Origin of the sequence: Sphingorhabdus sp. (assembly GCF_046292425.1) — a bacterium.
Lineage (GTDB): Bacteria > Pseudomonadota > Alphaproteobacteria > Sphingomonadales > Sphingomonadaceae > Sphingorhabdus_B.
Genome location: NZ_JBKBQV010000019.1, coordinates 1 through 41,457, shown reverse-complemented (window position 1 = coordinate 41,457; position 41,457 = coordinate 1). Strand labels below are relative to the sequence as shown.

The window sequence follows — 41,457 nt, the reverse complement described above, 5'->3', positions numbered from 1 at the left end:
ATGCCGGTGTCAATTGAAGGTTCGGGCAGAGGCACGTCGGTACCATCGTCCTGCCGCTCAAACTGCATGAACACGAGGTTCCAGATTTCGACAAACCGGTCGCCGTCTTCATCGGGGCTTCCAGGAGGGCCACCGAAAATATGGTCGCCATGATCGTAGAAAATCTCGCTACATGGTCCGCACGGACCCGTATCACCCATAGACCAGAAATTGTCGGCGGTTGCGATGCGTATGATGCGTTCATCGGGAAGCCCGGCAATCTTGCGCCAAAGATCAAACGCCTCGTCATCGGTGTGGTAGACCGTGGTGGTCAGGCGCGACGGGTCAAGCCCCCACTCCTTCGTCAGCAAAGTCCATGCGTGCGTGATCGCCTGCTCTTTGAAATAATCGCCAAAGGAGAAATTGCCGAGCATTTCGAAAAACGTGTGGTGACGCGCAGTGTAGCCGACATTGTCGAGATCGTTGTGCTTGCCGCCTGCGCGCACGCATTTCTGGCTCGAGGCTGCACGCGGGTTTTCGCGGCTTTCAAGTCCAGTGAATATATTTTTAAACGGAACCATCCCGGCATTGACGAACATCAATGTCGGGTCGTTATATGGCACCAGCGGTGCAGACTGCACGACGTCATGGTTTGCACCCCCAAAATAATCGAGGAAGCCGCGGCGGATATCATTGGTCGATGTCATAATGACAGCGACTTAGGGAACGACTCGCCGCGCTGCAAGCTGGATATGCAGTGCAGCGCCTTCGTCATGCATAGGCATAAGGTCCGCCCTTTTCGAGCGCTGTCTGAAAGGCCGGGCGGGCGTGGATTTTTTCGACAAAGGCTGTAAGGTTCGGCAGGTTCGCCGCGCGGCCCATTTTCACTGCAGCTTCTGCGGGAAAACTCATCATGATATCCGCTCCGGTGAGGTCATCACCAACAAACCAGCCCGTTGCATCCAAACTGGTTTCCATGAAAGCAAAATGGCTTTCCAGCTGCTGGTTGATCCGTGGGTGCAGCGGGGCAGCAGCTTCGCCCAAACGCGCCGTATAAAGATTGAGCAAGATCGGCGTCATGGCCGAGCCTTCTGCAAAATGCAGGAACTCGAGGTAGCGGATATGCTGGTCAGTGCCGCGCGCGGGAAGCAAATGGCTGCCACCGTGGCGTTCGCACACATATTCAACGATGGCGCCGGATTCGAAAATCACGTTTCCATTATCTTCAATCAATGGCGATTTGCCCAAGGGATGGATGTTCGTGAGCGATTCGGGCGCGAGATTGGTGACCGCATCACGGGCATAATGGCGTATTTCATAGGACACCTTAAGCTCTTCAAGCAGCCACAATATGCGCTGCGAACGCGAATGGTTGAGGTGATGCACGATGATGGTCATGGGCGTTCCTTACGCTGGTGGTTGTTATTGCGATGGATGCAGGCAGAAAGTTCTCGAACGAGCTTTGCGGCAACGATCGCTGTTACGTCGTTCACATCGCGCGCGGGATTCAATTCAACGATGTCCGCGCCGACAATATGTGCGGTTTGGCGAGCAAGAATTGACAGGACTTCTCTGACAGTCAGGCCGCCAGGCTCCGGATGTACCACGCCCGGTGCTTCTGATGGGTCGATACCGTCAAGGTCGATGCTGATATACAAGGGGCCGTGAAGTACGGGCACCCCGGCTACGCGGAAATCAAGCATTGGAAGTATCTCGACATTGTATCGCTCCGCCTGCTCCTGGCAATGCCGGTTCAGCGTGCGGATACCTACCTGAACAATGCGGCTCGCATGCCCAGCTTCCAATATCCGCGCAAAGGGCGAAGCATGGCTGCGCGGGTTGCCTTCGAAATCGGCATAGATATCGGGATGCGCGTCAAAGTGCAGAATGTTGAGTGCCCCGTGACGCGCTGCTAACGCCGCCACAATTGGGTACGTCACCGCGTGATCCCCGCCGAGGAAAAGCGGAATTGCGCCTTCGTCCACGGCTTCGGTAACCGCCTGGATGATGAGCGCATCGTCGGCAGCGCAATCTACGTCCGACAGCGGCAAATCGCCAAGGTCCTTTAGCGTTATGTCCGTGCCAATTTCCTGGCCCGATTGTGCAAACAAATTACCCCTGTCACTCCATAAGGCCGCACGGATGGCGGGCGGTGCAAGTGCGGCCCCACGCTCGAACGAGCTGTTTTGATCAGTCGGCAATCCGATAAGATGAATGACGGGGTTCATGCCTGCAATTGCGCGGCCAATATAACGACTGTCAAGGTCGTAGCCCCCACGCCGAGTACAATTCGCATCGATGGCGAAGGCTTGCGTCCACCATCCAGACACAAATGACCCGCCCCAGGGTGGACCAGGGCGGGTCGAAAGCAGCGGCCTCAGGCAAGGCCACGCTTGTTGGTAAAAAGCTTAAACGTCGTCGTCAGCATCAGGCCCCGTCATCAGGACCTCAGCAACTTCTTCGGTCTTTCCGCGAATTGCCGCTTCCAGTCTTTCGGCAACGTCAGGATTTTCACTGAGGTAATTTTTAGAATTCTCACGGCCCTGGCCAATGCGGATCGAGTCATAACTGAACCAGCTGCCTGATTTCTCGACCAATCCGGCCTTCACACCCAGATCAAGCAACTCACCTGTTTTGGAAATTCCCTGGCCATACATGATATCAAATTCGACCTGCTTGAACGGCGGAGCCACCTTGTTCTTCACAACTTTCACACGGGTCGTGTTGCCCACAATATCTTCGCCTGCCTTAATTTGGCCCGTGCGACGGATATCCAAACGAACCGACGCATAGAATTTCAACGCATTGCCGCCCGTTGTCGTTTCGGGCGAACCATACATCACACCAATTTTCATGCGAATCTGGTTGATGAAGATAACCATACAGTTCGACCGGCTGATCGAACCGGTAATCTTGCGAAGAGCCTGACTCATCAATCGGGCTTGCAGACCAACATGGCTGTCGCCCATTTCGCCTTCAATTTCTGCGCGAGGCACAAGAGCCGCCACCGAGTCGATGACTATGATATCCACTGCGTTCGACCGCACGAGCGTATCAGCAATCTCAAGCGCTTGTTCGCCGGTATCCGGCTGCGACACGATCAAATTGTCGACATCCACGCCAAGCTTCTTGGCATAGCCTGGGTCAAGCGCATGCTCTGCGTCGATGAACGCCGCTGTACCGCCCGCCTTCTGCGCCTCTGCAATCACATGCAGGGTCAATGTCGTCTTACCCGAACTTTCTGGGCCATAAATTTCAATTACGCGTCCCTTTGGCAAACCACCAATACCAAGCGCGATGTCGAGCCCGAGCGATCCAGTCGAAACTGCGTCAATGCTGATCGCCTCACGGCTGCCCAGCTTCATTGCTGAACCCTTGCCGAATGCGCGGTCAATCTGCGCCAAGGCCGCTTCTAGTGCCTTTTCACGTTCCGAATTTTTCATACCGTTTGCCTGATTCCCATCAATAATCTTGAGACTTGCTGCCATTTTTCCACTCCTTAGCGTCATGCCTGTTTCGGATTATGTTCCGGAACACGACGTATGTACACATTATGTTCCATAAGAACAAGAGCAGAACAAATATAAATTTTCATTTATTTTCAATATCTAGACTATTTCCCCTTCGCAAGCGCATCGTGGACCGCTTCGGCGATCTGCTGCACGGAGAATGGCTTGGCGAGGAAGGAGACATTGTCGAGGCTGATAGTCTCGCGCAATTGCTCCTCGGCATAGCCGGACATGAATAATATCCGAATTTCGCCATAGCGTTCCCGCAACTGCCGGGCCATCGACGGGCCGTCCAAATTGGGCATTACAACGTCGGACACGACCAGATCGTAACGCTTTCCATCAGCGAATAGCTCAAGCGCTTGCTCGCCATCACTTGCTGTTTCCACCACATAGCCCTGTCGCACAAGGGCTCGTTCAGCCACGGCACGTACCATGTCTTCGTCCTCGACTATCAGTACCCTACCACTTCCCCACAGGTCCTTGGGCTTATAAAGCTCACGTTTGGAAACCTCGGGGGCCGGCACCTCACCCCGGTGCACAGGAAGGAATATGTCGAAGCGCGTCCCCTGCCCCGGTTTTGAGTCGGCAAAAATAAACCCACCGGATTGCTTGACTATACCATAGACGGTCGAAAGTCCGAGTCCGGTTCCCTTGCCCATTTCTTTGGTTGTAAAAAACGGCTCGAATATTTTCGACAAATTTTCTTTTGGAATGCCGAAACCGCTATCTTCTACGGAAAGCTGGACATAGTCGCCAATCGGCAGGAATTCGCTGCCCATTGCCGAAACTTCGCTCTGGCTGACCGCTGCGGTGCTTATATGCACGACGCCGCCCTTGGGCATGGCGTCGCGCGCATTGACACCCAAATTGATGATGACCTGTTCAAGCTGCCCGGGGTCGGCACGAACGGCGCCCACGCCCCGGCCGTGGTGGACTTCGAGCCGAACGGTTTCGCCAAGCAAACGCTTTAGCAAGCTAGACACGTCTGCGACCACGTTAGCGATCTGCAGAATTTGCGGACGCAGGGTCTGCTGCCGGGAAAACGCCAGTAGCTGCCTTGTCAGACTCGCCGCCCGGTTCGAATTATTCTTGATCTGCTGGATATCGTCATAGTCGCTGTCGCCCGGCTGATGCCGAAGCAACATCAAGTCGCAATAGCCAATAATGGCCGTGAGGATATTGTTGAAATCATGGGCGACCCCGCCTGCGAGTTGCCCGATGGATTCCATCTTCGTCTGCTGCGCGACCTGTCGCTTAAGCGTAATCTCTTCGCTATTATCCTTGAGGCCAAGCAACACCGCAGCCTCACCCAGTCCGCGCACCCCGGCGATAGACAATGCGATCACCTCGTCTGGCCGCTCCTTAAGGCGGATCGCAATATCGCCAGAAGACATGGAGCCGCTGCCATAACGCCTTATGCTGTCAAGCACCGCGCCCTTGTCTTCACTAATTACCAGATCGCCGGGATAAGGCGGCAACTTGGTTGGTTCTACATCAAGCACCCGCGCGAATGCGTCGTTCGCGAACAGAAAACGTCCGTCGCGGTCAACAAGCGCAAGTCCCAACGGCAGCGTCGACAACAATTGTTCAACGTGCGCCAGCGCCAGCCCCCGATCAACCTTCGCACCTTCCTCGTCCACAGCAAGTAACAGCGCGGGCCCCTCAACATTGTTTTCGTTCAAAGGCACGTGAAGCAGCCGGATAGGCAAGCCCCGGCGCCCCTCGCGCTCGAAAAAGACACTCCCTTTTTCGTCCATACGGACAAAATCGGCAAAGAGTTGTCCAGTGATGGGTTCCTGATCAGTGCCAGTCGCCCTCAATGTAAAGGCAGCATTGGCAGCACGCACTCGGCCATCCGAACTTACAGCCACACCCATCACGCCACTGCTCGACATCGCCCGGCCGATGCGGCCCGTAATCAGCTCAATCGCACGGCCCTCAATGGCGAGTTCCTCAACTGCAGCCAGGCGCCAGAGAAGATACTCGTCTGCCCCGCCAGCCCGAGCAACTTTGACGCGATATGTTCGACCCTCTTTGGTAATCGCTCCGATATCGGCGCTACCGTCGCGCCAGGCTGCCCTGCCTGCGGCGACAAGCATCGCGCGATTAGCGTCGTCAACGCCAAGGTCTGGAGGGGCCTTAAGTCCGGGAAACGCGATGGTGAAATGATCATTGGCGCAAACCAGACGGCCGGCCCTGTCGCTAATCGCAATCGCCGCAGTGCTCATCTGGGTTGCAGCATGGGTAATTGACCAGTCAGGTACCGACAATTCGGTTGCGCTTTCGACAGCATTGTCGTTGCGGAAATACTGAATAAGGCCAGCAGCAGCAATGATCGCGCCACCACAAGAACCTACAAGAATGCTATTGCCCGTAGAAAACCAAAGAACCGCAAGCGATGAGATGGTCGCCAGAACTAATACCGCTAGCTGTTGAATGTTCGGCTTAGGAGACGTATCCACATCTCCGCCAAGTATCTGGAACTCGGTTGGCGGGGATATCTTGTTCAAAGCGGCTCCTTACCAAATACGAACGCGGTCCTCCGGCTTGAGGTATAACTTCCTGCCCGCCTTCGGCTGGAACGCATCATACCATTTGTCAAGATTGCGCACCACCCGGCCGGCGCGGCAAATCCACCAAAGTTTTATGCACCAGACGCAAATGACTTCGATCGGCGTCGCCATTTGGCACTGATGCGCCAACGCCAGAACCAAGCAGCGATGAAATATCCAACAACGGCCATCACAATCGAAATAATTGCAAGTCCCGCGATTCCCTGCACCAGTGCAAGCGGCGCTTCATTCCACACATAATCGCCCCAGGCGGACAATGGCGCAGATGTCTCAATCAGTTCGTAAAACCGGGCGGAGCCATTGTTTAAACGCAGCACCGATTCTCCAACATAGACCGATCCGAACAATATGAACGGGGTGGTTGCCGGCATGCTGAGAAAGGTCATGGCTGCTCCGATGGGGATATTGGCCCGAAACGGCAGCGCCAAAAGCGCAACTCCAGCAATTTGCACACCGGGTATCAAAAGAAAAATCCCGACCAGCAAGCCAAGTGCTACCCCGCGTGGCACCGAACGCCGCGTGAAACGCCACAATGCCGGGTGGAAAACACGCTGCGCAAACGGACGCAGGAAACGGCTGCGTTCAAAACTGTCACGCGTCGGCGCTTGCTTATGCAACCAGATGTTAAATTTGCTCATCCACGATCCCGCATTATGCGTCCCTGCTCCCGTTTCCAGTCGCGTTCTTTTTCTGTGGCCCGTTTGTCAGGGGCCTTCTTGCCCCTTGCCAAGGCCAGTTCCACTTTTGCCCTGCCTCGGCCGTTGAAATAAATCGACAGCGGTACAAGTGTCATACCCTGCCGCATCACCGCTCCATGCAGCTTATTTATTTCACGGCCGTTAAGAAGCAACTTGCGTGGACGTTTTGGCTCGTGATTATTTCGGTTTCCGTGGCTGAATTCTGGAATATTGGCATTAATGAGCCAGATCTGGTCATCACGCACCTCGGCGTAGCTTTCAGCAATTGAACCTTCGCCAAACCGCAGCGATTTAACTTCAGTACCCGTGAGGACAATGCCCGCCTCATATTTGTCATCAATATAAAAATCGTAACGCGCCCGCCGGTTTTCCGCGACAGTTTTGACTTTATTGAAAGCTTCGGGCTTCGGACGGGCCATCAGATAAGACCCGCATTTTCCAAGGCGGCATCAACCTGACGGCGACTCGCCTCACTTGGCGGAGTCATTGGCAACCGCAATTCTGTAGGAAACCCGTCAATTACACGCGACAGCGCATATTTGATTGGTCCCGGCGAGGCGTCGGAAAACAGCGCCAAATGAAGCGGGTACAACTTGTCGTTCAACTCACGTGCCAGATTGTAATCACCTGATGCGCATGCCGCCTGGAATTCGGCGCATAGCTTGGGCGCGACATTTGCAGTAACTGAAATGCACCCTTTTCCACCTGCCGCGTTGAAAGCGAGCGACTGTTCGTCAACGCCGGACAACAGACAGAAGTTCGGACCGCAGGCCAAACGGTGGTCTGTGACGCGAGGCATGTCCCCGCTTGCGTCCTTGATGCCGATGACGGTGGGTAGTTTTGCGAGACGGGCGACAGTCTCGGGCTTGATATCCGTCACGGTCCGCGCAGGAACATTGTAAAGCACGATCGGCAAATCGTTCTTTTTGGTCATATGTTCAAAATGGGCGTAAATGCCCTCTTGATTGGGACGATTATAATATGGTGCCACGACAAGTCCCGCGGCAGCACCACTTTTCTTCGAAAAATTAAGGTGCAGAATTGCGTTGTTGGTGTCGTTAGATCCACAACCAGCGATAACCGGAACCCGCCCGGCGGCCTGCTCGATACACACTTCAATGACTCGATGATGCTCTGCGTTGGACAGCGTTGATGCTTCGCCAGTAGTACCCGCAGGCACAAGCGCGCTTGAACCTTGCTCGATTTGCCAGTCGACTAACGCACGAAAGTGCTTTTCGCTAAACGCTCCGTCGCAAAAAGGAGTCACCAGAGCCGGTATTGAACCCGAAAACATAAATTGTAACTTTCATTCTGGCCCATAGGGGCCCCTATGGGCTATATAGTCGTTTGTTCAGCACCTGATAAGGATGGCGCACATAAAATGTCCAGCATGGTAAAGCATCTCATTTCCGCATCTGTACTGATTATTCCTTTTACAGCGTCAGCCTCAGCGCAGCAATCTGACGGGGTCGTTTGGCAGAGCGGGACCGGCAACGGGCAAATTTCACCGCCCGCAGGTCAACCCGTAAGCTCGTCAGTCGTTTACGACCCAAGCGAAGGAAAAGTCCCTGCGGCTATACAACGCTGGAAAATGTTGAGCGCTCCTGGAAATTACAGCTTCAACGACTATGCGTCATTTTTAATGCTCTACCCCGATTGGCCTAACACCGATGACATGCGGAAAAAGGCGGAGCAGGCCATTAACCCCCTGTCCTATTCGCCCAGCCAGGTAGTTGCATATTTTGATCGCCTGCCTCCGGTTACAAACGCTGGACGGGCAAAATTTGCATTGGCGCTCGAGTCTGTCGGAGACAAGGCGCGCGCTGAAGCGCAGGCACGCGAAGCCTGGCGTGGCGGTGCGCTGGATGACCAAGACGAAGCCCGCGTATTCCGAATTGCAGGCAGCAAGCTTACATCGGCAGATCATGATGCCCGCGTCGACCGGCTCTTATGGTCCGGCGCAACACGCGGCGCGGAAAGGTGGATAGCCTATACTTCGCCGCAGCGCCGACCAGCCTTATCCGCTGCCCTTGCGACACGCCTGAAAGCCCCGGATGCGGACCTGAAGGTTCAGGAAGCCGGTGCATCTGCCAATAACGAGGCAAGCCTGATTGCGGCGCGGGTCGACGCCATGCGAACATCGGGTAACACCATCGTAGCACGTCAGTTACTAGCAAATCGTGGCAATCTTGTCGCCCCGGTACCAGTGCTCAAGGATTGGTATCAATTGCTGCTAACCCATGCCCGGGCAGCGGAAAATGACGGTCAGTACGATGTCGCATACCGGATTGCTTCGCGAGTTGATGATGCCATTCCGGCTGGCTTGGTCATGGTTGATCAAGACCTTACTACGCGTGACCGATATACCAGCCTGACATGGTTGGCAGGGTCGATCGCAATGGATCGGCTTAGCCGCCCGCGCGATGCAGTAGCAATGTTCGAACGTTACGCGTCGGCCGCGAAAAGCCCGCAAACCCGCTCCAGGGGCCTCCACTGGGCCGGTAAGGCAGCAGCGAAGGCCGGAGACCAATCGAGCGCAACGCGCTATCATGAGCAGGCCGCTGCTTATTATGAAAGCTTCTTCGGCCAGTTGTCATTGGAACAGCTGCGCCGTCCATTGCCGCAGGTGCCACGCACAACAATAACGACCCCTGTGCTTGTCGAAGGAAGTGTGCCGACTATCCATCTGGCAGCTGCGCTTGCCGCAAAATATGGTAGTTGGCGGGACCAAAGCAATTTTTTCCGGTCCATTGCACGACACGCTAGCAAACGTGACGAATACGCAGCTGCCGTTGGCCTATCGCAAAAATTGGGCCGTCCCGATCTGGCCGTCATGGCCGGGCGCGCCGCTCGGGCGGATGGTATTCCGGAACTGCTCGGCAATAGCTACCCAACGGTCAATATTCCGGCAGCGCACAATCGTACTTGGACACTTGCCCATGCCATTATGCGCCAAGAAAGTCAGTTCGACCGCGCGGCCGTCAGCCATGCAGGCGCCCGCGGGCTAATGCAATTGATGCCCGGAACCGCGCGCGAGACGTCGGGCAAGATTTCGATGGCCTATCGCCCGGATGCGCTGACAGTGGACACTGATTACAACATCGCGCTCGGTGCCACCTATATTGAACGGATGCTCGATTATTACGGCGGCAGCTACCCCCTCGCGATTGCTGCCTATAATGGTGGGCCAGGCAATGTTAACAAATGGCTCAAGGCTTATGGAGACCCGCGCACTGGAAGTATTAATATCATGGACTGGATTGAAAAGATTCCGCTCAGTGAAACGCGGGATTATGTATATCGCGTTCTGGAAAACGCCGTGATGTATGACCATCTTCATCCCGAAAGAGCCCGTGTTCGGTCAGCAACACCACTCAGCACTTATCTGGGGAAATCGACGCCAGGTTAAGGTGAGCTATTCTTATTTCGCACCGTCCAGCCCAGGTGAATCGCGCACTGTTTCACAGTCTCTCGACTGCGATCTACATCAACGGCTAAGGCAAACGGATGGCCGAACGTACAAACCCTATCACAGCTGCCGGTTTTGCAGCCTTGCGCGAACGCTATGAGCAGCTGTTCGTCATTGATCGCCCAGCCGTGGTGGAAATTGTGCATTGGGCTGCGGGTAACGGCGACCGGAGCGAGAATGGGGATTACATCTATGGACGCCAAAAACTGCGTGCAATCGACCGGGAGCTCGGCCAGCTATCTAAAAAAATGAAAGTTGCGCAAATACTCGACCCGGCGAAGCAAGAGGATCGGAGCCGAATATTCTTCGGCGCTTGCGTGACAATCGCCGATGCGCATGACATACAACGAACGATCACCATAGTCGGCGACGATGAAGCTGATGCGAGTAATGGCCGAATTGGCTGGAACGCGCCGCTCGCCCGGGCATTACGCGGTGCGCGCGTAGGAGACGTGAAAACCGTGACTTTGCCCACTGGCCCGAAGGAATGGGAAGTGGTTGAAATCGACTACCCTTTGGGTGAATAGCCTATTGTCTTTTGGGCCAAAGCGAGGATTTGCGGGTCAGCGTCCGGAAACGCCTGCGGCACACTTTTCTCCAACTCGTGAATCACATGCTTAAGCACAGCAATCCGCGCAGACTTCTGGTTGTTGCCGTCGATAACCGTCCATGGTGCCCAATGCGTGTTGGTGCGTTTGAACATGTCCTTTAGCGCTTCAAGATAATCACCACGCTTTTCGCGATTGCGAAAATCCTCTGCGGTGACTTTCCACCGTTTGGCCGGATCGTCCAGACGCTCGGTCAACACTTTGTCCTGCGTATCAGCTGTAACATGCAGAAAGATTTTGATGATCCTCGTGCCGATTTCCCCCTGACGTGACTCAAATTCGTTGATCTCGTCATAGCCGCGGTGCCATTCGGCCTCGTTACAAAAGCCCTCCACGCGCTCAACGAGCACGCGACCATAATGACTACGGTCCCAAATGCTGATTTCCTGCTTACCGGGCAATTTGTTCCAAAAACGCCAGAGGAAATGCTTGTCCTTTTCCTCTGTGGTTGGGGCAGAAATTGGAAAGACCTGATAATAGCGAGGATCGAGCGAAGACGTCAGGCGCTTGATTGCACCCCCCTTGCCCGCCGCGTCCCATCCTTCAAAAACGATTAAAGTCCGCGCGCCATGCAAAATATGCAGCGCTTGCAGTCTCGACATTCGATCCTGAAGGTCCTTCAGATCGCTGTCATATGTTCCGTCATATTTCTTACCGGATTCAAACTGAGAAAGATCAATGTTCATGCGCGCTTTCCAGCATCTATTGCGCACACAAACAAGCGAAAGCGCGCCGCTGTCCCCAAAAGGGACAGGGCGCTACCATGATCTTATTGTCAATGTCAGGCCTTGGACGGCTGCTCCACTACACGAATATTCAATTCCCGCAGTTGCTTAGCCATAGCAGGCGACGGCGCGCCCATCAAAAGGTCTTCGGCCCGTTGATTCATCGGGAACAGCGTGATTTCGCGCAAATTCTGCACGCCGCACAATAGCATCACCATCCGGTCGACGCCTGCGGCCATCCCGCCGTGGGGTGGCGCGCCAAACTGGAATGCGCGGTACATACCGCCAAAGCGCTCCTCAACATCTGCCTGCGTCAACCCTGTCAATTCAAAAGCCTTGACCATCAAATCGGGATGCTGGTTCCGGATCGAGCCCGAGGCAAGCTCATAGCCGTTGCACACCATATCATATTGATAAGCCTTAATGGTGAGCGGGTCCTGCGTTTCGAGCGCCTCCAGCCCGCCCTGGGGCATCGAGAAGGGGTTATGGGCAAAGTCGACCTTTTTGTCTTCCTCGCTCCATTCGTAGAATGGGAAATCGATGATCCAGCAAAAACGGAAAGCGTCTTTTTCAATCAGGTCAAGCTGCTCACCAGTCCGCGTGCGGGCAGCGCCCGCAAGCTTCGCCGACTGCTCTTCTTTTCCAGCGGCAAAGAAACAACCGTCATCTGGACCAAGGCCAATGGCTTCGTATAACTTTAACATGCCCTCTTCGCCATGGTTCTTGGCAATAGGCCCACCGAATTCCCCAGCCTTGCGGGTGACATAGCCAAGACCGGCATGCCCCTCGCTGCGCGCCCATTCATTCATGTCGTCGAAAAATTTGCGGCTCTTGTCAGCTGTCTTGGGGGCGGGAATTGCGCGGACAACCCCGCCGCCATCGACGATGCGTTCAAACAGGCCGAAGCCGGATATTTTGAAATGTTCAGTGACGTCGTGGATGATCAGCGGGTTGCGTAAGTCGGGCTTGTCGGTACCATAATCGAGCATTGCTTTGGAATGCGGGATACGCGGGAACTGGCCAGCAGGAGTAACCTTTTTGCCATCAGCAAATTTTTCGAACACGCCTGCCATGACGGGCTCCATCGTGTCCCACACTTCCTCCTGCGTGACGAAACTCATTTCGAGATCAAGCTGGTAAAATTCGCCAGGCAAACGGTCGGCGCGCGGGTCTTCGTCGCGGAAACACGGAGCGATCTGGAAATAACGATCGAATCCGGCAACCATCAATAGTTGCTTATACTGCTGTGGCGCTTGAGGCAGAGCGAAAAATTTGCCCGGGTGGATGCGGCTCGGCACGAGAAAATCGCGTGCGCCTTCGGGGCTAGAAGCGGTCAGAATTGGCGTTGAATATTCCGTAAAGCCAATATCTTCCATCCGGCGGCGCGTTTCGCGAATTATCTGCGTACGCTTGACGATGTTGGCGTGCAAAGTTTCACGGCGCAAATCGAGGAATCGGTACTTCAGGCGCGTTTCCTCAGGATATTCCTGCTCACCCGCCACAGGCAATGGGAGTTCATCGGACTTGCTCAACACGGTCACGCTGCGGGCGAAAACCTCGATCTGGCCAGTGGGCAGATTGGCATTCACTGTCCCCGCACTGCGTGCTTTTACCTCGCCGTCAATGGTGATGACGCTTTCAAGGCGCAACGCTTCCAGAATTGGCAAGGCTGGGCTATCGGTGTCGGCGACAATCTGCGTCATCCCATAATGGTCCCGCAGATCCACAAACAATACACCGCCATGGTCGCGCTTACGGTGGACCCAGCCCGACAGACGGACGGTTTCCCCCACATGGGAATCGCGAAGTTCGGCGCATTTGTGCGTACGATAGACGTGCATTGTTCACTCAATTCAAAAAAGCTGTGGAAAGCGCGCCTGTCAACAGTGCAGCGGCACTTTGTCAAGTCGCGAATGGGTGCTACGGCAATGCGCAATGCAGATTCACCCACTTATCACCGACAGCAAACGTCTCGCCGAACTGTGCGCACGGCTTGCACAATCGCCATTTGTTGCGGTTGATACCGAATTTATGCGGGAAAACACATATTATCCCGACCTGTGCCTCATTCAACTCGCGGACGTCAACGAAGCTGCGGCGATTGACCCGAAAGCCGAAGGTTTAGACCTGACACCGATGCTTGGATTGCTGTGCGAGAATGAGGACGTCTTGAAGGTTTTCCACGCCGGTGGGCAGGATATCGAGATATTTTTCAACCTGACGGGCAAAACCCCGCACCCCATGTTCGACACGCAAATTGCCGCAATGGCATTGGGTCAGGGCGAACAGATTGGTTATTCAAACCTTGTGGACCTTTGGATGGGAATTCAATTGGACAAGGGCGCGCGCTTTACTGACTGGTCGCGCCGACCATTGGACAAGCGCCAAATCGATTATGCCATCGCCGACGTCACCCATTTGTCAGCTATCTTCCCGATGATGCTGGAAAAGTTAAAGACAACGGGTCGCGGCGCGTGGCTGAATGACGAAATGGAGCGCATTTCGGATGCGGCAAACTATCGCAATGATCCCGAAAATGCTTGGTCGCGGATCAAGGTGCAGTCACGCAAACCTGAAGTGCTTGGCCGACTTCAAGCAATGGCCGCATGGCGTGAGAAAGAGGCGCAGCGCAAAAACATTCCGCGCGGACGGATCATGAAGGATGAAACGCTGGCCGATATTGCCGCACATCCACCCAAAAGTCAGGCCGACCTGCCTAAGGTACGTGGCCTGTCGCCCGCATGGCGCGATAATGAAATCGGCGCGAGATTGATTGCGGTGATTGAGGCCAGCCAGCCCATGGCGCGAGATAACATGCCCGACCGCGGGCGGTCATCACCAGGTGGTGGCAAGGACGGATCGCTGGTGGCAGACCTTTTGAAATTGTTGCTGAAAATCCGCTCGCGTGAGATAAACGTCGCTCCTCGCCTGATTGTGCGAACGGAAGAGTTGGAGCGGCTAGCCGCTGGAGAACGTGAGGACCTTGAAGTGTTGACTGGATGGCGTTTTGAGCAATTCGGACGCGATGCTCTGGACCTTGTTGAAGGGCGACTGGCTTTTGCAGTCGTGAACGGGAAACTAAAAATGACCCTGACGCATGAAGAAGACATGGTGCGCGAAACAGCGTGCTGAATTAACTTTCGAGAACCTTTCTTACCAAAGTCAGGTTAACCGGCGCATTTTCTGCCAAAGCCATAGCGTTTGCGGCGCGTGCAAATTTCTCGATGGCGACATAGGTCCGTTCTATCCGCCGCTTCACATAACTTAGGGCATCGATACTTATCGCGGCACCCCGATCTGCGAGCTGCTTTTGTAGCAATTGTTCAATCATCTCGTCGTCCGGCGGGGCAATCTCCAGCAACAGGGCCGCGCCCAATCTGGACTGTAGATCGGGCAGTGAAATGTTCCACTCTGCAGGCCGCCATCGCGAAATCAGCAGCAGTGGAATTCCGCTTTCCTGAGAGCGGTTCCACGCGTTAAACAAGGTCTCGGCAGGGCTCGCTTCTGCTTCGTCGATGACAGTGCCGTTCTGTCCCGAAAAATATTGTGCCATCAATGATTTCCCGGAACGCCCCGGGCCCGTCAGAATCGCACAGCGGTTGGCCCAACTGGCTGCGCTGGAAAGCCCCGCAAATGCCGAAGCGTTGCACTGAGTGATGATCAGGCTGGACGATGCGCCGCCGCGCAATTCGTCCAGGGGCAAAGCAATTTGTCGCATGAAGCCGCTATATGCGCTTACGGTCTGGGCTGAGGCGCAGATGGCGCAGGGGGGACAGACTCCCGTGGGGCCTGTGCTTCGGGCACGATTGATTTAACGACCTCATCTAGCGAGGGCGCGGCTGTTTCAACCTGCAGGGAGCTACTTTCATCCACTAAAGCGCCGTCATCCATCTGGCTTTCCAGATCCTCATCCTCGACAACTTCAGGCTCGAGCACCAGCGACGCATCTGCACGCAGCCGTCCTGACGCGAAAGCCGACTGGAACAGTTCGTCCATCCGCACCACGGCCTGATCCATCATTGCAGGAATACCCGCGCTGCTGGTGGTACGGAGCGTAAACGAACCCAAAAACTTGTTATCCGGGCCGTAACGCGCGGAAAAGCGGCCAATGACGGGGCCGCCAGGCCACTGCCGCTCAATTCGTGCAATAGGAATGATGACGTCGGCCGCACCAAACTGGTCGAGGATCGTGCGCCACCAAATACGGCTGCGTCGTTCTGGCTGGCCAGCGTTAAGCAAAAGCGATTCGCCGCCCGCACCGCTTGGGCGTACATAATCGATGGTGCTATCTGCCGTGCGATATTTGGCCCAGCTGCGCTGCCATGATGTGCGCTGTTCGAAGACTGTAGGTGCGCCTGCCGAATAGGTAACTGGCAGTAATAACAAAGGAGCTGAGCGCCGAGTCACACCGCTAACCCCAAGCAACTGTCCGGCGCGCGCGCGGTCAAACAGCACACCAAGCTTGGCGACATAACGCCGCGGGCCAATTTGTTCCTGCTCCACGACAATGGCCGCCGTAATGCCATCAAGTGTCGAATCGGAAAGGCCGGCCCCGGCGCTGCCATGAGTTTTACGCCATAATGCCGCCCATGCGATCCGCTGTGCTTCTTCCCAGCCCTTTTGTCGCGCTTCAAAGGCGTTTTTGCCGATTACATTGACCGAAACACCCGTAACTTCAAAATCGCCGGCGCTGGCAATCGGCGCGATACCGCGCTTTGGCCCTTCGATTTGCGCAACGACAATTCCGCCGCCAACCAGCGCCAACGGTAGGCCGATTGCTGCAACACGGTACCAATTTCTACGCGAATTTGTCATCGGGGCACCTTTACGCGACATAGACGTGGAATTCCAAGCCTGTTCTCGCTAACGGCGACAAATGGACGCAAAAGATCAAAACCCAGAATCCTACACATACGCCAAGGCGGGTGTTTCCATTGAAACCGGCAATGCACTGGTGCGCGCAATCGCGCCACTGGCAAAAGCAACGCGCCGTGCAGGGGCGGACGCCGACCTTGGCGGTTTTGGCGGGTTCTTCGATTTGAAAGCAGCAGGGTTTAATGACCCATTGCTCGTTGCCGCTAATGATGGTGTCGGAACCAAGCTTAAACTCGCGATCGAATCCGGGCGGCACGATGGCGTCGGCATCGATCTGGTCGCGATGTGCGCGAATGACTTGATTGTTCAAGGCGCAGAACCACTCTTTTTCCTTGATTACTACGCGACCGGTAAGCTCGACAATGATGTTGCAACATCCGTTGTGGCCAGTATTGCAGAAGGCTGCAAGATGGCCGGATGCGCGCTGATTGGCGGCGAGACAGCCGAGATGCCAGGCATGTATGCCGCAGGCGATTATGACCTAGCCGGTTTCTGTGTTGGTGCAGTTGAACGTGACCAAGTCCTGACCGCCGACAAGGTCGTGGCGGGTGACGCGATTTTGGGGCTCGCTTCATCTGGTGTGCATTCAAACGGCTTTTCACTGGTGCGCAGACTGGCAGCCGACAAAGGCTGGAAGTTGGACCGCCCCGCCTTGTTCGATCAGAATGTTATCCTTATTGATGCCTTGATGGCGCCAACGCGAATCTATGTGAAATCGTTGCTGCCTCTCGTGCGTACAGGAAAAATCCATGCGATGGCGCATATTACCGGCGGTGGTTTGCTGGAAAACCTTCCCCGCATTTTGCCTGATGGCCTGCATGCGCACATCGATGCTGATTCATGGCAACAGCCACGCCTAATGGCGTTTTTGCAAGCGCAGGGACATATTGAACCTGAAGAAATGGCGCGCACATTCAATTGCGGTGTTGGGATGGCCGTCGTGGTTGCGCAATCAGATGTTGCGGATGTTACCGCAGCGCTGGAAGCAGCCGGCGAAACGGTTTACAAAATTGGCCATATCGCTGCTGGCGACAAAGGCTGCACCGTTACTGGCTCAGTCGAAACATGGAGTGCGCAATCCGGTTGGATTGCGACCTATGCTGTCTAAACTGCCCTCTCCGTTCGTGCCGAGTATCGTCGATACATTAGGTGAGCACGCACTATGGATCGGCATCTTTACTGGGGTCGATGCAAACGGGAATTGGGTTTTGGGAAGTGACTAAAACTAAGGTAGCCGTGCTCATCTCTGGTGCAGGCACCAACATGGCCGCGTTGTTGTATGCTGCAAAACTTCCCGATTGCCCTTATAAAATTGTTCTGGTTGCCAGCAATAACCCCGAAGCAGAGGGTCTGAATATCGCGGCAGCCGAAGGCGTTCCCACATACGGAAAATCGCATGTCGGGCTGAATCGCGTTGATCACGATTTGATCATCCATGACCAAATCACCCAAGCTGGGGCGACTTACGTTGCGTTGGCGGGATATATGCGAATATTGTCTCGCGATTTTGTCGAAAAATGGGACGGGCGCATGCTCAACATCCACCCCTCCCTTTTGCCCAAATACAAAGGCCTCAACACTCACCAAAGCGCCATAAACGCCAAGGAGTGCGTTGCAGGTTGCAGCGTGCACCTCGTCACTGCTGAACTGGACGACGGCCCGGTGCTCGGCCAGATCGAAGTCACTGTTTTGCCCGGCGACACCGCAGAGTCTCTCGCCGCCCGAGTCAAAATGGCTGAGCATCAATTATACCCCAAAATACTGGCGGAATATGTCGTTCGTGAAACCAATCCGGAATATTTAATATTGCAGGTCCGCAAGCTGGCGCTGGCCCAGCCGGAAGCACATGAAGTCTTGTCCCACGGCATGCCCTGTTTCGGCATCATTGGCGGTAAAAAGTTCGCTTATGTCTCCGTCGACCATCACGGCGACGGCAAAACTGCGCTACTCGTCAAGATCAGCGGTGCGGAAGAACAGGGCATGTTGATCGACAGCGACGGCGAACGATATTATCGCCCTGCATATTTTGGCGATGGTTGGGTCGGTATCAGGCTGGATTTAGGGGACACGGATTGGAACCATGTCGGTGATTGGATCGCCAAAAGCTGGCGCGCGGTCGCGCCGAAGAAACTGGCCAAGCTAATGGATGTAGCAGCAGATTTCTGAGATTACTGGTGGGCGCTAGCAGCACGAGAATGCGGAATATCCACAAAACTCTCGCCGCTCTGCAACCATATTGGTTTTTCGGCGTTCTGGTTTTGAATGTCGGCCACGCAATCAACACTTACCCTTGATCGTTCTGCGGCCGGAACTTCCGCTGCCGCGCCCGTTTTATCTTCAGCAAGGATACAGCGACTAAACCGCCTGTTGGAACTTGCATGGGAGCGCGGCTGGTCGCAGCGTCCAGACCTTGATCCGGATAAAATACTTCGCGCAGGCGCAATTGGACTTAACATAAAAGGTTTCCCTGATTATAGTGAATGGACCGGACGCCTTTGGTCCCTGACTTCGGCTATTGGGGAGGAGGCCAGACTAAATCCGCTAGGCCAGACCATCGCATATGGCCAACTCGTAAGAATGGTTCGCCAAAGGATGAGACTGGAAATCCTTTGGAAACATCATCCGGAAATATTAGAGTTACCCGTCCCTCCTCCAATCATCGTTCTTGGCCACATGCGCGCCGGCACAACGCGGATGCAACGTATGATGGCGAGCGATGACCGGTTTTCGGCCACACGCTTTTGTGACAGCTGGCACCCTGTGCCACCTCGTTGGCTTGACTGGCGTCCCGCAAAGGCTTGGGCAATTTTGAAAGCTATCAGTTTATTAAACCCCCAGTTTTCCAGCATCCATCCGACATCAGCCACCGCTGTCGACGAGGAAATTGGCTGGCTTGGCCTCGGGTTTTCCAGCACGCCATTTGACGCGCAATGGCACATTCCGTCTTTTGTCGCAGCCAACAACAGAAAAGACGCCGCTCCCACTTACCGGCTATTGAAACAGCTTATTCAAACCCATCAATGGCACGAGAAAGGCCAGCCTCGTCCGCGCGTGTTGAAGGTGCCTCAATTCATGGAAGATATCGACGCACTATTGTCGGTGTTTCCGGAAGCCCGGATAGTGCATGTTACGCGGGACCCGCGCGAAGTTGTTGGGTCAACCTGCTCACTTGTTGCCAATCAGCGGCTAATTCAAAGTGACGATGTCGATATGGCCGAACTAGGCCTTGAGTGGCTAACGCGCACCGCCCTGCGTGAGAGAGTCGCAAAGAAGAGGCTCTCGAAACATAAATATCCTGTGGTCGAAGTTGGCTACGACCAAATGGATCGTGATTGGCGCTCTTCGATGCGAGAGGTTTACCGCAGTCTCGGCCTCGGTGTTACCGAAAAAATACTCAATGGCATGAAACGCCGCCATGGCAACCACAGAGCGGGGAGCGACCCGCATTGTTATCGTCTGGAAGATTTCGGCCTAAATGCTGGTATCGTGAGCAGAGCATTTCAGCACGTGGGAGGAAAGACGGATTTATTGTCCGTTAACAGCAGCCCCTCATCAAAAAAGACTGCACCCCTGCTGAGAGGGTGCAGTCATAACATCATGATCTATATGAATTATCCAACAATTTCGTCAGGCTTGAAGAAATAGGCGATTTCAACCGCTGCGTTTTCGTCGCTGTCTGAACCGTGAACGGTATTGGCTTCAATACTTTCGGCCAACTCTTTGCGGATCGTGCCAGGCTCGGCATTTTCAGGGTTGGTTGCACCCATGATGTCGCGATTGCGCTGCATGGCGTTTTCACCTTCAAGCACTTGAACGACCACGGGGCCGCTGATCATGAATTCAACGAGTTCGCCGAAGAAAGGACGCTCTTTGTGCACAGCGTAAAAGCCCTCGGCCTGCTCACGCGACATGTGAATCCGCTTGGAAGCGACGACGCGCAGGCCAGCTTCTTCAAGCATTTTAGTCACGGCGCCTGTCAGGTTGCGGCGGGTTGCGTCAGGTTTGATGATTGAAAAGGTGCGCGTAATCGCCATAAAAAGCTCCTAACTTTAAGGGGGAATTGGGCGCGCCTCTAACGTTGCTTGCTGTTTAGTGCAAGTGTTATGGCCCTTGCATCCATTTGCCGCCGTCCTGTTTCCAGTAACGCCGATCCACACCGACCCCTAGCGTGCGCCACGCGGCGCGTGCGTTGTCGGTCTTGTTCGGCGGAAAGAGATAGAAGACTCGGTCAAAGTCATGTTCGACCATTCTCCAATTCCCATCTGCAATGGCCAGAAACCGCGCACCGTTTGATGCATCGGTTTTATCCGACAGCAATATGGGCTGCAGGGCATCATCGGCTTGGCCTGATCGGGCATGTGCCAAAAAGCTATCTGCCCTCGATGTCCACAGCGCCAACGATATCGCATCCAACTGTGCGCTGTCATCACTCACAATCAGCAAGCGCCCTTTATCGTCCAGTACGCGCTGGGCAATAAAGGGAAGCACTTTTTCAGCAGGATCGCGGGTTAGCTGGTAAAAGTCGACCTGCATGATGAGGCTAATTCAGCCTTCAAAATTGTCGGCGACAAAGCGGTCAAGCAAACGGACACCAAAGCCGGTCGCCCCTTTGTCCCACACGGCACCAGCCTTATCGGCCCAAACCGTACCTGCGATATCCAAATGCGCCCATTTCACACCGTCCTTGATGAAACGGCCAAGGAATTGGGCGGCAGTGATGGAGCCTGCGCCTTTGCCGCCAATGTTCTTCATGTCGGCAATCGGGCTATCGATCATCTTGTCATAAGCCTTGGACAACGGGAAACGCCAAAGCGGGTCGCCCGAAGATTTGCCAGCGGCTGTCAGCTTATCAGCTAGCTCATCACTATTTGAGAAGAGCCCAGCATATTCACTGCCCAGCGATACGATGATCGCGCCGGTAAGTGTTGCCAAATCGACGATATACTCTGGATTGAACTTCTCCTGTACCCAGTGCAGCGCATCGCAAAGCACCAGACGTCCTTCTGCGTCAGTGTTCAGAACCTCGATGGTTTGCCCCGACATGGACGTTACAACATCGCCTGGTCGCTGCGCATTGCCATCGGGCATGTTCTCCACAAGGCCGCATACGCCAACCACATAAGCCTTTGCTTTGCGTCCCGCCAATGCCTTCATGGCACCAGCAACGGCACCAGCACCTCCCATGTCCCACTTCATATCTTCCATACCAGCAGCGGGCTTGATAGAAATGCCGCCAGTGTCAAAGGTCACACCTTTGCCAACCAACGCAACTGGCCGCTCGTGGGTGCCGCCTGTGCCGTCCCACTTCATCACCAACAGGCGTGCCGGTCGACGCGAACCCTGCGCAACGCCGAGCAATGCGCCCATGCCAAGCGCTGCCATATCCTTGTCGTCAAGCACACTGATTTCTACGCCCAGTTCTTTTAAATGCTGACAGCGCTCAACAAAGCTTTCGGGATAAATGACGTTGGCCGGTTCTGTTACCAGTTCCTTGGTCAGGGCAACGCCGTCTGCAACAGCCTGATAGTTCACCCAATGGCCGCCCGCATCGGCGGGGGCAGCAACTATGGTCAGCGCTTCGACGGTTGGCTTGGAGGTCTCAGGCAATTTGGTCCGGTATTTGTCCATCCGCCAGTTGCGCAAAGTGGCCCCATAAGCGACCTCGGCGGCGTGTTGTGCAGTCAAGTTCGCAGCATGAACGGCAATATGTTTTGCGCCGGACGTCTGGACCTTCGCGATGATGTCACCGCCTGCTTTCTGGTAGTCAGCGGTGTCCCCTTCGGCAACGCCAAGCAGTACAATCCGCACGAGCTTGCCACCCTCTTCGTTAATCAACAGGAAGTTCTGTCCAGCGGAGCCGTCAAAACGCGCAAGCTTGGCGGTCGCGTGTATGATGTCAGCTTTTTCCAAAGGAAAGTGGAAATCAGCAAATGTGCTTTTGGTGACGATAAATGCGAGCACATCGGCATCTTGGGGGCGTGCATCGGTAAAGTTGATCTTCATGGAATTAAACAGCCTTTCCGCTGGGTGTCGTCTTTGACAGTTCTATAGGCCTAATAAAGCTTCTCGTTAAAGCAAAAGATGGCCCAATGTGGCCATCGGTTAACCGCAAATACAGCGATACGCGGCAACATGGGTGGACCCACGGCAATAGCGGCTATAAAGGGCGTATCGGTTTTTATGAATATCCACGGCCCCCGCCCTTTCTTCGTTCGCATTATGCTCATGCCAATATTGCTTGGGTGCGCATCGATGTCGACCATTGCCCTGGCCCAAACCGGGGCTCCGGTTGCGGCTGACGAACAGGCCAGTGACCAGATCGGGTTTTCCGCAGCGGTCGTCGAATATGATTCCAACACAGAAATCGTCACAGCAAAAGGCGACGTCATAGCCAATCGCGAGGGCTATTTCGTGCGTGCCGATACGATTGTGTGGAACCGCAATAGTGGCGAGGTTGTCGCCGAGGGAAACATCCGTGCCATAGGACCAGACGGTGACGTTGCTTATGGTGACAGGATTGAACTGACTGACGCGCTGAAAGACGGCGTCATCAATAATATGTTGGTTGTGCTGGCTGACGAAAGTCGGTTGGCCGCCAATCGCGGGTCACGCAAAGACGGTGTCTACACCCTTGATTATGCAGCCTATACGGCATGCAAGGTAGAAACTGCAGATGGCTGCCCCAAAAAGCCGAGCTGGGAAGTCAAGGCCGTTAAGGTCGTCTATGATCCTGCAAAAAAGCGCGTCGTTTATGAAGGTGCGCGAATTGAGCTTTTCGGTTTGCCAGTTATCCCGTTGCCCTTTTTATCGCATCCCGTGGATGCTGAGGCGGGCAGCGGCTTTCTTGTCCCAAGCATCGGCTTTTCTCGCAACAATGGCGTGGAACTTGAACAGGCTTACTATTGGCGGATGGCGCAGAACCGGGATCTGACCGCCGCCATAACTGCTTTTTCAAACGCAGCCCCTTTGGGACGGGTCAATTTCAGGTCGCTTGAGAAAAAAGGCGCCATCGATATCACTGCCTATGGCACCTACAGTAATCGTATTAGCACGAGTGGCGCTAAAATTCCCGTCGGTGCAAACGTGTTTCGTGGATATCTGGAAGGCGCTGGGAAATTTCAGTTTGATCCTTATTGGTCCGTTTCGGCCTCAGGCCGCTACGCATCAGACCGTACATTCCTGCGCCGGTATGACATTAGTCGCGACGACAGGCTGCGTTCGACCTTTTCTGCTGAGCGTATTGATAATAATAGCTATTTTTCGCTGGCCGGTTGGGCGGTGCAAACGCTACGGACGGGGGATCGGCAGGGTCTGGCACCCATCGCTCTACCGGAAATCGATTATCGCCGTCGCATGGAGGCGCCCGTGATTGGGGGCACAATCCAGCTTCAAGCGAACAGCTTGGCGATTGGCCGTACAGAAGGTCAGGACACCCAGCGCGCGTTTGCCGCCGCCAAATGGGACCTGCGCAAAATTACGGGACTGGGTCAGGAAGTGACCTTCACGATGCTGGCGCGCGGCGACCTGTATCACAGTGACGAAAATGCAAGCACGCTGACTGATATTTACCGGGGTGATTCAGGTTGGCAGCACCGTGCCATTTTCGCCGCGGCGGCCGATGTGAAATGGCCGTTTGTGGGCCAAGCCTTTGGCGGCACGCAGATTTTTACTCCAAGAGTGCAAGTGGTGGCTGCACCCTCAATATCCAATCTTAAAATTCCGAATGAAGATTCACGTGCCGTTGATTTGGAGGACAGCAATCTGTTCGCCCTAAACCGTTTCCCCGGTTACGACAGGTTTGAAGATGACTATCGTATCACTTACGGCTTTGACTGGTCTCTGCGAAAGTCGGATTTCACGGCCGATATAAATTTGGGCCAAAGTTACCGCCTGTCGAACCGCGCGTCGATTTTCCCGGATGGTACAGGGCTTTCCGACAAGGCCTCCGATTTTGTTGGCCGGACCGAATTTCGTTTTAAAAACATTGTAAATCTGACTCACCGGTTCCGATTGGACAAGGATAATCTCGCCATCCGCCGTAACGAAATTGACGCGACTATCGGCTCAAAGGGCACATATTTGCAGGCCGGATATCTCAAGTTAAACCGCAACATTGGCCCCACGGTCGAAGATTTGGCAGACCGTGAGGAAATTCGTCTCGCAGGCCGCGTTCGCGTTGCGCAATACTGGTCAGTATTTGGTTCGACAATTGTTGACCTTACAAACACCAAAGAGGACCCGACGAGCCTGTCGGATGGCTTTGACCCCATTCGTCACAGGCTTGGTGTGTCATATGACGACGACTGTTTATCGTTAAGTCTATCGTGGCGACGGGACTATCAGCCCGTAGGCGATTCGCAACGGGGCAACAGCTTCCTGTTCCGTCTGGCGTTTCGCAATCTGGGTGTGTAAGGCAACAATAATTAATTTCCGGACGGGCAAAATGTCGCTCATCTGCTGTTCAGCAGCGAATGGCTAACTGGCTGCCCAAGCCGATTGTATACTGGATAATCATCGATGAAATTACTCAAGCGTTTGTCCCTTGCTGCCGTGCTTGTTTCCGCCACGGCACTGACACCGCTGATTGCCCAAACTGTCACCGATAACGTGGCACCAGAGGCCAGTCTCGCCATACCGGACGGACAACAGCTGTTCGGCAAAAATGATCCTAATGTGCGGCGCGCAACGGCACAGGTGAACGGCGAGATCATCACCGGAACCGACATTGATCATCGTCTCGCGCTGATCGTCGCGGCCAATGACAACAAATTGCCGCCTGAAGAGTTGGCCCGGTTTCGCGCGCAGATCCTTACCAATTTGATCGACGAAACGTTGCAGATACAAGAAGCAAAGGCCAATGAGATTGAAGTGACCGACGCTGAGGTGAATCAATATTTCGACCGCGTTGCTCAACAGAATTTCAACCGCCCGGCAAGCGAAGTGGAAAAATATCTGGTTTCGATCGGCGCATCGGTTGCAACGTTGAAGCGCCAGATTAAGGGCGAATTATCATGGAGCCGGTTGCTTTCCCGCAATGTGCGTCCATCGGCGAATGTCAGCGACGATGAGGTCAATGCCATTATCGAACGTATCAAGGCAACGAAGGGAACGACCGAATATCGACTTGGCGAAATTTATTTGTCAGCTACGCCTGAAACACTGCCGGCGGTCACGGAGAATGCGAAAAAAATCATCGATCAGCTTCGCCAAGGCGGCAATTTCGTTGCCTATGCTCGGCAATTTTCGGAAGCTTCGACGGCATCGGTTGGTGGCGATCTTGGCTGGCTGACGCTTGGGCAATTACCGCAATCGCTGGCAACTGCAGCAGCCGGTATGAATGCGAACGAGGTTCAGGCAGTTGCATCCCCCGGTGGGATTTCGATCCTCCTCATGATCGACAAGCGCCAAGTTGCGACTTCCGATCCGCGTGACTCGGTGCTGAGCCTGAAGCAAATTGCAATCACTTTTCCCAAGGGGACTACCGAGGCCCAGGTAACGCCCTTGGTAAGGAGATTTAGCGAAGAAACGCAGATGATAACGGGTTGCGGCGCAGCAGATGAAATGGCGCGCAAACTGGGTGCTGATGTCGTCAACCGCGACGGTATCAAAATCCGGGACCTGCCTGCACCGTTACAGCAAGTGATGTTGGACTTGCAGATCGGTCAATCCACACCGCCTTATGGATCCTTGGAGGACGGCGTTCGCGTATTCGTTCTGTGCGGACGTGATGCCCCTCAAGAGGCTGCGTCGGAGAGCTTTGACGAAATCATGTCGCGGTTGGAAGAAGAACGGGTTAACAAACGCGCTCGGATATATCTGCGCGATTTGCGCCGCGACGCTGTCATCGAATATAACTGATGCGGCCCGGCCGACTGGAACTGCCACTGGCCGTTTCGGTCGGTGACCCGGCTGGTATCGGGCCTGAAATCATTGGTAAAGCATGGGAAGCGCGTCGTTCTGCGAGATTGGCGCCCTTCTTTGCTATTGGCGACATCGCAAGCTTTGCGCCGCATTGGAATGGACCGGTTATCCGTATCGACGACCCAGCGGATACATTGGAGCATTTTGACAATGCCTTGCCGGTCATTCATCTGCACAACTGCATTTCGGTTGTTCCTGGAAGGCCCGATCTCGACGGTGCGCATTGCGCTTTTCAGGCACTCGAAATGGCAGTTGGCTTCGCCCGTGCGGGCAGTACTGCAGCGCTTGTCACCGGCCCGGTTTCCAAATCACAGCTGTATGCCGTTGGCTTCACCCATCCGGGCCAAACAGAGTTTATTGCCGAACGCTGCGGTATTGCAAAAAACAACGCGGTCATGATGCTCGCTGGTCCCGATTTGCGCGTGGTACCCATGACAACGCATATCCCGCTAGCCGAGGTAGCGGGGAAGCTTGACGGCAGGCTTATACGTCAGCGCTTGCGCGCAACCGCCAAGGGCCTTCAACGGAATTTCGGCATTATGAATCCTCGGCTCGCTGTTGCCGGCTTCAACCCACATGCTGGCGAAGCTGGCAATATGGGTCGCGAAGAGCTGGACATATTTGAGCCTGCCATTGAGCAGATCAAAGCAGAAGGGTTTAATGTTATTGGCCCCTTGCCCGCCGACACCATGTTCCACGCCGAAGCGCGCGCCCATTATGATGCCGCTTTATGCGCCTATCATGATCAGGCGCTTATTCCGTTGAAGACAATCTATTTTCATGAAGCCGTGAATATTACACTTGGCTTGCCAGTTGTCCGGACGTCTCCTGACCACGGAACGGCGTTTGGAATTGCGGGTGAAAACAAGGCACTGCCATATTCTATGATTGCAGCAATAAAAATGGCGGAATCCGCCGCTCTACATCGGCTCGCTGCGGCTGACTGCGGCTAATGCCGGCATCCTTGCCTCCACTTCGGGAAGTTATTGCCCGCCACGGTCTATCCGCCAGTAAGGCTCTGGGACAAAACTTTCTTTTTGACGAGAAGCTGCTCGACCGCATTGCTGCCATACCGGGCCCTTTAGCCGGTGAGCAGGTGTACGAGGTAGGGCCGGGCCCGGGCGGTCTGACCAGAGCATTATTGCGTGCAGGGGCGAATGTACTCGCCGTGGAGCGTGACCACCGCTGTCTACCAGCCTTGGCGGAACTCGCAGAGGCATTTCCCGGTCAGTTACGCCTTATTGAAGGTGACGCGCTGAAAATCGATCCTTTCGTAGAGATTGGCGCGCCGTTTCACATCGTATCCAATTTACCGTATAATGTCGGCACGGCACTTGCCGTTGGCTGGCTCGGTGGCAATGAATGGCCTCCAGCTTGGAAAAGTCTGACGCTGATGTTCCAGCGCGAGGTTGCCGACAGGATCGTTTCATCGGCGGGCACTGGCGCGTTTGGTCGCCTAGCGATTTTGGCACAATGGAGATCGAACGCATCAATTGCCATGCCGGTTCATCGGTCAGCATTCACGCCGCCGCCCAAGGTTATGTCCGCCGTAGTGCATATCACGCCAAAAGAGGCGGCGCGTGGGGTCAAAATGTCGGTTTTGGAAAATCTGACTGCTGCCGCATTTGGTCAAAGGCGCAAGATGCTCCGGCAAAGCCTGAAGGGAGTTCCTGGTGCTTTGGAAGCGCTACATAAAACTGGCATAGCCGAAGACCGGCGGCCCGAAACCGTTAGTATAACCGAATGGTGCGCGCTCGCCCGGGAAGTCGGATAGCGTACACGCCGGGGGTGGCCCTTTCGATCAACCAAAGCTAAAGCATGCGTCATGCAAATGGTAACAGCCAGCGAACGACAGGTTCTAGATACTATCGAGCATCAAAAGATGCTTGATCAAGTTCAGGCGTGGGCGGCGGTTAATAGCGGATCGGCAAATCTCGACGGCTTGGCGACGACGGCAGCCATGTTGGCCGAGGCCTTCTCGGTTCTGCCGGGCGACATTGCTTTTGCTGATCCCGAAGCAGTGGACCGCGTACTCACAGATGGATCAGTTCAAACGGTAACTCACGGCCGACATTTGTTGATTACAGTCCGTCCGGAATCATCCAGGCAATTGCTGTTTACCGGTCATATGGACACGGTTTTTCCGGTTGATCACGCGTTTCAGCGATTGCAGTGGATGGATGACGGGACACTCAATGGCCCGGGCGTTGCCGACATGAAAGGCGGTATTGCCGTGATGCTAGCGGCGTTGCAAGCTGCCGAACAGGCTGGCAAGCTTGAAGGCACTGGATACCAGATCCTTATCAACAGCGACGAAGAGGTAGGGTCCCCATCGTCGGCAAAATTGATTGCGCAACTTGCCCAGGACAAACTCGCGGCATTGACGTACGAACCGGCCCTTCCCGATGGCACGCTCGCCGGCGAGCGCGGCGGAAGCGGCAACTTTTCGATCATTCTTTCGGGCAAATCAGCCCATGCTGGCCGAAATCCGGACGACGGGCGCAATGCCGTGCTTGCTGCGGCAGACCTCGCACTTAGGCTGAAGCGCCTTTCGCGCGAGGGGCTGTCGGTCAATCCAGCCAGGATTGAAGGTGGCGGTCCCAACAATGTGGTGCCCGATCACGCAATATTGCGGGTGAACTTCCGGCCGCGCACACCCGCCATCGTGACACAGACTGAAAATGACTTGCGCAGGATCGTCGCCGATGTTGAGCGGGAACATGATGTGCGCGCGCATCTCCATGGCAGTTTTGGTCGGCCACCTAAACCTATAGACAGCGAGACTGCAAAGCTTTTTGAGTTGGTCAAACAATGCGGTTCCGATCTTGGCCTATCGATCGCATGGCGCTCCAGTGGTGGCGTGTGTGATGGTAATAACATCGCAGCCTGCGGTGTGCCGGTCGTCGACACCATGGGGGTTCGCGGCGGAAATATTCACAGTTCCGATGAATATCTCATCGTTGAAAGCTTGGTCGAACGCGCGGAGTTGTCAGCGCTGACCATTATGCGTTTATCAGAAAAAGGGGCCTTATGACCTTTGTAATCCGTCCGGCCAATATGGACGATCTGCAACCGATATATGAAATGGCCAAACGGACTGGCGGCGGCTTTACCAACCTTCCGCCCGATAAAAAGGCCCTCTCGGCGAAATTGGAACGATCGGCTGCTGGCTTTGACCGAGCCGGTGACGAAGTTGCTGACGATCTTTATGTTTTCGTTCTGCAGAATAGCCTTACGGGTGAAGTGCGCGGCACCTGCCAGATTTTTGGCAAAGTGGGACAAAGATGGCCGTTCTACAGCTACCGCATTGGCGCGTTGACGCAGCATAGTGTCGAACTGGAACGCACGTTCCGCGCTGACATTCTAAACCTGTCGACGGATTTGGAGGGCACGACCGAAGTCGGTGGCCTTTTCCTGCATCCTGGCGAGCGCGCGGGCGGGCTTGGTATGCTCATTGCGCGAAGCCGTTATTTGTTTATCCGCAACCACCGCCAAAGGTTCGCAGACAGAACCATTGCGGAACTCCGGGGCGTGATTGATGAAGCCGGCGGATCTCCTTTCTGGGACGGCGTTGCCGGTCGCTTTTTCGGAATGAGCTTTCAGGAAGCTGACGAGTTCAACGCAAAATTTGGCAACCAGTTCATCGCCGACCTCATGCCGAAACATCCAGTGTATATCGCCATGCTTCAAGAAAGCGCAAAAACAGTCATCGGCGTGCCCCATCCATCTGGCCGGGCCGCGATGAGGATGCTGGAGAATGAAGGTTTTGCTTGGGAAAACTATATCGATATCTTCGACGGCGGGCCAACCATGACAGCGCGTACCGACCAAATTCGCAGTATCCGCGAAGCAAAGGATGCAATCGTTCAAGAAGTCAGCGAATCTGTTGGTGAGCATAAAGCGGGCGAGAAGAAGCTGATTACACTTGGCCGTCTTCATGCATTTAAAGCTGCTTATGGCTGGATCGAAGAACGGGACGACAATGTAGTTATAGACGCAGAGAGTGCACGGGCACTCGATATTTCGGCAGGCGATCAAATTACCTATGTGGAGCGGTCCTAGCCATGGCGTTGGTCGAAATCAATTTTGACGGCATCATCGGGCCAAGTCATAATTATGCTGGCTTAAGTCTCGGCAATTTGGCGTCATCAGATAACGCAGGCGCACCTTCTTATCCCCGAGCCGCCGCGTTGCAAGGTATCGAAAAGATGCGTGCAAACCTGCGGCTTGGTCTGGTTCAGGGCTTTTTCATGCCGCTCGATCGCCCGAACCAGAGCTGGCTGACCGGGCTTTCTACCGACATGCAGTCGGCCGAGCCGCATATCCGCGCGGCTGCCTTTTCTGCCTCTGCCATGTGGGCCGCTAACGCAGCAACTGTCTCCCCAGCACCGGATACACTAGATGGCAAATGCCACTTGTCAGCCGCCAACCTCATCACGATGGCGCACCGTAGCCATGAATGGCCCGGAACCCTCGCCCAGTTGAGGCTGGCCTTTGCTGACAAACGGCACTTTGAAGTGCACAGTCCTGTGCCTCCGCCTTTTGGCGACGAAGGTGCGGCCAACTTTATGCGATTGTGTCCGTCACATGGGGACGCAGGTATCGAAATATTTGTTTATGGCAAAGCGGGCGGTCCTTTCCCCGCGCGCCAGCATATCGAGGCGTCAAAAGCGGTCGCGCGTGCACATCGGCTTGACCCGGCCAGAACATTATTTGTGCAGCAATCCGAAACTGCCATTGCAGCCGGCGCGTTCCACAACGATGTCGTCGCAGTAGCCAACGAGCGCGTCCTTTTCATCCACGAACAGGCATTCGAGCACCCCGAGCGAACATATGCCGATATCAAGCGGCTCTTGCCAGAGGCGAATATTGTTATAGTCCCTGCCGACAAAGTAAGCCTTGCCGATGCAATTCAAAGCTATCTGTTCAATGCACAGTTGGTCACCCTGCCCGACGGTGGCGGCATGGCCTTGATCTTGCCGAGCGAAGCTCAGGAAAATTTGAGGGTGTGGGATTGGTTGACGAAAATGGTGGCGGGCAACGGCGCGATCCGCAAACTGGTACCGGTGGATGTCCGCCAATCGATGGCAAACGGCGGCGGTCCCGCTTGTCTGCGTCTCCGGGTTGTAGCCAACCCTTTAACAGTCGATCCCCGATTCATTGCCAATGAAGCCAAACTGGATCGGATAGCCAGCGTGGTTTCGGCATGTTGGCCGGAGACCATTTCGCCCGACCAGTTAGGTGACGCCGCTTTAGCTGACCAGGTACAGATGGCGCGGTTGGCGCTGCTGAATGCCTGTGAACTCACGATGCTCGCATGACTGTCGGAATTATTTACAAACCTGGGCTTCGTTAACTACGAAGTACCGCACAAATGCTGACTTGGCACGGGCATTGCTGCGTTTAAAATTAACTATGAAAAAGATCCTGCGCCTATTCACAATCAAGACCAAGTTGGAAGTCTTTATGATAACCTATGCGCTTGGGTTGGGCGCCGTAAAACGCGGGCAGGAATATATGATCCAATATCCAGGCACCATCGGCAAAGTCTTTTTCGTGCTATGTATTGGCGCAGTGTTCATTGCAGCAGCAAAAATGCTTGAAGCTGTCGAACTGGATAAGGCGTTCGGCCAAGACTGAGGTCTTAACCAGAAATTCAACGATCACCAAATGTAGGGAAAGTAGGGAGTTTCTGTTGCCCGGCACTCCCCAAGCCGCTGTAACCTTTCTGTTGCCCGGCCGGTCCGGCCGCGTTCTTTTAGTGTAAATTCAGACCGTGAGGCCCAAAATTACGCTGCGAGAGCAAGTGCTGAGTTATCGTTTGCACCTATTGGTTATGAACCATTTCACGGCTTATTCATGCCGGGCGAAAACAATGCTTTTCAACGCACGTCGATCCTAGTTCAGCCCCTCCAAGACCTCTGGTAAACAGAGATTTTGGTGGAGCTGCCGGGTACCGCCCCCGGGTCCGCTGCATCTATTGCACATCGCAATTTATCACCATAGCCGGGCGAACCCGGCACCGACCTATATAGTCGCTTTTTCGTGAATGGGAAGTGAAGGTGGTTAAAGCCCCTGCATATTTCGGCTTTCCGCCGGAATATGGACGAGCAATCCGTCGAGTTCGGGCGTCAAACTGATTTGGCATGACAAACGGCTCGTGCGCCGTGCGCCGCTGGCGAGGTCAAGCATGTCCTCCTCATCCTCAACCGCGCGGGGGAGTTTCTCAAACCAATCCTTATCAATGATCACATGGCAGGTTGAACACGCCATTTGGCCTTCGCAGGTGCCTTCCAATGGCTGCCCAGCGGCTTGCGCGGTGTCGAGCAGGCTCTGGCCTTCGGTAGCTTCCACCTCCTGCGATTCGCCCTCGGCATTGATGAATGTGACTTTGATCATAACATCGCCTCTGCTGCCCGGTTGATTGCCTCTGCCGCAATATCAATCTCTTCAGCCGTCGTATAGCGCCCAAAGCCCAAACGGATGGATGATTTTGCTTGTGCATCAGTTAGGCCAATGGCGCGTAGCACATGACTTGGCCGCCCAGAACCACTCGCACAGGCACTCCCGGCGGAAAAGGCAATGTTTCGGCATTCGGAGATCAGCCGCGCAGCATCCAGTCCTTCGCGACGGATGTTCAGGTTCCCCTTGTAGCGCGCAGTAGTCGGGCCATTGATGGTCCAATTGGCAAGTGCAGCCGTAGCGCGATCCCAAAGGACGGCAACATTAGCCGCGTCTATTTCCATCCGGTCTGCAGCCAGCTTTGCCGCAGCGCCAAACCCGGCGCATAGAGCGGGAGAAAGCGTTCCAGAGCGCATGCCCTGTTCCTGTCCCCCGCCAAGAATTTGTGGTAAGAGCTGCACGCCATCGCGCACCCACAGGGCCCCGATGCCTTTTGGCCCATGGATTTTATGAGCCGAGATCGCGATCAAGTCGGGGCCATCCGGAATGGGCATGCGCCCATAAGCTTGCACGGCGTCACATAAGAACAACCCGCCTTGCGCGTGAGTCGCGGCGGCGAGTTCAGCAACGGGTTGGATGGTACCGATCTCGTTGTTCACGAGCATGACAGCCAATAATTCCTCCCCAGTATAGCGAGGGACACCAAGCAACCCGTGGTTGAGGGGATTTGCAGCAATAGGCGGCGGTTGGTCTCCTTCACCCTCCGTCACGCGTGTGGCGTGCCACCTTCCCTTTCCGGGGAGGCTTTGGAGAGTGCTTTCGTCGTTTACCGCGAGCAGCTGACCATGCAGTGCATGAACGCAGTCCAAGACCGCTGCATGCTCGGTCGAAGCCGCGATAACCGGCAAGCCACACCCAAAAATCGCCAGATTTATCGCCTCAGTAGCGCCGGAGGTGAAGATAACCCGTCCGCCCGGTGGCAACAACGCTGCAACTTGGTCGCGCGCAAACTCAACCGCCGCAGCCGCCGCCCTGCCCGCGGCATGGGCGCTATGTGGGTTAGCAAAGCCATTCTTCAGCCAGGGTTCCATCGCCGCAAAAGCTTCGGGAGCAAGCGGCGTCGTGGACTGGTAATCGAGGTATATCATGCGGCTTTTGCGCGCGTGGCGATGCTGCGCCAGACTTCAAGAAACCGCATGATGTCACTTTCAACGGTGTCGGGACCAAAGCTCACACGGATTACTTCAGAGGCGGATTTCTTGTCCCACCCCATCGCACTCAGGACATGGCTGGTCTTGAGCGTTCCGGACGAGCAAGCGCTGCCAGCAGATACCGCAATCCCCGCCATGTCGAAATTGATAAGCTGGCTCGATGCCGCAACGCCTGGCATGCGGTAGCTGCCAATGGTTGCCAGTCGGTTGCTTTTCGCCGCTACAACTTCTCCGCCGGAGTCGACCAAAGCGTCTTCCAGCATTTTGCGCAGACGAGCCGCGTTTTCCATCCATGAGAAGCCCGCCTCGAGTGCCGCCGCAAACCCAATCGTCGCGGGCAAATTCTCTGTGCCGCGCCGATAGCCCTGTTCCTGCCCGCCGGTGGGTGACAACAGTCCGAGATTGCGCACGAGCAACGCACCCATGCCCGGTGGCCCGCCCAATTTGTGCGCCGATACTGCGATCATGTCCGCATCGGGTAGCTGCAACTTTCCTGCGCTTTGCGAGCAATCTGCGAACAATATACCACCAACCTCGCGCACGGCCTTGGCGATGTCCTCCATCGTTTGAATGACGCCGGTTTCGTTGTTCACCGATTGAACAGCAAATCTACAATTGCCGGTAATTGTATTTATGTCGACATACCCGTCGCCTGTTACAGGCGCGCGGCTTGGCCCCGCCACAGCAAGTACGGCATCATGCTCAACCGAACTCGCCACCGCCGCCGTGCTCCGAAGCCCAAGTGCTATCGCCTCGCTGGCGCCGCTCGTAAGGATAACCTCTCCATCCCAGTTCAGCGCCAATGCAATGCGACTGCGTGCATCCTCAAGCGCAAAGCGAGCGGCCCTGCCCTCTTGATGCGGCGAGGACGGGTTGGCCCAGCGCAGCATCGCGTCGGCCATCGCTTCACGGGCAGCAGGAATGATCGGCGTCGTGGCAGCGTGATCGAGATATATGCGTTTTTGGTTGGGCATAGGTTCCATGACAGTTGCGAAAATCGTCGTTCCCCCTATATAGCGCTTCCAATTCCTGCAAAGCCTGAACCGTCGGGCAAAGCTCGGCACTATTTCTGAGAATCGAACAATCATATGCCCGCCATTGCCATTCCCGGTCCAGAAGGCCGCCTTGAAGCCCGCTTTTCGCCGCCACCACGTCCACGGGCGCCGATTGCGATGATCCTGCATCCACATCCACAGGCCGGTGGGACAATGAACGATCGGATCACGCAGCAGCTTTACAAAACTTTTGTTGCGCGCGGATTTGGCGTGTTGCGCTTCAACTTTCGCGGCGTCGGCCGAAGCGAAGGTGAATTCGACAATGGCATTGGTGAACTGTCCGATGCAGCGTCAGCCCTCGATTGGGTGCAAAGCTTTCACCCAGAAGCATCAACAACGTGGATCGCTGGTTTCAGCTTTGGTGCGTGGATTGGTATGCAGCTTTTGATGCGTCGCCCTGAAATCCGCGGATTTATCTCTGTTGCCCCGCCTGCGAATATGTATGATTTCAGCTTCCTGGCGCCCTGCCCTTCGTCGGGTATCATCATTCAGGGTGTGAATGACGAAGTCGTGAATCCCAATGCGGTACAGAAGCTTGTCGATAAACTGCGCACACAGCGGCACATCACCATTCACCATGACGAAATCCCCCGCGCCAACCATTTCTTTGAAAATGAGATGGATATGTTGATGGCGTCAGTGAACGGCTATCTCGATTTCCGGTTGGATCCTAATTCACCAATTAAGTGATTTTTTACGCAGAGGCACCTAGTTTGCAAACGCAACTCACTGCGTACCTCTGGGTGAATTATTCAGGGTTGTTCGGCGGCGCCAGTCACCAGTGACTGCCCTTTCTCATCGGGCACCACCCAAATCGCTACATTGGCAAATATCACCAAAGCGGCAGCAACCATCAGCCACATTTGCTGGTTAGCTCCATCCCGCTTCCAGCGCTTCCATGCACCGTACAGCAACAGGAAGGCAGAAAGCATCGCGATAGACAATATGGCGTTGAGCATGCCCACTCCATAAAGACGGTGGATAAGCCACGCAATCACGTAAATTCGGCATGGCCTTTTGCCGCGCGGTCCCATAGGGGAAACGTAGTCCGACTCATGCTGCTACAGGATGTGCCATGCGTATCGCTATCGCTTCAGATCATGCCGCCCTTGCGCTGAAATCAGCGCTGGCCGAATATCTGCATGCTTCCGGGCATGACGTCGCTGACCTTGGCCCGCATGATGAAAGCTCGGTCGACTATCCCGATTATGGATTTAGGCTGGCTGCAGCGATAGCCGACGGGTCCGCTGATCGCGGCATAGCCTTGTGCGGATCAGGCATAGGTATTTCGATCGCCGTGAACCGCAACCCGGCGGCGCGCGCTGCTCTTGTATCTGAACCTCTGTCGGCGCGGCTTGCCCGCGAACATAATGACGCCAATGTCATCGCAATGGGCGCGCGCCTCATTGGGATCGAAATGGCGAAAGCCTGTATTGACGCATTTCTCTCAACCGACTTTGGTGGCGACCGGCACCAGCGCCGCGTTGACAAATTATCCAACCCATTCACGACCAAGGAACCAGCATGAACACGCGCCCAGCACACGATATATCCGATGTTCAGCCCGACGGTTTCTTCACGCGGGGTTTGGCCGAAACCGATGCCGAAGTGTTCGCTGGCCTCGCGCATGAATTGGACCGCGAACAAAACCAGATTGAGCTGATCGCGTCCGAAAACATCGTATCGAAAGCTGTGCTTGAGGCGCAAGGTTCGGTGTTCACCAACAAATATGCAGAAGGGTACCCAGGCAAGCGTTATTATCAGGGCTGCGCCCCGTCCGACGAAGTCGAAACGCTTGCGATCGAACGGGCGAAAAAGCTGTTCAACGCTGGATTTGCTAACGTACAGCCGCATTCGGGTGCCCAAGCCAATGGCGCTGTCATGCTCGCTTTGGTCAAACCGGGCGAGACCATTTTGGGCATGAGCCTGGATGCCGGCGGTCACCTCACGCACGGTGCAAAGGCGGCGATGTCAGGTAAATGGTTCAATGCTGTACAATTCGGTGTACACCCGGAAACGCATCTGATCGATTTTGACGAGGTCGAGCGTTTGGCCCGGGAACATCGGCCAAAGATCATTATTGCTGGCGGTTCTGCCTACCCACGCATCATTGATTTCGCCCGCTTCCGTGCGATTGCCGACGAAGTTGGAGCCATCTTCCATGTCGACATGGCGCACTTCGCTGGCCTCGTGGCTGGCGGTGTTCACCCTAACCCACTTGAGCATGCACATGTTGTTACCAATACCACCCATAAAACGCTCCGCGGGCCACGTGGCGGTATGATTATGACCAACGATGAGGCAATCGCCAAGAAGATCAACTCTGCGGTGTTTCCTGGCCTCCAGGGTGGTCCATTGATGCATGTTATCGCTGCCAAGGCAGTAGCATTTGGCGAAGCGCTTCGACCCGATTTCAAAACCTATGCCGCAGCGACAATCGCAAACGCCAAGGTACTGGCAGCAACGCTTCATGAGCGTGGCGCCAACCTCGTTTCGGGCGGCACTGACACGCACTTGGCGCTGGTTGACCTCACACCACTTGGTATCACCGGACGCGATGCCGACGAAGCCTTGGAGCGGGCGGCAATCACGTGCAATAAAAATGGCATTCCCAATGATCCGCTGCCGCCAGTGAAGACAAGCGGCATTCGCGTTGGTTCGCCTGCCGGAACAACGCGCGGCTTTGGCCCGGCGGAATTCCGCGAGATTGGTCATATGATCTCTGATGTCCTTGAAGGCTTGCGTAGAAAGGGTGAGCAGGGCGATCCAGCGATCGAGGCCGAGGTCCGGTTGCGTGTCCGCGAATTGTGCAGCCGCTTCCCAATCTACCCATCTTGAATTATATAGGTGACTTACCCATCTAATACACAGAAGGGAAATGACCATGGGATTTTGTAACGAGTGTAATGCGGCATATGGAGAGGGCGCCAAGTTCTGCCCCAATTGCGGTGCTAAAACGCCGGAACAGCTTGCGGCTGAAAGCATCCCCAACCAAGCACGGCATTATGTCGGTGAGGCGGCTGATGAGCTTTGGGGCGCGACAAAGGATGCGTTCCATACTGGCAAGCATCTGGCCGATCAGGATACGGTGAAAAAAGTTGCCGGCGGCGCCGCGATTGGCGCAGCTGCCGGTATCATTGCACCGATTGGACTGGCCACTGGTGCCTTGATTGGCGCAGGTATCGTCGCCTACCGGCATGTGAACAAGAAAAAGAACCAGGAAAAATAATTGCGCTGCCCATTTTGCGGACATGACGATAGCCAGGTCAAGGACAGCCGTCCCACCGAAGACAACAGCGCGATCCGCAGGCGGCGGCAGTGCGAGGGTTGCGGCGGGCGCTTCACGACGTTCGAGCGAATTCAATTACGTGAGATCTTGGTCATCAAGACCGAAGGCAAGCGCGAGCCGTTCGACAGGGAGAAGTTGGAACGTTCTCTGTCCGTAGCATGCCGCAAACGACCGGTCGATTATACGCAGATTGAGAAGCTTGCGTCGGCGATTCAGCGGCAACTTGAAACTCTGGGTGAAAGTGAAATCGAGACCAAACGGATTGGTGAATTCGTGATGGATGGGCTCAAGGCGCTGGACAGCGTCGCCTATATTCGATTTGCGTCGGTGTATAAGGATTTTAGCGAAGCCAAGGACTTTGAGGATTTCGCCGGGAGCGTGGTTGAAGCGGCGCAGAAATGAGTTCGTCGCCAATTATCATTCTCGTCCGCCCCCAACTCGGCCAAAACATCGGCAAGGCAGCGCGCGCCATGTTAAATTTTGGATTAACCGAATTGCGACTGGTTGCTCCACGCGATGGCTGGCCTAACCCCGACGCGGGACCTGCTGCTTCTGGTGCGGACATCGTGTTAGCAAATGCTACCGTTTTCCCGACCCTTGCAGAAGCAACCGCTGACATTGCGCATGTCTATGCCACAACTGTGCGCAAGCGTGGCGTCACGAAGCCCGTAATTACGCCCGAAGTGGCGGCGCGTGAGATGCTGGGCAATTCAGGTAGAAGCGCCATATTATTCGGAGCCGAAAGGTCAGGGCTTGAAAGTGACGAGGTCAATGTCGCCCGCGCGATCATTACCGTTCCGATTAATCCCGAATTTGGCTCGCTGAATCTGGCACAAGCGGTCATCTTGTGCGCTTACGAATGGTCGAAAACCCAAAACCTGGCCAGCCCGCCCAAGACAGATTTGGAACCACCGGCATTGCAGTTCGAGCTGGATGGCCTGATTGCGCAATTGGAAACCATGCTTGAGCCGCTAAACTATTTCACCCCGATTGACCGCGCACCAGTGACGCGCCGCACATTGCGCAATTTGCTCACAAAGCCCGCGTGGAATGCGCTTGAGGTCAGGACATTGCGCGGCGTGCTCACGACCCTGAACAAGCGCCGCCCGCCTGACAGTTAAGTCGGCGCGTGAAAACATGGCGTGATTAGGCGCGACTGGCGTCCCATTTATCAAATTCATAAGCGATGGAGGCTTCGACCAAGCGCTCCCAAAGGTCGGCAACTACCTCGACGGGCACCCCCGCCTTGTCTGCCGCCGCCTGGACATTGGCCAATACCTGTTGCTTGCGCGCTTCGTCACGGACAGCGGCGCGTTCAGTTTTAATCCGAGCGGCGGCATCCATATAGCCAAAGCGAACCGCAAGTAGCTCGATTAGTTGCGCATCAACGGCATCGACGCCAGCGCGGACCTCGGTCATGGTTGTACACGTGGCGGGTTGAATTGGGCTGGCGGTGCTGCTCATGGCAGCGCCTTTAAGGTTCAGCGCGTTCAAAGTCGAGCCAGATGTTGACATGAGGCCAATCAGCGGCCATAGGCGCCGCTTCGCAATCGACCCTGCATTTCGGTGAAGCAGGTGTCCGGCACGTCCTAGGCGTGTCGCGCGGGACCGGAAACAACGTTGTTAGCAATTGGAGACTGAATATGTCGATGCGCAAAAGCTCGAAGTATAAACTTGACCGCCGGATGGGTGAAAACATCTGGGGCCGTCCAAAATCACCCGTAAACAAACGCGAATATGGCCCAGGCCAGCATGGTCAGCGCCGTAAGGGTAAGTTGTCTGATTACGGTATTCAACTGCGCGCCAAGCAAAAGCTCAAGGGCTATTATGGCGACGTAACCGAAAAGCAATTCAAACGCGCTTACCAGGAAGCCAGCAACATGAAGGGCGATACCTCGCAAAACCTTATTGGTCTGCTTGAGCGTCGTTTGGACATGGTTGTGTATCGCGCCAAGTTTGCCCCAACCATTTTTGCGGCGCGTCAGATCGTCAGCCATGGTCACATCCGCGTCAATGGCGTGAAGTGCAACATCGCCAGCCGTCAGGTTGCCGTCGGTGACGTCATCAGCCTGGGTCCGAAAGCCAAGGAAATGGCTTTGGTTATCGAAGCACAGGGCCTCGCAGAACGCGACATTCCAGAATATGTTGCCGTAGACGGCAACGACAAGGTAACCTTCGCCCGCGTCCCAACGCTTGATGAAGTCCCTTATCCGGTGAAGATGGAACCAAATCTGGTCGTCGAATTCTATTCGCGCTAATTTCCCGATACAATTACAAAAAAGGCGGTCCTAGCGGCCGCCTTTTTTGTTTGTGCTCGTATGTCCGCTGGTGTCGCCTTACGCGGGCTATCTTCGTAAAATTCCGTACCACGCGTCCCTGAGGTACCTACTTCACAAGCAACTTCGCTTTGAAAAAATCAGAACTTTTCTGGAGCATTTCGGCCCTTACGGCCCCATCTTCCAAATAATGATCCAGATTTTTGTATATGAACAGCTCGGGTGCGGCCCCTGCACTCTTTAGCTGATCAGCCATAAACTTTGCTTGCGCGACATCCACGTTCCGGTCGAGATCACCATGAAACATCATGACTGGAGCAGAGATACGTTTGGCGTTTCGGGCAGGCGACCCATCGGCGACATGCGGCCCAGACCCGATAAAATCGCGGGTGACACGGTAGTTCATATAACCGCGCTCTTGCTCTTTCAACATGGCAAGATCGGTAACAGGCGCGACTGCAACGATAGCTTTGAACAAAGAGGGATCCAGCACCCCCGATTGAAGCGCTGCATAGCCGCCATACGACCAACCAAATATCGCAATTTTGTCAGGTGCTGCTATTCCTTCTGAAATCAACCAGCGCCCGCTATCGCTGATGTCCCCAATCGCGATTTTCCATGATTTGAAACCATTTTGTTGATACCAGCCATCACCATAACCTGATGATCCCCGGTAATTGGGTTGCAATACGGCGAAACCCTGATGAGCAAAATACTGCGCGAGCCAATCAAACCCCCATTCATCGCGCGCGCTTGGCCCGCCATGCGGCATAACAATAGCTGGAACGCCCTGTCCCGTGCTGCCTACTGGTAAAGTGAGATAACCTGGTATCAACGTTCCGTCTGCCGCCTTTACGCTTACTG

General features: G+C 55.0%; 42 protein-coding genes and 1 other RNA gene. 21 read left to right on the top strand and 22 right to left on the bottom strand.

Features of this window, described 5'->3' with window-relative positions:
- From ACK4S7_RS05990 to dapA, 8 genes are all read right to left on the bottom strand, one after another.
- Positions 1–686, bottom strand: a 686-nt coding sequence (locus ACK4S7_RS05990; protein WP_409645116.1) for an alanine--tRNA ligase-related protein, incomplete at its 3' end; no start/stop codon positions are given.
- A gap of 64 nt (positions 687–750) precedes the next feature.
- Positions 751–1,377 (bottom strand): glutathione S-transferase family protein, encoded by a 627-nt coding sequence (locus tag ACK4S7_RS05985; RefSeq protein WP_409645115.1) that lies wholly within the window; start codon positions 1,375–1,377, stop codon positions 751–753.
- Positions 1,374–2,207 carry an agmatinase gene (speB, locus tag ACK4S7_RS05980; protein ID WP_409645114.1) on the bottom strand — a complete coding sequence of 278 codons (834 nt, stop codon included), beginning with the start codon at positions 2,205–2,207 and terminating at the stop codon, positions 1,374–1,376. The genes ACK4S7_RS05985 and speB overlap by 4 nt, the downstream gene beginning before the upstream one ends.
- A 180-nt stretch (positions 2,208–2,387) precedes the next feature.
- Positions 2,388–3,467, bottom strand: a complete 1,080-nt coding sequence (gene recA, locus ACK4S7_RS05975) for a recombinase RecA (protein ID WP_409645113.1) — start codon at positions 3,465–3,467, stop codon at positions 2,388–2,390.
- Between the two features lie 125 nt (positions 3,468–3,592).
- The gene (locus ACK4S7_RS05970; RefSeq protein ID WP_409645112.1) at positions 3,593–6,001 is read right to left on the bottom strand and encodes a response regulator; all 2,409 of its coding nucleotides are present in this window, start codon (positions 5,999–6,001) and stop codon (positions 3,593–3,595) included.
- 134 nt (positions 6,002–6,135) lie between these two features.
- Positions 6,136–6,702 (bottom strand): DUF2062 domain-containing protein, encoded by a 567-nt coding sequence (locus ACK4S7_RS05965; RefSeq protein WP_409645111.1) that lies wholly within the window; start codon positions 6,700–6,702, stop codon positions 6,136–6,138.
- Positions 6,699–7,181: an SsrA-binding protein SmpB gene (gene smpB / locus ACK4S7_RS05960; RefSeq protein WP_409645110.1), complete on the bottom strand. Its 483-nt coding sequence runs from the start codon at positions 7,179–7,181 to the stop codon at positions 6,699–6,701. The genes ACK4S7_RS05965 and smpB overlap by 4 nt, the downstream gene beginning before the upstream one ends.
- Positions 7,181–8,056 (bottom strand): 4-hydroxy-tetrahydrodipicolinate synthase, encoded by an 876-nt coding sequence (gene dapA, locus ACK4S7_RS05955; protein ID WP_409645108.1) that lies wholly within the window; start codon positions 8,054–8,056, stop codon positions 7,181–7,183. The genes smpB and dapA overlap by 1 nt, the downstream gene beginning before the upstream one ends.
- Before the next feature lie 87 nt (positions 8,057–8,143).
- On the opposite strand from dapA, the gene ACK4S7_RS05950 reads away from it, so the two are divergent.
- On the top strand, positions 8,144–10,171 hold the full coding sequence (locus ACK4S7_RS05950; RefSeq protein WP_409645107.1) for a lytic transglycosylase domain-containing protein: 2,028 nt from the start codon (positions 8,144–8,146) through the stop codon (positions 10,169–10,171).
- A gap of 98 nt (positions 10,172–10,269) precedes the next feature.
- Positions 10,270–10,758 carry a GreA/GreB family elongation factor gene (locus ACK4S7_RS05945; protein WP_409645106.1) on the top strand — a complete coding sequence of 163 codons (489 nt, stop codon included), beginning with the start codon at positions 10,270–10,272 and terminating at the stop codon, positions 10,756–10,758.
- On the opposite strand, the gene ACK4S7_RS05940 is transcribed toward ACK4S7_RS05945, so the two are convergent.
- Together ACK4S7_RS05940 and aspS are read right to left on the bottom strand one after the other, a co-directional pair.
- Positions 10,740–11,525, bottom strand: coding sequence for a polyphosphate kinase 2 family protein (locus ACK4S7_RS05940; RefSeq protein WP_409645105.1), 786 nt, complete (start codon positions 11,523–11,525; stop codon positions 10,740–10,742). The two genes, ACK4S7_RS05945 and ACK4S7_RS05940, sit on opposite strands and share 19 nt — an antisense overlap.
- Positions 11,526–11,620: 95 nt before the next feature.
- Positions 11,621–13,405: an aspartate--tRNA ligase gene (gene aspS, locus ACK4S7_RS05935; RefSeq protein ID WP_409645104.1), complete on the bottom strand. Its 1,785-nt coding sequence runs from the start codon at positions 13,403–13,405 to the stop codon at positions 11,621–11,623.
- Positions 13,406–13,499: 94 nt separating this feature from the next.
- Between aspS and rnd the strand changes: the two genes are divergently transcribed.
- On the top strand, positions 13,500–14,696 hold the full coding sequence (gene rnd / locus ACK4S7_RS05930) for a ribonuclease D (RefSeq protein ID WP_409645103.1): 1,197 nt from the start codon (positions 13,500–13,502) through the stop codon (positions 14,694–14,696).
- Between the two features lies 1 nt (position 14,697).
- On the opposite strand, the gene ACK4S7_RS05925 is transcribed toward rnd, so the two are convergent.
- Entirely contained in the window at positions 14,698–15,282 is a 585-nt protein-coding gene (locus tag ACK4S7_RS05925; protein WP_409645101.1) for an ATPase, read from the bottom strand.
- Positions 15,283–15,299: 17 nt separating this feature from the next.
- Positions 15,300–16,379 carry a heavy-metal-associated domain-containing protein gene (locus ACK4S7_RS05920; RefSeq protein ID WP_409645100.1) on the bottom strand — a complete coding sequence of 360 codons (1,080 nt, stop codon included), beginning with the start codon at positions 16,377–16,379 and terminating at the stop codon, positions 15,300–15,302.
- A 61-nt stretch (positions 16,380–16,440) separates the two neighbouring features.
- On the opposite strand from ACK4S7_RS05920, the gene purM reads away from it, so the two are divergent.
- From purM to ACK4S7_RS05905, 3 genes are all read left to right on the top strand, one after another.
- On the top strand, positions 16,441–17,547 hold the full coding sequence (purM, locus tag ACK4S7_RS05915; protein WP_409645099.1) for a phosphoribosylformylglycinamidine cyclo-ligase: 1,107 nt from the start codon (positions 16,441–16,443) through the stop codon (positions 17,545–17,547).
- 107 nt (positions 17,548–17,654) lie between these two features.
- On the top strand, positions 17,655–18,605 hold the full coding sequence (gene purN, locus ACK4S7_RS05910; protein WP_409645098.1) for a phosphoribosylglycinamide formyltransferase: 951 nt from the start codon (positions 17,655–17,657) through the stop codon (positions 18,603–18,605).
- 96 nt (positions 18,606–18,701) lie between these two features.
- Positions 18,702–20,084, top strand: a complete 1,383-nt coding sequence (locus tag ACK4S7_RS05905) for a sulfotransferase family protein (protein WP_409645097.1) — start codon at positions 18,702–18,704, stop codon at positions 20,082–20,084.
- Here the strand turns inward: ACK4S7_RS05905 and ndk are convergent.
- The 3 genes from ndk to ACK4S7_RS05890 all read right to left on the bottom strand — a co-directional run bounded on the left by ndk (position 20,051) and on the right by ACK4S7_RS05890 (position 22,442).
- Positions 20,051–20,473 (bottom strand): nucleoside-diphosphate kinase, encoded by a 423-nt coding sequence (gene ndk, locus ACK4S7_RS05900; RefSeq protein WP_409645096.1) that lies wholly within the window; start codon positions 20,471–20,473, stop codon positions 20,051–20,053. The genes ACK4S7_RS05905 and ndk overlap by 34 nt on opposite strands.
- Positions 20,474–20,540: 67 nt before the next feature.
- Complete coding sequence (locus ACK4S7_RS05895; RefSeq protein WP_409645095.1) at positions 20,541–20,972, bottom strand: DNA polymerase III subunit chi; 432 nt, start codon at positions 20,970–20,972, stop codon at positions 20,541–20,543.
- Between the two features lie 12 nt (positions 20,973–20,984).
- Entirely contained in the window at positions 20,985–22,442 is a 1,458-nt protein-coding gene (locus ACK4S7_RS05890) for a leucyl aminopeptidase (RefSeq protein WP_409645094.1), read from the bottom strand.
- Between the two features lie 249 nt (positions 22,443–22,691).
- On the opposite strand from ACK4S7_RS05890, the gene ACK4S7_RS05885 reads away from it, so the two are divergent.
- The 8 genes from ACK4S7_RS05885 (at position 22,692) to ACK4S7_RS05850 (ending at position 32,000) form a co-directional block, all read left to right on the top strand.
- Entirely contained in the window at positions 22,692–24,851 is a 2,160-nt protein-coding gene (locus ACK4S7_RS05885; protein ID WP_409645093.1) for an LPS-assembly protein LptD, read from the top strand.
- Between the two features lie 105 nt (positions 24,852–24,956).
- Entirely contained in the window at positions 24,957–26,297 is a 1,341-nt protein-coding gene (locus tag ACK4S7_RS05880) for a peptidylprolyl isomerase (RefSeq protein ID WP_409645092.1), read from the top strand.
- The gene (gene pdxA / locus ACK4S7_RS05875) at positions 26,297–27,313 is read left to right on the top strand and encodes a 4-hydroxythreonine-4-phosphate dehydrogenase PdxA (protein WP_409645091.1); all 1,017 of its coding nucleotides are present in this window, start codon (positions 26,297–26,299) and stop codon (positions 27,311–27,313) included. Before ACK4S7_RS05880 ends, pdxA begins: the two co-directional genes overlap by 1 nt.
- Positions 27,313–28,134: a 16S rRNA (adenine(1518)-N(6)/adenine(1519)-N(6))-dimethyltransferase RsmA gene (rsmA, locus tag ACK4S7_RS05870; RefSeq protein WP_409645090.1), complete on the top strand. Its 822-nt coding sequence runs from the start codon at positions 27,313–27,315 to the stop codon at positions 28,132–28,134. The genes pdxA and rsmA overlap by 1 nt, the downstream gene beginning before the upstream one ends.
- Positions 28,135–28,185: 51 nt before the next feature.
- A complete protein-coding gene (locus ACK4S7_RS05865) occupies positions 28,186–29,394 on the top strand; it encodes a hydrolase (protein WP_409645089.1) in 1,209 nt (402 codons plus the stop codon).
- Positions 29,391–30,422, top strand: coding sequence for an arginine N-succinyltransferase (locus tag ACK4S7_RS05860; RefSeq protein ID WP_409645088.1), 1,032 nt, complete (start codon positions 29,391–29,393; stop codon positions 30,420–30,422). The genes ACK4S7_RS05865 and ACK4S7_RS05860 overlap by 4 nt, the downstream gene beginning before the upstream one ends.
- Positions 30,423–30,424: 2 nt before the next feature.
- A complete protein-coding gene (locus ACK4S7_RS05855) occupies positions 30,425–31,681 on the top strand; it encodes an N-succinylarginine dihydrolase (protein WP_409645087.1) in 1,257 nt (418 codons plus the stop codon).
- Positions 31,682–31,775: 94 nt separating this feature from the next.
- Positions 31,776–32,000, top strand: coding sequence for a hypothetical protein (locus ACK4S7_RS05850; RefSeq protein ID WP_409645086.1), 225 nt, complete (start codon positions 31,776–31,778; stop codon positions 31,998–32,000).
- Between the two features lie 40 nt (positions 32,001–32,040).
- Here ACK4S7_RS05850 and ssrA read toward each other — a convergent pair.
- From ssrA to ACK4S7_RS05830, 4 genes are all read right to left on the bottom strand, one after another.
- Positions 32,041–32,420: a transfer-messenger RNA gene (gene ssrA, locus ACK4S7_RS05845) on the bottom strand.
- A 6-nt stretch (positions 32,421–32,426) separates the two neighbouring features.
- Positions 32,427–32,759, bottom strand: coding sequence for a 2Fe-2S iron-sulfur cluster-binding protein (locus tag ACK4S7_RS05840; protein WP_409645085.1), 333 nt, complete (start codon positions 32,757–32,759; stop codon positions 32,427–32,429).
- Positions 32,756–33,910, bottom strand: a complete 1,155-nt coding sequence (locus tag ACK4S7_RS05835) for a cysteine desulfurase family protein (protein WP_409645084.1) — start codon at positions 33,908–33,910, stop codon at positions 32,756–32,758. Before ACK4S7_RS05835 ends, ACK4S7_RS05840 begins: the two co-directional genes overlap by 4 nt.
- On the bottom strand, positions 33,907–34,947 hold the full coding sequence (locus ACK4S7_RS05830) for a cysteine desulfurase family protein (RefSeq protein WP_409645083.1): 1,041 nt from the start codon (positions 34,945–34,947) through the stop codon (positions 33,907–33,909). The genes ACK4S7_RS05835 and ACK4S7_RS05830 overlap by 4 nt, the downstream gene beginning before the upstream one ends.
- A 114-nt stretch (positions 34,948–35,061) precedes the next feature.
- On the opposite strand from ACK4S7_RS05830, the gene ACK4S7_RS05825 reads away from it, so the two are divergent.
- Positions 35,062–35,718, top strand: coding sequence for an alpha/beta hydrolase (locus tag ACK4S7_RS05825; RefSeq protein ID WP_409645081.1), 657 nt, complete (start codon positions 35,062–35,064; stop codon positions 35,716–35,718).
- 62 nt (positions 35,719–35,780) lie between these two features.
- Here ACK4S7_RS05825 and ACK4S7_RS05820 read toward each other — a convergent pair whose 3' ends face one another.
- Positions 35,781–35,987 (bottom strand): hypothetical protein, encoded by a 207-nt coding sequence (locus ACK4S7_RS05820; protein WP_409645080.1) that lies wholly within the window; start codon positions 35,985–35,987, stop codon positions 35,781–35,783.
- 116 nt (positions 35,988–36,103) lie between these two features.
- Between ACK4S7_RS05820 and rpiB the strand changes: the two genes are divergently transcribed.
- Genes rpiB through ACK4S7_RS05795 form a run of 5 tightly spaced genes read left to right on the top strand, consistent with a single transcriptional unit; the run spans position 36,104 to position 39,438 of the window.
- Positions 36,104–36,556 (top strand): ribose 5-phosphate isomerase B, encoded by a 453-nt coding sequence (gene rpiB / locus ACK4S7_RS05815; protein ID WP_409645079.1) that lies wholly within the window; start codon positions 36,104–36,106, stop codon positions 36,554–36,556.
- Positions 36,553–37,866 carry a serine hydroxymethyltransferase gene (glyA, locus tag ACK4S7_RS05810; protein ID WP_409645078.1) on the top strand — a complete coding sequence of 438 codons (1,314 nt, stop codon included), beginning with the start codon at positions 36,553–36,555 and terminating at the stop codon, positions 37,864–37,866. The genes rpiB and glyA overlap by 4 nt, the downstream gene beginning before the upstream one ends.
- A gap of 46 nt (positions 37,867–37,912) precedes the next feature.
- Entirely contained in the window at positions 37,913–38,257 is a 345-nt protein-coding gene (locus ACK4S7_RS05805) for a zinc-ribbon domain-containing protein (RefSeq protein WP_409645076.1), read from the top strand.
- Positions 38,258–38,719, top strand: coding sequence for a transcriptional regulator NrdR (gene nrdR / locus ACK4S7_RS05800; RefSeq protein WP_409645075.1), 462 nt, complete (start codon positions 38,258–38,260; stop codon positions 38,717–38,719).
- Positions 38,716–39,438 (top strand): RNA methyltransferase, encoded by a 723-nt coding sequence (locus ACK4S7_RS05795; RefSeq protein ID WP_409645074.1) that lies wholly within the window; start codon positions 38,716–38,718, stop codon positions 39,436–39,438. The genes nrdR and ACK4S7_RS05795 overlap by 4 nt, the downstream gene beginning before the upstream one ends.
- A 25-nt stretch (positions 39,439–39,463) precedes the next feature.
- On the opposite strand, the gene ACK4S7_RS05790 is transcribed toward ACK4S7_RS05795, so the two are convergent.
- On the bottom strand, positions 39,464–39,781 hold the full coding sequence (locus ACK4S7_RS05790; RefSeq protein ID WP_409645117.1) for a chorismate mutase: 318 nt from the start codon (positions 39,779–39,781) through the stop codon (positions 39,464–39,466).
- 179 nt (positions 39,782–39,960) lie between these two features.
- Between ACK4S7_RS05790 and rpsD the strand changes: the two genes are divergently transcribed.
- Positions 39,961–40,575 carry a 30S ribosomal protein S4 gene (gene rpsD, locus ACK4S7_RS05785; protein WP_125229985.1) on the top strand — a complete coding sequence of 205 codons (615 nt, stop codon included), beginning with the start codon at positions 39,961–39,963 and terminating at the stop codon, positions 40,573–40,575.
- Positions 40,576–40,702: 127 nt separating this feature from the next.
- Here the strand turns inward: rpsD and ACK4S7_RS05780 are convergent.
- On the bottom strand, positions 40,703–41,457 hold a 755-nt coding region (locus ACK4S7_RS05780; RefSeq protein WP_409645073.1), incomplete at its 5' end, for an alpha/beta hydrolase family protein.

Excerpts from the sequence above, each read along its gene's own strand:
- ACK4S7_RS05985 (WP_409645115.1), bottom strand. The coding sequence starts at position 1,377 with ATGACCATCATCGTGCATCACCTCAACCATTCGCGTTCGCAGCGCATA.
- speB (WP_409645114.1), bottom strand. The coding sequence starts at position 2,207 with ATGAACCCCGTCATTCATCTTATCGGATTGCCGACTGATCAAAACAGC.
- recA (WP_409645113.1), bottom strand. The coding sequence starts at position 3,467 with ATGGCAGCAAGTCTCAAGATTATTGATGGGAATCAGGCAAACGGTATG.
- ACK4S7_RS05965 (WP_409645111.1), bottom strand. The coding sequence starts at position 6,702 with ATGAGCAAATTTAACATCTGGTTGCATAAGCAAGCGCCGACGCGTGAC.
- smpB (WP_409645110.1), bottom strand. The coding sequence starts at position 7,181 with ATGGCCCGTCCGAAGCCCGAAGCTTTCAATAAAGTCAAAACTGTCGCG.
- dapA (WP_409645108.1), bottom strand. The coding sequence starts at position 8,056 with ATGTTTTCGGGTTCAATACCGGCTCTGGTGACTCCTTTTTGCGACGGA.
- ACK4S7_RS05950 (WP_409645107.1), top strand. The coding sequence starts at position 8,144 with ATGTCCAGCATGGTAAAGCATCTCATTTCCGCATCTGTACTGATTATT.
- ACK4S7_RS05945 (WP_409645106.1), top strand. The coding sequence starts at position 10,270 with ATGGCCGAACGTACAAACCCTATCACAGCTGCCGGTTTTGCAGCCTTG.
- ACK4S7_RS05940 (WP_409645105.1), bottom strand. The coding sequence starts at position 11,525 with ATGAACATTGATCTTTCTCAGTTTGAATCCGGTAAGAAATATGACGGA.
- aspS (WP_409645104.1), bottom strand. The coding sequence starts at position 13,405 with ATGCACGTCTATCGTACGCACAAATGCGCCGAACTTCGCGATTCCCAT.
- rnd (WP_409645103.1), top strand. The coding sequence starts at position 13,500 with ATGCAGATTCACCCACTTATCACCGACAGCAAACGTCTCGCCGAACTG.
- ACK4S7_RS05925 (WP_409645101.1), bottom strand. The coding sequence starts at position 15,282 with ATGCGACAAATTGCTTTGCCCCTGGACGAATTGCGCGGCGGCGCATCG.
- ACK4S7_RS05920 (WP_409645100.1), bottom strand. The coding sequence starts at position 16,379 with ATGACAAATTCGCGTAGAAATTGGTACCGTGTTGCAGCAATCGGCCTA.
- purM (WP_409645099.1), top strand. The coding sequence starts at position 16,441 with ATGGACGCAAAAGATCAAAACCCAGAATCCTACACATACGCCAAGGCG.
- ACK4S7_RS05905 (WP_409645097.1), top strand. The coding sequence starts at position 18,702 with ATGTCGGCCACGCAATCAACACTTACCCTTGATCGTTCTGCGGCCGGA.
- ndk (WP_409645096.1), bottom strand. The coding sequence starts at position 20,473 with ATGGCGATTACGCGCACCTTTTCAATCATCAAACCTGACGCAACCCGC.
- ACK4S7_RS05895 (WP_409645095.1), bottom strand. The coding sequence starts at position 20,972 with ATGCAGGTCGACTTTTACCAGCTAACCCGCGATCCTGCTGAAAAAGTG.
- ACK4S7_RS05890 (WP_409645094.1), bottom strand. The coding sequence starts at position 22,442 with ATGAAGATCAACTTTACCGATGCACGCCCCCAAGATGCCGATGTGCTC.
- ACK4S7_RS05885 (WP_409645093.1), top strand. The coding sequence starts at position 22,692 with ATGTCGACCATTGCCCTGGCCCAAACCGGGGCTCCGGTTGCGGCTGAC.
- ACK4S7_RS05880 (WP_409645092.1), top strand. The coding sequence starts at position 24,957 with ATGAAATTACTCAAGCGTTTGTCCCTTGCTGCCGTGCTTGTTTCCGCC.
- pdxA (WP_409645091.1), top strand. The coding sequence starts at position 26,297 with ATGCGGCCCGGCCGACTGGAACTGCCACTGGCCGTTTCGGTCGGTGAC.
- rsmA (WP_409645090.1), top strand. The coding sequence starts at position 27,313 with ATGCCGGCATCCTTGCCTCCACTTCGGGAAGTTATTGCCCGCCACGGT.
- ACK4S7_RS05865 (WP_409645089.1), top strand. The coding sequence starts at position 28,186 with ATGCAAATGGTAACAGCCAGCGAACGACAGGTTCTAGATACTATCGAG.
- ACK4S7_RS05860 (WP_409645088.1), top strand. The coding sequence starts at position 29,391 with ATGACCTTTGTAATCCGTCCGGCCAATATGGACGATCTGCAACCGATA.
- ACK4S7_RS05855 (WP_409645087.1), top strand. The coding sequence starts at position 30,425 with ATGGCGTTGGTCGAAATCAATTTTGACGGCATCATCGGGCCAAGTCAT.
- ACK4S7_RS05850 (WP_409645086.1), top strand. The coding sequence starts at position 31,776 with ATGAAAAAGATCCTGCGCCTATTCACAATCAAGACCAAGTTGGAAGTC.
- ACK4S7_RS05840 (WP_409645085.1), bottom strand. The coding sequence starts at position 32,759 with ATGATCAAAGTCACATTCATCAATGCCGAGGGCGAATCGCAGGAGGTG.
- ACK4S7_RS05835 (WP_409645084.1), bottom strand. The coding sequence starts at position 33,910 with ATGATATACCTCGATTACCAGTCCACGACGCCGCTTGCTCCCGAAGCT.
- ACK4S7_RS05830 (WP_409645083.1), bottom strand. The coding sequence starts at position 34,947 with ATGCCCAACCAAAAACGCATATATCTCGATCACGCTGCCACGACGCCG.
- ACK4S7_RS05825 (WP_409645081.1), top strand. The coding sequence starts at position 35,062 with ATGCCCGCCATTGCCATTCCCGGTCCAGAAGGCCGCCTTGAAGCCCGC.
- ACK4S7_RS05820 (WP_409645080.1), bottom strand. The coding sequence starts at position 35,987 with ATGCTCAACGCCATATTGTCTATCGCGATGCTTTCTGCCTTCCTGTTG.
- rpiB (WP_409645079.1), top strand. The coding sequence starts at position 36,104 with ATGCGTATCGCTATCGCTTCAGATCATGCCGCCCTTGCGCTGAAATCA.
- glyA (WP_409645078.1), top strand. The coding sequence starts at position 36,553 with ATGAACACGCGCCCAGCACACGATATATCCGATGTTCAGCCCGACGGT.
- ACK4S7_RS05805 (WP_409645076.1), top strand. The coding sequence starts at position 37,913 with ATGGGATTTTGTAACGAGTGTAATGCGGCATATGGAGAGGGCGCCAAG.
- ACK4S7_RS05795 (WP_409645074.1), top strand. The coding sequence starts at position 38,716 with ATGAGTTCGTCGCCAATTATCATTCTCGTCCGCCCCCAACTCGGCCAA.
- ACK4S7_RS05790 (WP_409645117.1), bottom strand. The coding sequence starts at position 39,781 with ATGAGCAGCACCGCCAGCCCAATTCAACCCGCCACGTGTACAACCATG.
- rpsD (WP_125229985.1), top strand. The coding sequence starts at position 39,961 with ATGTCGATGCGCAAAAGCTCGAAGTATAAACTTGACCGCCGGATGGGT.